Genomic DNA, 57671 nt, shown 5'->3' with positions numbered 1-57671 from the left:
ATAGGAGCCGACCACTTTCCACAGTGCGTTCGGTGTTCACATCACTCCTGAGTTCCCGGCCACAACGGCACCGCCCGCCTCGCTCAGGCAATATCCTAAGTGCATGACGAGGCGCCCATCACCTACCGACGAGTTTCGTCGGTGACGGAGGTCCCAGCGGGTCCGCCGCTCTCGCCCGTTGCGGGGGCGGCTGCCCGTGGGGGGCTGGCGACACTTGGCGCCCAGGGCGCCAGGGTCGCCGTGCAACTCGGGACGACTATCGTGCTGGCACGCATCCTCTCCCCAGCAGACTTCGGCTTGTTCGCGCTCGTGCTGGTGGTGGTCAATGCGGGTGAGCTGGTGCGCGACTTCGGGCTTACCCATGCAGCGATCCAGGCAGAGTACATTTCTGACGAGCAGAAGAGCCGGCTGTACTGGTACGGCATCGGAATCGGCGTCGCCTTCACGATGGTCATGCTGGCCCTGAGTCCCGTCGTCGCCCGGGTCGTCAGCCACCCCGAAGCATTGGCAATCTCCTGCGCGATGTCAGCGATCTTCATCCTCAACTCGAGCCAGGCGCAGCATCAGGCGCAGCTCGCGCGGAGCTCCCGATTCGGCACGCTCGCATTCACTGAAGTTCTCGCGCAGCTCAGCGGCATGATCGTTGCCGTGGCCCTGGCCGTAGCCGGGGCTGGCGTTTGGTCACTCGTCGGGCAGGCGCTTACAGCATCACTTGTCCAAACCCTCTTGCGTTCGGCACTCAGCGGGTGGCGCCCCTATCGGCCGCGGCGCGGCGGCGAATCAGTGCGAGAGTTCTTGCTCTTCGGGAGGGACGTGAGCGCATCCCAAGCGGTGAGCTTCGTCGCGACGAATGCGGATACGGTCGCTCTGGGTCTGTCGACTTCACCCACAGCCCTCGGTTACTACAACCGCGGCTACCAGTTCGCGTCTTTGCCGTTGAATCAAGCCCTTGTCCCCCTGACGAACGTCGCTCTCCCAACATTCGCGCGAGCCCGGTCCGACGAGCAAAACGCAATCAGGGTCATATCGCGAGTTCACCTCAGCCTCAACCTCGTGGTGTGCAGTGCCATGCTCAGCTTCGCGCTTCTTGCTGACCCCTTAGTTCGATTGCTACTCGGAGATACTTGGCTCCCGACGATCACCGTGTTCGCGCTTCTTGCCGCGGCGTCGTCGTTTCAAGCTCTGTCGTTTGTGAACTACTGGATCTTCTTGGGCTTTGCCCGCACGCGATCGTTACTGCGGTTCACGCTCACGCTGCGCCCTCTTGGGATATGCGCAATCGTCGCGGCCGCTCCGCTCGGCATTAACGCCGTCGCGGCTACGTCCTTGTGCGTCAGTGTCCTCCACTGGACTGCTGGAACCATCTGGGTTGCCCGGGCCGCGAACCTCTCCGCGCTTCGTCTATTCAAGCCCGCAGTGATCGTGCAACTCATCTCGGGCGGTGTCGCTGGCATTGCCTGGCTCGCTTCAGCACTGGGAACCAACCCGCTACTCGAGGTCGCATTCGGCGCCGCCGGCGCGGGGATGGGCCTAATCGTCGCGGCTGCCGTCCTGCCAAGCACGAGAGAGCACGTGCTCGCAACCTTTAGAGGAGAAAACCCGTGAAGAAGCTAGCTCATCGCCTCTACTTCGGGACCCGACACCTTTACGTCTCGTTCCACTCCACTGTCGCCATGCTCCGATTCGTCGGCTTCGTCGACTTGATGGTGCTTCGCATCGCGGAGCTCACCGTCAGGAACCGCAGATCCAGTCACCTGATCATCGCTACGGCTGGCCGCGGCAACATCGGCGACCAGGCCCTGCTCGAATCTGCGGTTCAGCACGCTCCGCACTCGAAGATCCACATTCTCGTCGATCAGCACGACGATTTGACTCTGCCACAGGTCACCTCGCCCCGGACGGCACGTTTCGTGGCGGCACCGCGACTTGTCGCTCGTCTCCCCTACCTGCGCCTGCTGGGCGTATGGAGGGCCGGCCGAGAGATCGGACGCGCCTGCCAGATCGACGTCATCGGCGCCGACATCATGGATGGCTCCTATTCCCGGAGAGACTCGGTCATCCGGCTGCAGCTGGTCAGATTCGCGACGCAGCGAGGCAGGCGCGTCCGGATTCTCGGGTTCAGCTGGAGCGAGTGCCCCGACCAGTACACGTTGAGTCTCATGCGCGCGCTGCAAGACAATGTCTCATTGCTCCCGCGCGATCCTCGATCAGCCGAACGACTTCGCCACCTAGGCGTGACGACGAGACCTCCGACGGCAGACATCGTTTTCACGCTGGCCACTGGAGGGAGCGACGCACGGAGTCGGCTCCGCCTTCCCGAGGACTACATCATCTTCAACGCCAGCGGTCTTGCCAGCCGGGAGCATCGTGTTGGCTGCGAGTACCACGAAAGTCTGCGCCGACTCCTCGACGCGGACCGCAACGTCGTACTCCTTCCTCACGTGCTTCGGCGCGGCGACGATGACGCCGAAGTGGCGAGGAACTTGTACGACCAGTTCTCCAGCCCCCGGCTCGTGCTCGTCACTGACCAACTAAGCCCTTCCGGCGTCGAGGATGTGGCGCGAGGCGCCGTCGGAGGCCTCGCATCGCGGATGCACCTCGCCATCTTTCTGCTGCGTAACGGTGTAGCCCCCCTGAGCCTTGCCTCCCACGGCAAGGTCGAGGGCCTTCTCGAGATGTTCGACATCTCGCATCGAGTGCTCTACCCCCAGGACTCTTTCGGCGCCGTCGCGGGGGCTCAACTCCTGGACTCGATGCAGCAAGCCGCAGATGACCGCGTCGTTCAAGCGCGACTTCCAGAGGTCCAACGACTCGCTCGCAACAACTTTGGGGCTTGACGCGCAATGGCAGAGACCGTATTGCGCATCGCAGTGCTATCCCCCTATGTCGTCTACCGGAACGTAGACCACGCCGGCGGTCAGTATCTTGCGCACCTACTCGCGGGGCTGACACGGGCTGCCGTGGACGTCCGTCTCTTCGCCCCTCACACCGCGGAGAACGAGAAACTCCAGGACAGGGCGGAGTTTCCAGTTTACCTTTCCACCCTCCCAAACACGTCTCGGCGGAATCGCGTTCGGCGGTTCCTTGGAACCGGCTCACCACAGCCCAGCTTCACCAGCTTCGTCAACGGCTTGGCGCCCGAAGGTCGCCATTTCCTTGGCTCGTGCGACGGAATCGACCTGCAGTGGTTCGCAGCGATCGCGTGGGCTCCGGAGATTCGGCAGTGGCGCTCTGACGCCGGAATCGTCGGCATGGCTCACGACGTTCAAGCAGAAAGTCTCGAACGCAGCGCGTCCTTCGGCCCGACTTGGCGGTCAAGGCTCCGAGCTCGGCTCAAGATTCCTGTGGTTCGGCGTCGTGAACTTCAGGCCATGGGCGCGCTTGATCGTGTTTACGTCTTCAAGAAGACGGATGCGGAGCGCGTAGCGCGCCGAGTGTCTGTGGCTCTCGCTTCGCCGTACATCGAGCCGATTTCCTGGATGCGGCCGACGGACAGCCGATCCCCCGTGGTGGTTTTCGTCGCTGCTTTCGCTCGTGAAGAGAATCAGGAGGCAGCCAGGTGGCTACTGAAAGAGATCATGCCGGCGGTGTGGGCCGTGTCCCCCGGCGTCGTCGTCCGATTCGCCGGGTCATCGCCGCCAGAGTGGTTACGCGCGGCGGCATCGGTGAAAGTCGAGGTCACAGGATTTCTTGATTCAATGACGGATGCGTATTTCGGTGCCGCCGCAGCTGTGGTGCCTCTGCTCCGCGGTGCTGGCCTAAAGTTCAAGACCATCCAGGCTCTCGCCATGGGCATGCCCGTCGTTTCGACTCCAATAGGCGCAGAGGGAATACCAACGGAGCGTTACCCCAACATCAGAATCGAGAGCACGGTTGGGGGCATCTCCGAAGCCATCGTTGATTCCTTCGATTTCCGCCAAGAATCCCCCTCGCAGCCCGTGCCGTCTTTCCAGGAAGAGATCGATCGGCAACTCAACTATTGGCGAGTGCTTGTCGCGCGAAGGCCCACTGACACTCTCCCGGACTGACTCGACGACCTCCGCTCCTACTGCGAATGGGTGGAGTAGGCGGCCTCAACCGCAGACTTCTCTCGTCCCCACCATCCAACGTGCTCTCGGTACCAATCGATCGTATCGCCCAACCCCGATTCGAAATCGCCGAACTGCGGGGCCCACCCGAGCTCGGAGCGTAGTCGTGTCGAGTCGATCGCGTACCGCATGTCGTGCCCAACACGATCGGCGACGTGGTCAAACGCGTCCTCGGGCTCTCCCATAAGCCGAAGAATCAACCGAATGACGTGGAGGTTGTTCTTCTCGCCGTCGGCACCGATGAGGTAGGTCTCGCCGAGCTCACCCTTTTCGAGGATCGTCAGCACCGCTGAGCTGTGGTCGTCCGAATGGATCCAGTCGCGGACGTTCAATCCGGCGCCGTAGAGCTTGGGCCGGCGCCCGTCGAGAATGTTCGTGATCTGACGTGGAATGAACTTCTCGATGTGCTGGCGGGGGCCGTAATTGTTCGAGCAGTTGCTGATAGTGGCACGCATCCCGAAGGACCGCACCCAGGCGCGCACGAGCAAGTCCGAGCCTGCCTTTGTCGCGGAGTACGGGCTCGAGGGGTTGTAGGGCGTGGTCTCGGTGAAGCGGTTCGGGTCGTCCAGCTCGAGGTCGCCATACACCTCGTCGGTGGAGATGTGGTGCAGACGGACGTCGTGCTTGCGGCAAGCTTCAAGGATCACGTACGTGCCGATGATGTTCGTGTCGAGGAACGGCCGTGGATCCCGCAACGAGTTGTCGTTGTGGCTCTCGGCCGCGTAGTGCACCACGGTGTCGTGCGTGCTCACCAGCTCGTCCATGAGCGCTGCGTCGGCGATGTCGCCTACCACCAGTTGCGCACGATCCTCGGGCAACCCGGCCAGGTTCTGGCGATTCCCCGCGTATGTGAGCTTGTCGATGACCGTGACGTTCATATCGGTGTTCTCGACGACGTAGTGGACGAAGTTCGAGCCAATGAACCCCGCGCCCCCCGTGACCAGGATCTTCTGCATGTGGGCGACGTTACCGTTGAGCACACCCGCCGGACACGAGAAATCCGTAGGGTGCGTCACATGAAGGGCATCATCCTCGCCGGTGGCACCGGTTCGCGCCTCCACCCGATCACGCAGTGCATAAGTAAGCAACTCATGCCGGTGTACGACAAACCCATGATCTACTACCCGTTGTCGACGTTGATGCTCGCCGGCATCCGTGACGTGCTGGTCATCACCACCCCGCACGAGGCAAGCGGTTTCGAGCGACTTCTAGGCGACGGCAGCCAGTTCGGTATCTCCCTCACCTACGCCCAGCAGCCCTCCCCCGACGGGCTCGCGCAGGCGTTCACAATTGGCGCCGGCCATGTGGGCAGCAGCAACGTGGGGCTCGTGCTGGGCGATAACATCTTCTACGGGGCTGGGCTCGGATCCACCCTCCGCCGCTTCCGGGAGCTAGACGGCGGCGCCGTCTTCGGCTACCACGTGGCCGACCCCACCGCCTACGGCGTGGTGGAGTTCGACGACACCGGTCGCGCCATCTCTCTGGAGGAGAAGCCAGTCCAGCCCAGGAGCAGCTACGCCGTGCCGGGGCTCTACTTCTACAGCAGCGACGTCGTCGGCTACGCCCACGAGCTGAAGCCCTCGGCCCGCGGCGAGCTGGAAATCACCGACCTCAACCGCATCTACCTCGAGCAGCGACGGCTGCAGGTCTCGCTGCTCGAGCGGGGCACAGCCTGGCTCGATACCGGCACAATCGACGACCTCAACGACGCCGGAAATTTTGTGCGCTCCGTCGAGAGCCGTCAGGGTCTGAAGATCGGTTGCCCTGAGGAGATCGGCTGGAGCCTCGGCTACCTCAGCGACGACGAACTCCGTCGCGCGGCGGAGCCGCTCGTAAAGAGCGGATACGGGCGCTATCTTCTAGGTCTGCTCGACCACACCTGACGGCCCTTAGTAACCGATGCGCGAAAAGACACCCCGGGCAGAATCAGGTAGTAACAGATTGCCCTGCTGTCACGAGTAAGGGTTTCCTATGCCTAAGCGAGTGCACTCTACTGTCGCTCCGGAAGCCTGAGTTAAAGAGAGGCCTCAGACAGGGCAGAGTGTGAAACTACTCCCTCGGTCAAGCAGGCTTCGTCACGATGGGGAGCCTAAGGCTGCTTCGGAAATGGTGACACCGACCTCGGGGCCGAAAGTTGCCTGCGCGGACGGCATTCGCGTCTCAAGCGCGAATAGGCTCCCGTGGTTCCTGAAACGCAACATCGCTGACTCGCGGCGCAGATAGCCTGTCGCACATGCTCAAAACCGCGCCGCGTCTGAGCGCGGCGTTCAACCCACGCGCCAACGGCCTCAACCTGTTCCGACTGATCCTCGCCGCGTCCGTGATTGTCACCCACTCTTACCCGATAACCGGGCGCGAGGAGGGGTGGGAGTTCATGCGCAGTGCCGGCGTCGACGGCTTCTTCGCGATCTCAGGCTTCCTCATCGCCTCAAGCTGGGTCCGTCGACCGAAGGTGCTGGACTATCTCCGGGCGCGGCTGCTGCGTATCTTGCCCGGCTTGTGGGCGTGTCTGCTTGTCACGGCGGTCGCGATCGCGCCGCTGGCCACAGCCCTGGCGGGCGACCCGATCCCCCACGGATACCCGAGCAGCGCGACAACCTACTTCCTCCAGAACTTCATGCTCACCGACCAGGGTCAGAGCATCGCCGGCACGCTCAACAACGTCCCGTACCCGAACGCCTGGAACAGCTCGCTGTGGACACTGCGATGGGAGTTCTTCTGCTACCTCGGCGTGATTGCGCTCGGACTGCTCGGACTCGTCACGGCCAGTAGGTTCATCGGGGCCGCATTCATCGGCCTCACGATCGCACAGGCAGTCGTGTTCATGCTCGGCACCGAGAACTACTGGATCACATCCCCGGTTCGCTTCGCGCTCATGTTCGTCGCCGGCATGCTGATCTACTCGCTGCGAGACTGTCTCCCCGTCACGCCAGCCCTAGTCGCCGGAGCCGTGGTCGTGGTGCTCGTCGCCTCGACCTTCATTCCTGGCTCCGGCTACCGGGCGACGTGCTCGGCGTTCTACGCCTACGCGCTCCTCGCGGGCAGCACCTTCTTGCGGTCACCGCGGCTTCAAATGCGCAACGACATCTCCTACGGCACGTACATCTACGGCTTCCCGGTGCAGCAGACACTCGCCAGCACGGCGCTAGTCTCGTGGCACCCTGTCGCGTTCGCGGCGGTCGCGATCGTCGTGGTCTTACCTCTCGCGACGACGTCGTGGTTCTTTGTCGAGAAGCCAGCGCAGAGGTTCCGGGCGAAGCCAATGCGGGCGCACGCCCCGCCCGTCGAGTCCTAGGGAGCGATGCGCCCCTCCAGAACCTCCGTACGCTGGCGACGCAGAACGCGCCGTCCGAGGACGACAAGAGTACGACTCGCCGTGATGTCGCGGGCGGCCCGTACGTCATGTTCATTTGCATCAGGGCGACGCCGTACGCCGACGGAAAGGCGCAGGGTTTTTCCTGCCGTCCTGGCGTGATACGTCCGGACAGCGAGGCGCGCGCGGCGAGCATGGTCGGCTGCGGCGAGCCCGATGATTTTCATGTTGTGCGCCACGGCGGTAGCGCCGCCCCCGGCACGCACCTCGTTGACCTCGATGTCTGGGGACGACCGGATCAAGGGATGCTTCACATGCTTGCTGTCGCGCTCAACGACGGAGAAACGCCTTGATCTTGCGGGCGATTCGCCGGGGCAGCGGGGTCCCGATCGCAGAGTACCGGTCGACCTCGCGCTGCATGCTGCGCGTGTAGATGCTGGGAGCGCCGGCAGCCTTGGCGCGCTCAAACAGTTCGAACGATAGCGCTGACATACGCCGCCGCTGCCGGACGATCCGAAGTCGCCGGGCGTCAACGTGCTCCCGCCCGGGCTCGACGCGCTTCGCGGGTACTGAGAGTCCTTGGTCGATGTCGTCAGCGAGTCGGACACGCAGGCCGTCGCGACGGTGTCGAAAATTGCCCGCCTGCGACTCGGCCGCCATATCCGCGCTCACAGGATCAAGCGTCAGGTCGCCAGCGTGAGCCCCCTCTTGGAGCAGCGCGTCGATGTCATTGCTCCTGGAGACGATGATGTTGGTGCCGCGCCAGTCAGCCTGATACGGCTCAATCCATGCGTCTCCGAAGACCACGTCAGCGGTCTCAGCGAAGATGTCGTCGCAGAAGTTGCACGCTTCGGGCTGGAAGGCACCGTGCCCCCAGTTGGAGCCGAGCAGATCTAGATTTCTGATCGTTCGCAGCTCCGACTCGCTCTCGCTTCTGTAGCCGAAGCTGTAGTCCCAGGCAGGCCGCCCGGGGGCTTTGACTCGGAAGTCGACGGAGTCCAGGTCGCTGGGGATGACGCCGCCCTGCCAAGCGGCAGCTTCGGCGAAGAACTGACTCTTGAGGTGCCCGCAGACAATACCGATGTAGTAAGCGAACTGGCTTCTCAGCCCCAAATCGCTGTCGGCCAGGTTGCGTGCGGTGCGAATAAAGCACGGGACGCCGACGATCGCGTACCGCCGGCCGTCGCCACGTATCGCTTCGATGGTCGAGGCGAGGGTTGTGGCGTAGTACTGCGACTTGCGGCGGTCCTCAATCTCCTCGAGTGAGCGCGAGACGACGTACTCGAAAAGACGGTCGCCATCGACGGCGCCGACATGAATCACCCCGTCGATCGCTCCTGTTTCGAGGAGGCGTCCCAGCGTCCAACTCGTGATCCCACCAGAGGATGACTCCGGGAGGGTTTCGTCGGCGGTCCTACGCCCGGCGCGAATCGAGGTGAACCGCCCAAGGCGAGGGTCGTAGTCACCGACCTCCCCAGCCGGAGGCCCGAGTTGATCCTCATTCTTCGACTCATCCGAGAACGGACAAACGCTCGAGCCGGCTCTCCGATCCTCTTCGGACACCCCGTCGAGGGATGCCTCGTAAATGCCGCGACGGCTAATTGTGATCGGGATGGCGCCCCGCGTCGCGACCGAACATCCACCGCATCCCACGCACATCCCACGCGAGAGGACTTCCTCGATCCGGTGAGTCATATGGCCACCCTAGAACGGTCAGGCGGCCAGGCGGCCTCCGGCAAAGCTCCGAGCCGACGCGAGGTAGGAGGCCGATACGACGGACGGCCCCCGGCCGGTCCTTCTCAGCGACTTGTCGGAGCGGCGTGCGCCGGGCACGTTGGGCGAAGTGCTCCCTGATCGCTCATCGACTTACCGCCCCTCGCCCCAGTCGCTCGACCGCAAGCTGTATCGCGAGCCCGTCTCAAAGCCGATGTTCACGTCTCCGATGACGAAGTCTCGAGGCAACCGTGAGCACCGGGCGGTCGGAAAGTTCGCGGTGCCCGACGCCACGCATTGAGCTGGAACATTCCGCAGGCCGGTCCGCCGACCTCGGTTCAACACCAACGACGCAGCGACTGTCGTCGATGTTCCGACTAATCGACAACTACAGGCTTTACGCACGGTCGACGATATAGGTGACAGAACGTGGAAAGCCTCCAGCGTGATCCCTCTACATCGACGGGGATCGCAATTGACTCCGTTGCGGAACTCCGTCACGCCTGCCAGCGTCACCGACCCTCGCTCACCTCAACAAGTCCCGCTGATCACACATAGGCGAGACTCAGATCCTGTTAGCCGGTCTACGAAAACAATGTTCTCCTGCCGAGAAGCCAGACGCCGACCGCCGCTAGTCGAGCGTGCTGAAGCGGGGACGGGGAGCCATCGCCTTGCCGCGGCCGTACTCCTCGGTGCTAGTGGACGAGACTCGTGCGGGATCGTGCCCGGCGTCGGCGAAGGCCTGTCGGGCGATCTCGAACCACGAGCGCGGCTCCCCACCGCTGGTCACGTTGACCGTGCCGTAGGGCGCACCGCTGCGCAGGAGGTCGACGATGGCCTCGGCCAGGTCGCTCGTGTAGGTGAGGCGGCCGATCTGGTCGTCCACCACCGCAGGATCCACGCCCTTCTCCGCCAGGCCCTGCATGGTGCGGATGAAGTTGTTGCCGTCGCCGATCACCCAGCTGGTGCGCACGATGTGGTGCTTGGGCACCACGCTCACGGCCAGGTCGCCCGCCGCCTTGGACTGGCCGTACACACCCAGCGGCGCGAACGACTCGTCCGTCGGGTGGGTCTCGCGCTCGCCGTCGAACACGTAGTCCGACGACACGTGGACCAGCGTGAGGTCGTGCGTCACGGCGGCCTGCGCCAGGTGCGCCGGTGCGTGCGCGTTGGCCAACCACGCCGCGCGGCGGCCCTCGGGGGTCTCCGCCGCGTCCACCGCCGTGTAGGCGGCCGCGTTGATGATCGTCCGGAACTGCGACCAATCGACCGCTCGCACCGCACCGGCCTTGGTGAAGTCGAGCTCGTCGAGGTCCCAGGGGGTGGCCTTCGGCAGCAGCTGCACCAGCGCCCGGCCCAGCTGACCGTGGCAGCCCATGATCAGCGTGCGTGGCGAGTCGACCTCGGACATGCGCCCGTCGCCCGCCACCACGAACGGCTCGACCTCCGCGAGGCGCGGGTGCGCGCGGTCCTTTTCCGACAGCTCGGCCTCGGCCAGCGGGATCGGCCAGTCGATGGCCAGCGTCTCGTCGGCGAGGTTCACGTAGGTGTAGCTGGCGTCGGCACTCCAGTGCTCGTTGACGAGGTAGCTGTAGATCGTGTCGTCCTCCAGCGCCTGGTAGGAGTTGCCCACGCCACTGGGCACGAACACCGCCTGGTCGACGTCAAGATCCAGCGTCACCACAGTGCCGAACGCGTCGCCGTCGCGAAGATCGACCCACGCGCAGAAGGCCCCCCCGTGGACGATCGAGATGAGCTTGTCCCACGGCTCCGCATGGATCCCGCGCGTGGCGCCTCGCGCGGCGTTGAACGACACGTTGTTCTGCACCGGCGTGAAGTCAGGCAGACCCAGGTCCACCATCTTCTCCCGCTGCCAGTTCTCCTTGAACCAGCCGCGACTGTCTCCGTGCACCGGCAGATCGATGACCAACAGTCCCGGTATCGGCGTCCTCCGCACTGCAATCTCCCTCATCGGGCCATCTTGACAGGGATATTCGGGCCCTCTTGCCAGGTTCGGTGTGGAACGGGCCACGCTCGCGACGCGCGCCACGTCACGACCAACACGCGCACTCACGAGTCCGCCCTCGCCTAGAGTGACTCCCAGCCCTGGGCGAACCGGGGCGTCACCACCGATTCTCGGGAGCACGCGCGTGGACCTGCGGGACTACCTGAACATCCTCCGGCACCGCTGGCTGCTCATCGCCTCCGTCACCTTGGGCGTCGTGGCCCTGGCGGCGCTGGCCACGTGGCGCACCACCCCGCAGTACGCGTCGTCGACGGACCTGTTCATCTCCACCTCCCAGGCGTCCGACGACAACCAGGCGTTCCAGGGCAGCCAGTTCTCCCTGCAGCGAGTCAAGAGCTACGCCGAGATGGTGAACCAGAACGAGATCACCCGTCGCGTCATCCAGCGGCTCGACCTCGACGAGACCCCGGCCGAGCTGAGCGAGCAGATCACCGCAACCAGCCAGCTCGACACCGTGATCCTCACGATCACCGTCACCGACCCGTCCCCCGAGCGGGCCCAGCGCATCGCCGAGACCACCGCCGACGTGTTCGTCGGCTACGTCGGCGAGCTGGAGACGCCCCCCGGCCAGGACCAGGCCACCATCAAGGCCACCGTCACCAACCAGGCCACCGAGCCCAAGAGTCCCGTGTCGCCCCAGCCGCTGCGCAACCTCGGCCTCGGGCTCGTGCTCGGGCTGCTGCTCGGCGCCGGCCTGGCCGTGCTGCGCGAGACGCTCGACACCTCGGTCAAGACCCACCGCCAGCTCGAGGAGCTCGCCGAGGCACCTGTCATCGGTGCCATCCCGTTCGACGGCGGCGCCGACGGTGCTCCCTTGATCTCCGAGATCGACACCTACTCCCCGCGGGCCGAGGCGTTCCGCGTGCTGCGCACCAACCTGCAGTTCATCGACCCCGACGCCAACAAGAAGGTGTTCGTCCTCTCCAGCGCCCTGCCCGGCGAGGGCAAGAGCACCACCGCCTGCAACCTGGCCCTCGCGCTCGCCGAAGGTGGCCAGAAGGTCGCCCTCGTCGAGGGCGATCTGCGTCGCCCCCGCGTGGCGCAGTACCTCGGCCTCGTCGACGCCGTCGGTCTCACCACCGTGCTCGTGGGCCGCATCGAGCTCTCCGACGCCATGCAGGAGACCCAGTTCCCCGGACTGGCGGTCCTGTCCAGCGGCAAGACGCCCCCCAATCCGGCCGAGCTCCTGCAGTCGCGTGCCATGAGCAGCCTCATCGGCCAGCTGCGCGAGGAGTACGACGTCGTGCTCATCGACGCCCCGCCGCTGCTGCCCGTCACCGACGCGGCCCTCATCGCCAGCGTGGTCGACGGAGCGGTGCTCGTGGTCCGCCACGGCAAGACCAGCGCCGACCAGGTCCGCGGCGCCGTGGAGCGGCTCGAGGGCGTGGGTGCCAAGCCCGTCGCCGCGGTCTTCAACATGACGCCCACCAAGACCGGTCGCTACGGCTACGGGTACGGCTACGGGTACGGGTACGCGCCGCAGGAGGGGTCGGCGCTCGAGGAGTTCAGCCGCCCGCAGCCCATGCAGGCGCGGAAGGCCTCCCGTGGTGGCGAGGAGCCACCGGCCGAGGGCCAGCCGGCACCGCGTCGGCGGGACCGGCCGTCCGAGGACCTCGACGCCCTGGAGGATGCCGTCGGTCGCGAGGAAGAGCTGCGCGCACGTCGTCTCGACGCCAGCCGAGGCCTCCGGCTCGACCTCGACGAGCCCACCGAGGGACGCGGCAAGCCCCGCCGCTGAAGCGATCGGTCGACCGATCTGTCCACATCCTGGACGTTCGCACCACGTGCACCGCTGTGGAGTGCGTCACTGAGATGTGCCTGAGAATGCGCAGACACGCTCACGACCCCTCGAACGCATGCCTGTCCTGTGTTGCGGGCAGGTGAATAAATTGGACGGATTGCGCCATCTGGGGCCTTTGGGCCCTAGAGTTGCCCCATACCGCAGTACGCGGTCGGACTTCTACATCCTTCGGAGCACTTTATGCGCATGACCCGCCTGGCTGTCGCCACCACCGTGGCAGGCCTCATCACTCTCTTCTCCGCGTCCACCGCGCACGCGGTCGACTACGCCGAGCCCGAGATCGGCACCTCCGGCGGCTCCGCCGCCGACGGTGTCGTCGCCCCCGGCGAGGAGTTCACCCTCACCGGCGACTTCGGTGGCGTCGAGTGCGACCCGTGGGTTGCCGAGTTCGTCGGCGACACGGAGTCCGGCTCGGGCACCACGTACTCCGTAAGCTTCACGGCTCCCACCGAGCCGGGCGACTACGACATCGTCTTCACCTGCACCTACGACGAGCCGGCCGAGCTGTCCGCCTCCGGCGTCGAGGCGTTCACGCCGTTCAACGTCACCGAGGAGATCGGGCGCGTCACGATCACCGTCGAGGGCGCTGACGCCGGCGACTCCGGAGCCGGCGCGGGCGACGACTCGAGCGCCCTGCCCGACACCGGCGGCTCGAACCTGCTGCTGATCGCCGGCGGCGCCGCTCTGGTGCTCGCAGGCTCGGGCCTCGTCGTGGCCCGTCGTCGCAACAGCTGACACGCCACCGGTTGTAGACATCCGACCCTGACGACCGCCACCTCCACCAGCCTTCGGGCCGGGGAGGTGGCGGTCGCATGTCACGGCGGCCCCGTCACCTTGGCCCCACGACCCTAGGATCAGCGCATGCCCTCGTCCTCGCGCACGTCGCGTTCGCGCCGCAGGAAGAGCACGCCCGGCCGCAGTCGCAAGCCCCTCTGGATCGGCCTCGGCGTCGTGGCCCTCGTGCTCGTCGGCACTCTCGGCTGGCTCGGCTACGAGGCGTCGCAGGCGCAGAAGGCCATCGCCTCGGCCACCGACGAGGCCAAGGAGCTGCAGTCACAGATCACCAGCGGCGACACCGATCTCGCCCGCAACACCCTGCGCGCCCTGCAGGAGAGCACCACCACCGCCCGCACCCGCACCGACGGCCCGCTCTGGGGCGCCGTTGCGAAGGTCCCCTTCGTGGGGTCCAGCGTCGGCGCGGTGCAGACCGCCGCCAGCAGCCTCGACGACATCGCCCAGCGTGGTCTGCCGCCGGTCGTCGAGACCTCCACCTCGCTGGACTCCAACCTCTTCCGCCCCGACGACGGCCAGTTCCCGCTCGAGGAGTTCGCCGGACTCGCCAAGCCCGTCAGCACCGCCGCCAACGTGCTCACCGAGAACCGTGAGCGGATCGACGCCATCGACGAGGACTCCCTCATCGGCCCCGTCAAGGGACCCGTGGACGAGCTCAAGGAGAAGGTCGGCACCGCACAGCGCGCCGCCTCCGCCGCCGCGAAGGGACTGCGCCTCGCCCCACCCATGCTCGGCATCGATGGCAAGCGCACCTACCTGCTGATGTTCCAGAACAACGCCGAGTCCCGGGCCCTGGGTGGCATCCCGGGCGCCCTTGCCCTCGTGACCGCCGACAAGGGTCGGCTCGAGTTCGAGGACTCGTTCACCGTCGGCGACATCGGCTTCCCCGACGAGCCCGCGCTCGAGCTCACCGACGACGAGAAGCAGACGTTCAGCAAGACCATCGCGGCCGACATCCGCAACGTCACCTCCACCCCCGACTTCACCCGCGCCGCAGCGTTCGCCCGCGCCATCGTGGACGACCGCACCGGCACAGAGGTCGACGGGGTGCTCTCCATCGACCCCGTCGCACTCTCCTACGCACTCGAGGGCACCGGCGCGATCGAGGTCGGCGACGGCACCACCCTCACCAGCAGCAACGCCGTGGAGATCCTGCTCAACACCGTCTACGCCCGCTACGAGGACCCTCGCGTGCAGGACGCGTTCTTCGCCGACGCCGCCGAGAAGATCTTCAAGGCTGCGCTCAGCGGACGCGGCGACTCCCGCAAGACCCTGGAAGGACTCGCCAAGGCCGTCGACGAACGCCGCATCATGCTCTGGAGCGCACAGAAGGACGAAGAGGCCGAGCTGGCCGGCACCCGGCTCGGCGGGACCCTTCCGGCCAGCACCGCGACCCCGCACATCGGCGTCTACCTCGACGACGCCACGCAGGCCAAGATGCAGTACTACCTGACCTGGAGCACCACCGTGGCCGCGGAGCGGTGCACCGACGGCGGCCGGCAGACGTTGGTGTCCACCACCACGCTCACGTCCACCGCCCCTGAGGACGCCAACCTGCTGCCCGACTACATCACGGGCGACGGCAGGCGCGCGAAGTCGGGCCAGCAGCAGGTCGGCGTGAACGTGTACGCGCCGTCCGGCGGCACGGTCCAGCGGTTGGACGTCGACGGGAAGCGGAAGGCCTACGGGCGCGCGAAGCTCGGCGAGCGCCCCGTCCTGAGCACCCCGGTCTTCCTGAAGCCTGGTCAGACGGTCGAGGTGAAGGTGACCATGACCAGCGGTGAGGGGCAGCGTCGCGGACCGGTGGTCACCACCACCCCCGGCGTCAACTCCCTCGACCAGGACCGGCGCTTCCCTTCCGCCTGCTCATAGCCCGGTCCGGACCTCTCGGCCGTCGTCAGGGAGCGCCGAAGTCCTGGCCGCCGTCGGTGCTCAGGAAGGGCTTCGGGTCGTCGCCCACGACGGCGACGAGTGCGGTGTCGCTCGCCGCGATCGCTCGCGCCGGGTCACCCACGATGCAGCTCGCGGACGCCCACGTGCGACCCGAGTCCTTCGTGCTGAAGACCTGCGCGGCGCATCCCTCGAACCGGGCGAGGGCATAGCCGGCGTTGAACGAGGTGAAGGTCGCCGTGCGCACGTTGTCCAGTCGGCCGAGGTCGACCCACTCCTCGCCACCGTTGCCGGTGCCCTTCACGATGCCGTCGATGCACGTGACCCGTGCGAAGTCCTCACCCACCTGGGAGAGCGACGACATCGTGCACCCGGGATCGGAGGTCTCGCCGCCAGGGGCGATCACCTGCTTCGGGTCCTCCGGCGAGATCGCAATGCGGGTGATCTCGAAGTCCTGCGTCCAGGTGGAGCCCCCGTCGGTCGACGACTTCTGCACCGGGACGCAGTCCTCGCCGGCCCCGACGACCACGAGATTCCCGTCCGAGCCCGCCTGGACGGCCGTCACCACCTTGAGGTCCGGGTCGCGCTTGGCAGGATCCGCGCCGTTGTCGGTCGACGTGAACACGGTCGTCGAGGCGTCGCCGTCGCACGAGCCTCGGGTGGCGAAGATCCACGTGCCGTCGTTCGCCACGTCCATCGACGCGGCCGTCGCGGGCTTGAAGTCGAACGCCCGCTGGTTGGTCTCGCGTGACGGCGTGGGCGAGGCCTCGGCCGACGTGGCCCCGACGTCGCTCGACGGCGGCTCCTGGTTGACGTGCTGGTACACGAGGGCGACCAGTGCGACGTCGACCGCCAGGAAGGCGCCCAGAGCGATCAGGGGCAGAGGCTTCGGCACGGGCACGAGTCTAGGGGCAGGAGCCGCCCGGCCGGCCCCGTCGGGCCAGACTGCACCCTGCCGTCAGGTGAGGTCCTCGTAGTGGCTCAGCAGACGGCTCATCGTCGAGAGCGCCTCCTGCATCTCCGCGATGTGCGCCGGGTCGAGCGCCCGCAGCATCTCCTTGATGCCCGTGCTCGACACACCGGCCGTGCGCGGCAGGTACTGCACCTCGCAGTAGTCCTTCAGGTGGTCGAACTTGCCGGTCCAGTCATCACCCATCACGAACAGGTCCACGTCGTGCTCCTGCACGTCGAGCACCTTCTGCTCCCACGACTGCTCGGGCACCACCAGGTCGACGCCCTTGATGCTGCCGACGATGCGCGCACGGTCCTCGTAGGAGACGACGGACGACTTGCCCTTGCCGGCGTTGAACTCGTCGGTCGAGACCCCGATGATCAGCCGGTCGCCGAGCGCAGCCAGCCGTTCGATCAGGTTGAGGTGACCGATGTGGAAGAGGTCGAACGTCCCGTACGTGAGCACCGTGGTCATGGGTGCCAGGGTAGCCGTCACCCGCCCCGATCCCGACGAGGCGAGGGGCGGGGCCACCCCAGGACGCCCCGCCCCACCTTCCATGAGACGACCGCGATCGGCCGGTGGCCACACGAGATCCGAAGATGCCTCCGATGGACCAGTCCGCATGGCTCGTCAGGGTGAGGGGGACCGTGCCGAGCGGCCGTTCGCCGGGAGCCGACCCCTACCCTGGAGCCATGCTGACAGCGCTCGCGTGGATCGTGGTGGCCGCCGGGCTGGCGACCGGTCTGGCAGCCGTTCGCGACGTGCGCCAGCGGGCCGCGCCCACCGCCCACGGGTTCCCCGGGCAGCCCGTCCACCCGGGGCCCCGTCCGTTCCGGCTGCGGCTCTGGGTCGTCGCAGCCGGCGTCCTCGTGGTCGGCACCGCCGTCGCCACGATCGTCGCGCTGGTCACCTCGCAGGACCTCGTCGCGCTGGTGGTGGCCGTGGCGCTCGCCATCGGTCCCGCTCTCGTGGCGTGGCGCCTGCACGCGTGGGCCTCCGCGTCGCGCGGGGTCCGCGAGGCCGTCGCCGCCCACGCACCCCGGGTCGCCGTTCCGTACGCCGGCAAGGTCGGCGTGCACGTGGGCATGTGGTCGCCGTGGATCGAGCAGGCCGGCGTGCCGTGGTGCATCGTGGCGGCCGACCGCACCATCTACGCCGAGCTGGTGCGCCTGCATCCGCACGACCCCGTGGTCCTCACGCACCTGCCCGCCTCCGTGCGCGGCGCGCTGTACCCGCACGGGGCCAAGAAGAACGCGGTCTTCCTGGCCCACGACGAGGTCACCCACGTCTTCCTGGGCCACGGCGACAGCGACAAGCCGCTCAGCGCGTCCGAGCGGGTGCTCTCCTACGACGTCATCGCCGTCGCCGGGCAGGCGGCCATCGACCGCTTCGCCCAGGCGGGTCTGCGGGTGCCGCCCGCGAAGCTGCGGGTCGTCGGCCGCCCGCAGACCGAAGGCATCGAGCGAGTGTCCGGTCCGTTCCCCGCCTCACCGACCGTGCTCTACGCCCCCACCTGGCGCCACGCCGACGACGCCCTGAACGTCTCGTCGCTGGCCGTCGCCGAGGACGTCGTGGCGGCACTCCTGGCCCGCGGCTGCACCGTGGTGTTCCGGCGCCACTTCGCGGGGCGCAACCACCTCGAGGCCGAGGCGATGATCGTCCACGTCGACCGGATGCTCGCCGACGACGCGAAGGCCACCGGCCGCGCCCACGTGCTCAGCGAGGACGCGATGTCGGTCCCCCTGGTCGACGCGTTCAACGGGTGCGACGCCATGGTCTCCGACATCTCCGGCATCGTCGTCGACTTCATGGTCAGCGAGAAGCCGTTCGCCATGTATGCCGCGCAGTTCGGCGGACCCGACGCCGCCGAGACGTTCCGCGCCGCGCACCCCACGGCCGTCTCGGCCTACGTGATCGACCGCGACCTCGTGCAGCTCGACGCCGCGCTCGACGCGATGCTCGGCCCCGACCCGCTCGCCGCGGTCCGCCCCGAGCGCGCCGACCACTACCTGGGTGGGCCCGAGCGCTCCGACCCCGCGGGCCGGTTCGTCGCCCTCGTCCGCGAGCTGGCCGCCGGACCTCAGGAGCGCGCCGGCTCCTCGTAGTCGCCGATCCACCAGTCGGCCAGCTCCCGCATGACCGTGCTGACCTGCGCGTGCTGCGGGTGGACCCGGAACGCCTCGAAGGCCTCGCGGCTCTCGAACAGGCCGTTCTCCACGAGGATGCGCCCCTTGCGTCGGTCGTCGGACAGCCGGACCGTCCACTCCAGCACCCCCGGCAGCCGCGCGAGCGACGCCAGCTGCTCCAGCGCGTCGTCCACGTCGGCGTCGGACACCGCGTCGTGCACGCGGAACAGCACCAGGTGGCGCAGCGCCATCAGCCCACCAGCTCGTCGGTGATGCGCGGGTCGTGCGCCGGGACGACCAGCACGTCGGGCAGCGAGGCCAGACGTCGAAGCTCGCGGTGGTTCGCGCGGATGCGGGAGCGGTCGCGGCCCACGACCATCTCGAAGCCGCGCGCGGCGCGCACCGGGGTGAGGCGTCGGCCGCGCGGCGATGCGTCGGCCACGTGGCTCGCGTCGAAGACCGCGTCGCCGGCGTGCAGCACCACGCCGTCGACAGTCTCCACGGCCACCGCGGCGTGCCCGCGCGAGTGCCCGGGCATGGGAACGAGCACGACGCCGGGCAGCACCTCGTGGCCGGTGAGCCCGTAGCGCCACTCGTCGCCGGGGCCGACGTGCAGGGCGAAGCGTGGACCGTGGGTGAACTGCGCCGGACGGTAGCGGCGCTTGTCGAGGGCGTCGGGGTCGGTGATCGCGGCCGCGTGCTCGTCGGCCGTGGTGTGCACGGTGGCGTGCGGGAAGTCAGACAGACCACCGGCGTGGTCGAGGTCGAGGTGGGTGAGCACCACGTGCGTCACGTCGGCCGCGTCGTGTCCGCGGTCCTGGAGCTGCCGCAGCACCGTGTGCCGATCGTCGAGGTCGGGGCGCAGCAGGCCGCGGACGGGTCCGAGGCGTCGGCCGGGGTCGGCCACGTCGGCCGTGCCGAAGCCGGTGTCCACGAGCACCAGGCCGTCGTCGGTGTGGCAGAGGAACACGTGCGCCGGCATGCCGGGCATCGTGAGGGGGTTCATGACGGCGGCCCGCAGGTGCTCGATGCGCATGGCGCACATCGTGGCACGCTCGGCTCGGCGCCGCGGTGGTGTTGGTCACGAACCTGCCCGCCACTGCGGCCACCTGCCTACGCTCGACGGATGCGCCGCTCCCCCACCCACCTCGTGCTGGCGGCGGCGTACCTCCTGGCGCTCGCGCTGATCGCGTTCTGGCCGTCCCCGGTCGACCAGGGCATCGACGTCATCAACTCCTGGCCCGTGCGTCTGCTGGAGTCCGCGTTCGGCCTCTCCCGCCCCGAGGGGTACGACGTCGTCCAGGTCGCGGCCAACGTCGTGCTGTTCGTGCCGCTGGGCTGGCTGGCGGTGGCGCTCACGCGGGCTCGTTGGTGGCAGGTGACGCTGGTCGGCTTCCTGCTGTCGTCGGGCATCGAGGTGGGGCAGGCGCTGCTGCGTCCGGACCGCTTCGCGACCGTCTCCGACGTCGTGGCGAACACGCTGGGCACCGCCCTGGGCGCCCTGACCGCGGCGCTGCTGCTGCACCGCCACGAGCGCACGCCCACCAAGTCCCGCCCCTGATCGGACGCCGATTGGTCGCGCGGCTACCCGCCTGGCTATCCTGTACCGGTTGCCGCTTCGGTGGCGACATGGAGGTGTCGCATAGTGGCCTAGTGCGCCCGCCTGCTAAGCGGGTTGAGGTTCAAACCTCTCGCGAGTTCAAATCTCGCCACCTCCGCAGACGACGAAAGCCCCCAGCGCTCTTTGCTGGGGGCTTTCGTCGTCTCCAGAAGGATGCCGAGATTTGGGAGGAGCGGCGAGGAACGAGCCGCGACGGCTCTCGCCACCTCCGCCACGAGCGCCACGAGCGCGAGTGAGTACGCCACGAGCTCACCCAGCGGTAGCCCTCCCGCGCCTCCGCGACCCCCAGAGGTGGCTGCACCGCGGATGGAGACCGCGATTCCGCGGGCCACCTACCTCTCACGGCCCAGGTGGCCCAAGGCGATCAGCCGCGCAGCTGGGCGGCGAGGGGGCAGTCGAAGGGGTCGCGGGCGCGCAGGCCGACGTTGTTCAGGTAGCCGATGACGAGGGCGTAGGAGTGCAGGAGGCCGACCTCCATGTAGTCGACGCCGACCTTCTCGCAGTGGGCGCGGACCAGGGGTCGGGCCTTCTTGAGGTTGCCGCGCGGCATGTGCGGGAAGAGGTGGTGCTCGATCTGGTAGTTCAGGCCGCCCATGAAGAAGTCCACGAACCAGTTGCCGCGGATGTTGCGCGACACCATCACCTGGCGTCGCAGGAAGTCGAGCTTCATCTCCGGCGGCACGATCGGCATGCCCTTGTGGGCGGGCGCGAACGCCGCACCCAGGCACACGCCGAACACGGCGGTCTGCACCGCGAGGAACGCCACGGCCATCGGCCACGGCAGGAACACGAACACCACGGCCACGAGGGCGATGAGGCGGACGGAGACCAGTCCCAGCTCCAGGCGCCGCCACGGCGTGTTCGACGAGCGGTCCAGCCCCACGAGCACGCTCTGCGCGTGGAGGTTGGCCCCCTCGAGCGTCAGCAGCGGGAAGAAGAACCAACCCTGGTGCCGGGCGAACCAGCCCTTGAACCCCGACCGGTCCGCCACGATGCCGGGCGTGAACGCGATCGCCCCCGGTCCGATGTCGGGGTCGATGCCCTCCTGGTTGGGCGCCAGGTGGTGCTTGTTGTGCTTGCCGCGCCACCACGTGTAGCTCAGGCCCGCGAAGGCGCCGGCCAGGATGCGTGACGTCCACGCGTTCCAGGTCCTCGAGGAGAACATCTGGCGGTGAGCGGCGTCGTGGCCGAGGAAGCCGAACTGCGCCACCACCACCCCGAGCGCCGCGGCCAGCAGCAGCTGCCACCACGAGTCACCGAGCAGGAAGAACCCCGCCCAGATCGCCACGAACGTCCCGACCGCGACCGTGATCTGCAGCCAGTAGTAGAGGTGTCGCCGTTCCAGCAGCCCCGACTCGCGCATCGCCGCCGCCAGCTCGGTGTACTGGCTCACGTAGCGCTGCTGCACCTCGTGGTCGACGATCCGCGGCTCGCTCGCCTCGGCCGAGCCCCCGCCGATGCTCACGGACGTCACGGACGTCGCACCTGGGGTGAAGTCATCTCGTGGCCACCTCGCCTTGCTGCCACCCACGGTTCCTCGGCGTCACGTTCCACCGTCCGGCCCCCGCGGACCTGCAGTCCTTCGTCCACGATAGCCATGTTCGGAGTCCGGGCCCCTCGACGCGGGCCGACGTCTCATGCCCGTCCGACCTCGTCCGACACCGTCGGAGGTAGGAGAGACACCGAACTCGGCCCCGATGAGGTGCCAGACCTACCTCCGACGGCCGCATTCGGTGCCAGACCTACCTCTGACGGCCGTGGTCGACGGGAGGGTCCGCGCTCGGGCGCCCGCGTCAGCCGAAGCGGCGGTAGCCGTGCGCCGTGTTCAGCCGGTCGTGGACCTCGCGCACCAGCTCGGGGGCCCGCGCGCCGAACGTCGCGAGCGACAGGCGCAGCACGCGCTGGTCGTCACCGGCCTCGTCGAGGGCGAGCAGCAGCAGGCCCTCGCGGACCGTCGCGTCCTCCACGTCGACCCAGCGCTCCCGCGACCGACGCGTCCGGATGCCGTGCTCGTCGAGGCGCGCCACCACCGGCGGGCGCAGCACCACGAGCGCCGCGACCAGCACCGCCAGCACGGTGATCACCCCCGCGATCCACGACGTCGCCACGAACGCGACGAAGCCCGTGAACGCGGCCACGACGAACGCGACCCCGGCGATGGCCAGGGCAGGGGCACGGTCCAGGCGGTACGTGGTCATGGGTCCTTCGGGGGTCGGGACGGGCGAGGCCAATCTACTGGGGTCGCCACAGAGGCGCTCCGCGCCCGACCGGCAGAGGGGGCGGGACTCCCGGCTCGACTGGCAGAGGGGGCGGGACTCCGTCGCCGCTCGTTCCGCCCCCGCAAGCGGGAGGTGCCCCCAGCGGCTCCTCCCGAATCCGGAGCCCTCTGCGAGGGGCCGCTTCGCGGCGCTGAGCAGAGGGGGCGGGACTCCGTCGCCGCTCGTTCCTCGCGGCGCCTCCCCGAATCCGCGAGCCCTCTGCAGATGAGCGCTTCGCGCGAATGGCAGAGGGGGCGGGATTCGAACCCGCGGTAGCTCTCGCTACGACCGCTTTCAAGGCGGTTCCGATCGGCCACTCCGGCACCCCTCCTCGGCGTCACCGCGGCCGGAGCCACGCCGACGCCACCGCCGATTCTCGCACTACTTGAGAGGGGCCAGCCGTCCAGGCTCCGAGCGCGACGTCGGCTCCAGCGACCGCGACGCCCGCGAACCGCGCTGCCGCATCGCCACGTAGCGCGCCACCAGACCCACCACGACGCCCAGCACCACCGAGTACACCGTCGACAGGGCGATGTAGGACGGGTAGGCGCCCGGCGACACCAACGACGTCGTGAGCACGCCCGTGCCCAGCACCGCGAACACCAGCACCCACCAGCCGTCACGACGCTTCGAGCGCAGCGACACCCCCACGATGAGCGCCGGGAACCCGATGAAGACCTCCACCGGGCGCGGCACCCCGCCGACCGTCTCGCGCATCCAGATGACGAAGTTGGTGATGCCCTCCACCACCGTCTCCGAGCCGTGCGTCCGCACGAAGCTCGAGTAGGCCAGCAGCACCAGCAGGACCGCCGCCACGGCCGCGATGATCGCGATGTTCTGCTTGCCCAGCCCGTGCAGACCGGCCCCGAGGTTCCACACGAACGCGATGGCCAGGGTGAGCGCCGCGGCCAGCACCACCAGGTTGAAGCGCTGGTACGCCACCGGTGCGTTCCAGGCCGCGACGGCGAGCGTGCCGCTGAGCGCTACCGCCAGGGCGAGCACGAACTCCTTCAACGCCCCGATGGCGCTGCGGGCCGGCCGGGTGATGACCACCGCCCACACGCTGGCGAGGATCGCCGAGACCGCCGCGGCCCCCGCCACCAGCAGGTTCAGCTCGGTCGCCACCGCCGACAGCGCCAGCACGCCGGACGCGACCGTCCAGATGCGCATGTGGCCGCCACCGCGGTGCGTCAGGCCGATGCTGAAGACCACGAGCAGCAGCGCCGCGCCCCACCGCTCGATCCAGGCCGGGTGCGGCACCGCCACCACGGCGGTCCCTGCGACCGCCACGCCCGCCACCCAGGCCAGGAACGTCGCGGCGAAGGCGTAGCGCGCCGTGGTCGGCGACTCGAGTCGAGGCTGTCGTGTCGGGACGTCGTAGTCCGCCGGGACCGACGTGTCGAGCCGACGTCGTCCCGGCTGTGCCGACCCGCGCTGGGCGGCCTGACGTGTGGGGGTCACGCGGGACCCATCCTGCGGTTGGCCAGCGAGGGGTTCACCTCACGTGCGCGGGCGACGTCGGCGAGGTCGAGGTCAGCCGTCACCAGATCGTCCTTTCCTGCATCCCCCTCGGCGAGGGTAGTGCCCCAGGCGTCGAGCACGAGGGAGTGCCCCGTGTAGCGCTCGCCACCCTGGGCGGCCGCCACCACGCCGACCACGTCCTCGACCGCGCGGGCCGCCAGGAGCGTGCGCCAGTGGTGCAGCTTGTGGTCACCGGCCACCCAGGCGGCGGGGACCACGAACGCCTCGGCGCCCGCATCGACGAGGGCGCGCCCCAGCTCGGGGAAGCGCAGGTCGTAGCAGGTCATGAGGCCGACCCGGGCCGACGATCCGTCGGCCGAGGGGACGTCGACCGTCACGGGCTCCACGGCCCCGCCGCGCAACCGGTCGGACTCGGCGTACCCGAACGAGTCGTAGAGGTGGATCTTGCGGTACGTGGCCGTCAGGTCGCCGTCAGGGCCCAGCACCACCAGCGTGTTGTAGGGCAGGTCGTCGGTGCGCTCGAACAGGCCCGCCACCACCGTGGCGCCCAGCCGTCGGGCGTGGCCCGCGATCAGCTCGACGAACGGACCGTCGAGCGGCTCGGCCACGGCGGCCAGCTCGTGGTCCGGCGAGCCGAAGTCGTGCATCGTCGCCTCGGGCAGCACCACGAGGTCGACCGCGGGGTCCAGAGCGGTCAGGCGTGCGTCGACGAGCCTCCGATTCTCGGCGGAGTCGATCGTCGACGCCAGCTGCACCGCGGCCACACGCATGCAACCCAGTGTGTCAGGACCGGTCTGAGAGGCCCATGAGACCGGCCGGGTCCCGCCGTTCCAGGCCCTGAGGGCTCAGTCCTGCAGCCAGGGCGCGGCCGCACGCGTGTGGCCGGCCTTCGTCGTCGGGTCCATCGACTCGTAGGAACGGGCCATCATGCGCGAGCGTGGATTCGTGGCGAAGACGTCGAGGTGGTCGCGCACGAACGTCCAGTACAGGCCGTCCCACGCCTCGCACCAGTCCCCCTTCGGCACGTCGGACATCCGCCGCAGGTAGGCCGAGCCCGACACGTACGGCTTGGTCGTGATCGTCGGCCCGGCCGCGAACTGGCTCATCGCGTAGACGTTGGGCACCATCACCCAGTCGTAGGCGTCGACGAACAGGGCCATGAACCACTCGTAGGCCTCGTCGGGGTCGATGCGCAGCAGCGACATGGCGTTGCCGACCACCATGAGCCGCTCGATGTGGTGGGCCCAGCCGTCGTCGAGCACCCGCTGCACCACCAGGTCGACGGGGTCGAGCCCGGTCGTCGCGTCCCACCAGCCGCCCGGCAGCGACCGCGTGTGGGCCAGGTGGTTGGCGGTGCGCATGCGTCGGCCGTGGGTCACGTACACGCCGCGCATGTACTCGCGCCAGCCGATCAGCTGGCGCACGAAGCCCTCCAGCGACGCGAGCGGCACGTCGTGCTCGTCGGCGTGGTCCAGCACCCGGCCCAGCACCTGCGCGGGCGACAGCAGGCCGATGTTCAGCGCCGGGGTCAGCACCGAGTGGAACACCGTGGCCGAGCGGGTCGTGATCGCGTCCTCGTAGGGGCCGAAGGTGTCGAGCCGCTCCGTGACGAACTCCTCGAGCATCGCCTCGGCCTCGGCGTGGTCGGTGGGCCAGGCGAAGCTCTCGAGCCGACCCGGCGCGTCGGGGAAGGCGCTCCGTACCCACGCGACGGCGTCGTCGACCTCAGCCACGCGCTCGGGCCGGGTCACGTCGGGCACGTCGACCGACTTCGGCAGCTTCTTGCGGTTCTCCTCGTCGAACGACCACTGCCCGCCGACCGGCTGGTCGCCGTCGACCAGGACGTCGAGGCGCATGCGCTGCCAGGCGTAGAAGTGCTGCATGCGCGGCCGCTTCCCGCCCAGCTGCTCGCGCACCTGCTCGCGCGTGGTCAGGAAGTTCGGCGACTCCAGCCACTCCAGCTCCAGGCCGACGTCGGCGGCGGTCGCGTCGAGGTCCTGCTCGAGCCAGTCGTCGACCACGTCGAACGCGCTGACCGCGTCGGCGCCCTCGAGCACGCGCCCCAGGGCGGCGCGACTGGTGGTGCGACCGTCGGTGCGGACCCAGGCGACGTCGCGCCCGGCGTCGGCCAGACGGGCCGCGAACCGCTCCATCGACGCCCGGTGCAGCACCAGCTTCTGCGCATGGAACGCGTACTGGCGGAACAGCAGGTCGTGCTCCACCAGCACGAACGACGTGCCCGCGGGAGCGTCGAGGTGCTCGACGAACAGCTGGTGCGGCAGCACCAGGCGGACCGTCCGCCCCTCACCGCTCACCGGGAAAGCCCCTCGACAGGCTCGGCACGCGGCCCCTCGACAGGCTCGGCACGCGGCCCTTCGACAAGCTCGGCGAACGAGTCCCGGGTCCGGCTCGAACGACTCCGCTCCCCGAGCCTGTCGAGGGGTCGAGGGGCGGACGCACGACCATCACTCACGACGACCACGCTAGAGCGACGCCTGCGCCCGCGCTCGTCCAACGCCGGGCCGATAGCCTCAGGCCCATGCGTGCTGTCGTCGTGCCCGAACCCGGTGGAGTCGAGGCCTTGCAGGTCGTCGACGTCGAGGCCCCCGAGCCGGGTCCCGGAGAGGTGCTCGTGCGGGTCACCGCCGCGGGCGTCAACCGTGCCGACCTCATGCAGCGCCAGGGGTTCTACGACCCGCCCGAGGGTGCGACCCCGGTCCTGGGCCTCGAGTGCTCCGGCGACGTCGTGGCCCTCGGCGAGGGTGTCACCGAGTTCACCAAGGGTGAGCACGTGGTGGCACTGCTGTCCGGCGGCGGCTACGCGGAGTACGTGGCCGTCCCCGCCGGCCAGGTGGCCGTCGCGCCCGGCGGAGTCGACCTGGTCGACGCCGCCGGCCTGATGGAGGTAGCGGCCACCGTGTGGTCGAACGTGTTCATGATGGCCAAGCTCCAGCACGGCGAGACGCTCCTCGTGCACGGTGGCGCCAGCGGCATCGGCACCATGGCCCTCCAGCTGGGCAAGGCGTTCGGGGCCCGGGTGGTCGTCACCGTCGGCAGCGACGAGAAGGCCGCGTTCTGCCGCGAGCTGGGCGCCGACCTCGCCATCAACTACCGCGAGACCGACTTCGTCGACGCGCTCGACGAGGCCGGGCTCAAGGCCGACGTCGTCCTCGACATCGTCGGCGCCAAGTACCTCGACCAGAACGTGCGCGCCCTCAACACCGCCGGTCGGCTGGTCGTCATCGGTCTGCAGGGCGGCGTGAAGGGCGAGCTGAACCTCAACCGGCTGCTCATGAAGCGGGCCGCGGTCATGGCCACGTCGTTGCGCGCCCGTCCCACCCAGGAGAAGGCGGCGATCGTGTCGGCGATGGTGGCCCAGGTGTGGCCGCTGGTGGCCGACGGCACGGTGCGGCCGATCATCCACGCCCGCATGCCCCTCGACCAGGTGCGCGACGCCCACCAGGTGCTCGAGGACTCCAGTCACACCGGCAAGGTGCTGCTGACCCTCTGACTCCTCAGAGGATCAGCTGCTGCGGCCCCGACGGCTGGCGGTGCGGGTGGTGGCGCAGGTCGGCGTCGTCGGCCGGGCCCTGAAGCGCCGTGGTGCGGGGCGCCCCGGCCGTCGTCTGCACCGTCGACACGATGACGTCGGCCATGCGCTCGCCCACCCGACGCAGCCCGGTGTCGAACGCCGGATGCGCCAGCAGCGCGAGCGACGCGACCGTCATGAGCACCGCGATCGCCGACGCCGGCCACGCGTCGATGCCACGGCCCTCGAACCACCACTGCGCCGCGAACACGAACGGCACGTGGAGCGCGTAGATCGCGAGGCTGCGGCGCCCGAGCAGCTCGGCCACACGCTGACGCCGCGGCACGAGCGCGAGCAGGGCGAGGGAGCACACGACCGCAGCAGCGAAGCAGACGATCCGCACGGCGAGCGCCACGACCGGCGAGTCGTGCATCGAGCCCGCCGTGTCGGCCCCGCGGTACCAGCGAGGGTCGACGCCCCAGACCAGGACGGCGCTCGTGACGCCGGCCAGCACCAGCACGGCGGGGCCGACGAGCGCGCTGCCCACGTCGGCGGTCCGACGCAGCAGCGCCGCACCGTAGAGGTGGCCCGCGACGAAGAACGGCAGGTAGCAGGCCGCGCGCGCCCACGCCACGACGTCGGTGTCGGCCACGGGTGCCGTGACCGCCACCAGCGAGACGAGCGTGGCGACCGGCAGCGCCGCGCGGCCGAGACGCTTCACCAGTGGCAGAGCGGCCAGCCACCACGCCATGGCCAGCAGGAACCACATGCCGTAGACCGGGTGCACCAGGGTCTCGGGGGTGGCCTCCCCGCCGCGCAGGGTCAGGAACGCGACCTGGAGGACGAGGTACAGCCCCACCATCTGCGCGATGCGGTGGGCGCGACGTCGGGTGCTGGCGGTGATGCCCGCGAGCAGCACGAACAACGGCATGTGGACGACGTAGAGGGCGGTGAGGACGGCGCGCTGCGGCTCGCTCGACCAGCCCGAGTACAGGCCGTCGGGCGCCTGTCCGCCGGACGTCTCCAGGAAGTGACCCAGGACGACCCCGCAGATCAGCACGCCCTTGAGCACGTCGAGCCGCGGGTCGCGGCGTCGCGCAGGGGCCGACGTCGGCCCGGTCCTGACCTCGCTCGTGGTGCTCATCCGCACGACTGAACCAGCCTCGCCGGCCGGTTTCAAACCGTGGCGGGCCGGTGTGGGCGGTCTCTCATAGGCTGGCCGCATGAGTGAACGTGAGTCCGAGCCCCACCGCTCGACGCAGCTGTCGACGCCGTCACCGCAGGTCATCGGCCCCGACGGCACGCCCGTCGACGCCCCCGGAGACGCGACCCCGGAGACGGCGCAGCGCGGGACCCCGCTGGGTGACCTCGTGGAGCAGCCGGCCAAGGTCATGCGCATCGGCGGCATGATCCGCCAGCTCCTCGACGAGGTGAAGGCCGCCCCGCTCGACGACGCCAGCCGCACCCGCCTGCGCGAGATCCACCGCCAGTCGGTCAAGGAGCTCGAGGACGGCCTCGCCCCCGAGCTGGTCGCCGAGCTGCAGCGCCTCAGCCTGCCGTTCGAGGACGAGTCGCCGTCCGACGCCGAGCTGCGCATCGCCCAGGCCCAGCTCGTGGGCTGGCTCGAAGGTCTGTTCCACGGCATCCAGGCCGCGCTGTACGCCCAGCAGGTTCAGGCACAGGCGCAGTTCCAGAACATGAGGCTCGCCCTACCGGCCTCAAACGGCCCAGAAAGTGACCAAAGTACCGAGTCGTCGCAAAGCGGCTCCACGGGAGGGATGTACCTCTAGGGTGTCGTGAAATGGTGCGACCGGGAGAGGGACCCATGACCATCGTGAACGACATCGCCGCGCCCCCGTGCACACGGGAGCCGGTCTTCCGTGACGAACGCCTGTACGCGGGAGCGAACGAGCTCGACGCCGCGTCGCGGGCCGGCCTGGGGGAGATCCTGGCGCAGGCCCACCGTCGGTGCGCGGGATGCCCCATGCTCGTCGACTGCCTGTACCGGGCGGTCGTCGAGGTCGACGTGTCGGGCTTCGTGGCCTGCACGACCGAGGCCGACCGGGCCAGCATCCGCGACAGCCTCGGCATCGTCGTCGACGCCAACCAGTCCGGCTCGTACGGTCCGGCCCGTCTCGGCGCCGGCCCCGTGAGCCACGAGGCCGTCCTGGCGGCGCGCACCGCGCACCCGAAGGACACCTGCCAGCAGCTCGCCGAGCGGCTCGGCTGCTCCACGTCGACCATCAAGCGCCACCTGCGGCGCGCCCGGGCCGAGGCCGAGCAGCAGGCGTCGGCGCTGGCCGCCGTGGCCGACCTGCCCCGCCGCATCCCGTCGGTCGACGAGGTCCTCGACGCCTTCGACTCCCTGGAGTCCAGCCAGCTCGCGTGAACCGCCCCTCCTCGTCAGAGGTAGGTGAGGCACCGAATCGGCCGTCCGAGGTAGGTCCGGAACCGAATCCGGCCGTCGGAGGTAGGTGAGCCACCGAATCCGACGTCGGTGAGGTGCCCTACCTACCTCCCGCCGGATCGCGGGTCAGAGCCAGCGACGCAGCTCGTCGGCGAGACCGTCGTCGACCACCGAGCCGGTGACGTCGTCGGCCACCGCCTTGAGCTCGTCCGAGCCCTGGCCCATGGCCACGCCGCGCCCGGCCCAGCGGAGCATGTCGTAGTCGTTCATGCCGTCGCCGACAGCCAGCACGTCGGCCTGCTCGACCCCGAGCCGCGCGCACACGACCTCCAGGCCCGAGGCCTTCGAGACGCCCTCGGGTGCGATGTCGAGCCAGGCCGTGTAGCCGATGTTGTAGTTGACCTCGTTGAGGCCCAGCCCGTGCACGAGCGCGCCGAACTCCTCGACGTCGTGCTCCGGTGCGCGGATGATCACGCGCGTGACCGGCTCGGCCACCAGCTCGTCGACGTCCTGGATCTTCACGTCACCGCTGATCTCCCACTCCGGGAACGGCGCGCTGATCCGGTACCCGGTGCCGACCTCCTCGACCGCCACGAGGGCGTCGGGCACGTGCTCGAGCACCCGGCGGACGGCCTCGCTGGCATCGAACGTGACCGTGTGGATCACGTCGACCGGGCTGTAGGTGTGCACCACGGCGCCGTTGCTGGCCACCGCGATGCCGTCGTCGAGTCGCAGGTTCTCGGCGGCGTCCATGACCCCGGGGATGGCACGGCCGGTGGAGATGACCACGTGCACGCCGGTGTCCTTGAGCGCGTGCACGGCGTCGCGGACCACGTCGGTCATCCGGTTCTCCCAGTCGACCAGGGTGCCGTCGACGTCGAGCGCGACGAGCTTCGGCCGCCAGGTCATGCGCCGGCCTTCGCGACCGGCTCCAGGACCTCGCCGAGGAACGGGTGCAGGGCAGCGGGGAGGCGGACCGACCCGTCGGCCTGCTGGCCGTTCTCGAGCAGCGCGACGATGATGCGCGGCATGGCGCACAGCGTGCCGTTCAGCGTGGCGGTGGGCTCGGTGCCGCCGTCGTCGAGCCGGTTGCGGATGTCGAGGCGGCGGGCCTGGAACTGCGTGCAGTTCGACGCGGAGCTGACCTCGCGGTACTTGCCCTGGGTGGGGATCCACGCCTCGCAGTCGAACTTGCGCACCGCGGAGAGGCCGAGGTCGCCCGCGGCGACGTCGATGACCCGGTACGGAAGCTCGAGCAGGTCGAGCCACTCCTTCTCGAAGCCGAGGATCTGCTCGTGCTGGGCGTAGGACTCCTCCAGCGACGTGCAGACGAACATCTCGACCTTGTCGAACCAGTGCACGCGCACGATGCCGCGGGTGTCCTTGCCGTGCGAGCCGGCCTCGCGGCGGAAGCACGGGCTGAACGCGACGTACTTCTTCGGGCCGTCGAGGATCTCGTCGGAGTGGTAGGCCGCGAGCGGCACCTCCGACGTGCCCACGAGGTACAGGTCGTCCTTCTCGAGGTGGTAGACGTCGGCCGCGGCCTGGCCGAGGAAGCCCGTGCCCTCCATGGCGCGCGGCTTGACGAGCGCCGGCGGGATCATCGGCGTGAAGCCCCACGCGGCGGCCTTCTGCATCGCCAGCTGGGTGAGCGCCAGCTCCAGCTGCGCGCCGACGCCGGTGAGGAAGTAGAAGCGTGAGCCGCTGACCTTCGCGCCGCGCTCGACGTCGATGGCGCCGAGCAGCTGGCCGAGCTCGAGGTGGTCCTTCGGCTCGAAGCCCTCGGCCGCGAAGTCGCGGGGGGTGCCGACCTCCTCGAGGAGCACGAAGTCGTCCTCGCCGCCGGGCGGGGCGTCGGGCGCGGGGTTGGGCAGGGTCTTGAGCAGCGCGGTGAAGGCCTCGCCGGCCTCGTTCTGCTCGGCGTCGGCGGCCTTGACCTGGGCGCTCAGCTCCTTGGTGCGCGTGAGCAGCTGCTGCTTCTCGTCGCCCTGGGCCTGCGCGACCTGCTTGCCCATCGACTTCTGCTCGCTGCGCAACGCCTCGAACGCGGCGATCGTGGAGCGTCGGCGCTCGTCGGCCTCGACCAGCGCGTCGACGATCGACGGGTCCTCCCCGCGGCGTCGCTGCGCCTCTCGGATGGCCTCGGGGTCGTCTCGCAACAGCCTGGCGTCGATCACCCCGCCAGCCTATCCGGGCCCCTCCCGCCCCCTCCCCCTGACTCGTACCGCCCCCACCCCCCTTCCCGCCGCCTTCACTCGTCAGAGGTAGGTGGCCCGCGGAATCGCCCCGAGCGGTAGCCCTTCCGCGGATACCGGGTGGATATCCGCGGGGCACCTACCCCCGCCCACCGAGGAGGCGCGGTGCACCTACCGCTGGAACACGCGAACCCAGACCCGACGCGACCCGGAGCTGTGGATGAACCGGTCAGGACAGGTCGTTCTTCCACAAGCCCGCGGCCGACACTCCCACTCCGAGCCGTCCGCCACTGCACTGGGGACGTGCCTCGTACTCCCGTCGTCCCCGCCGAGCTTCGTCGCGGTCCCTTCCACATCGATGACGCAGAGCGGGCCGGGGTGAGTCACCACCGTCTACGCGGCGCCAGCTACACGAGGCTCTACCCCCGCGTCTGGGTCCACACCGATCACGTCATGACGGAGGCCTGCTGGTGGCGCGCGGCACTGCTGCATGCTCCCGACGACGCGATGTTCACCGGCGCCACCGTGCTCCAGCGGCTCGGCCTCGACCTCGGTCCGCACCTGCCGATACAGATGGTCGTGCCGCGCGATCTTCACCGCGACGTCGACGGCATCGTGTTCCACCGCACCGAGCGCCTGCCCGACCACGAGGACAGGACCGTCTGCCCCGAAGCGGCGTTCGTGGAGATCTGTCGGTGGTTCTCCCTGCCGGAGGCTGTGGCGGCCGGCGACTGGCTCCTCGCCCAGGGGCACATGACCATCCGTTCGCTGCATCGATTCTGCGAGAGGGACGACTGGAGAGCGGGCGCGTGGGAAGCACGGCAGGTCTCGCGCCTGCTCGACGCGAAGTCGCGTTCCATCCCCGAGTCCAAGACCCGCATCTACTTCTGGGCCGCGGGTCTTCCGGCCCCCGAGGTGAACGCTCCCGTCCTGGTCGACGGTCGCGCGGTCGCTCTCGCGGACTGGCTGTGGCGCCTCTTCCGGCTCGCGGCCGAGTACGAGGGCGGCCACCACCAGAGCGATCGGTCGCAGTACCTCAAGGATCTCGACCGGTACCGGATCTTCAGGCGGATCGATCTCGACTACGTCCAGGTGACCGCGGAGCACAGCCCCACGTCGGCGGTGCTCGCGGTCTACCGACGCCTCGTCGCGAACGGCTACACCGGGCCGCCACCGAACTTCGGGCCTGGCTTCCAGGGCTTGACCGAACCGGTTCCCCTCACGCTTCCGCGCTTCGGCTTGGGCGCGCCAGACCCGACGGGCCGTTATGCGCCACTCTTCACATCTCCTCGGGCCACCGCCAGTCCGTCGAGAGGTGCCGCGTCACCTTCCGACCGAGCGGTAGGTGGCCCGCGCTACCTCGGCACCCCGAGGTAAGCCTTCCGCGGATACGGCAGCGGTATTCGCGGGCCCTCTACCTCTGACGAGTCGATTCCGCGGGCCACCTACCTCTCACGGCCGAGCACCGACATTCCGCGGGCCACCTACCTCTGACGAGTCGAGGCGGGCGGGGAGGGGTCAGGGGGAGGAGAGGAGGGCGCGGACGGTGTGGAGCATGGCGGCGTGGGCGGCGGCGACGGAGCGGTGCAGGTCGTCGCGCAGGAGGGACCAGGCGTTCCACGACGTCGCCGCGACGAGGGCGTCGAGCAGGGCCGCGGGGTCGGAGCAGGCGTCGAGCTCACCGGCGAAGGCCTGCTCGATGTCGTGCACCACCCGCTCCACGTGACCGAGTCGGCTCGAGCGCAGCGTCGGCGAGAACGGCTCCTTCAGCTGGGCCGCGCGCGCCGCGGGCGAGATGTTCTCGAGCCGACGTGCCCGCTCGGCGCAGAAGCGCTCGATGCGTTCGGGCAGCGGGGCCGTCGGGTCGACCTCGCCGCGCAGGGCCGAGTCCTGCTCGAACCAGTAGCCGGTCGTGGCCTGGAGCAGGCCCTCCATGTCGCCGAACGAACCCCACAGCGTGCGCACCGAGACACCGGCGCGCTCCGCCACCTGGGCCGCGGTGGGCAGCAGGTCGCCTCCGCGGATCAGCTCCGCGTGCGCCTCGACGATGGCCCGACGGGTCCGGTTGCCGCGCGCCACCCGCCCGTCCCGCTGCTCGCGCTCCGGGAGCGGCGACGCCTCTGGTCGAATCACGCAACCATGATGCACCCGAAGTGAACATTCACACCAGGTGCATATTGCTTGTGACCCACGTCATGGCCTAGGTTCGCCGCAACCCCGCAGCCGACGAGAGGGATCCTGTGCTGGCGGTCAAGAACCTGGAAGTCGTCTACAACGACGTCGTCCTCGTGCTGCGTGGCGTGAGCCTGCAGGTCCCCCGCGGCAGCATCGTCGCCCTGCTCGGAGCCAACGGCGCCGGCAAGACGACGCTCCTGCGCGCACTGTCCGGGCTGCTCGACGTCCACGACGGGGCCATCACCAAGGGCCAGGTCACGCTCGACGACGTCCCGCTGCACACGCTCACCGCGCCGAAGATCGTGGCGGCGGGCCTCGGGCAGGTCCTCGAAGGACGCCGGGTCTTCTCGGAGTTCAGCGTCGAGGAGAACCTCCGGGTCGGCGGGCACACCCGCAAGGGCAGCCTCAACGACGCCGTCGAGGAGGTCTACGAGCTGTTCCCGGTGCTGCGCGAACGCCGACGCAACATCGCCGGCTACCTGTCCGGCGGCGAGCAGCAGATGCTGGCCATGGGCCGTGCGCTCGTGGCCAAGCCCGACTACCTGCTCCTCGACGAGCCGAGCCTGGGCCTCGCGCCGCGCATCGTGCAGCAGATCAAGGACATCGTGGTCGAGATCAACCGACGTGGCACGACCGTGCTGCTCGTGGAGCAGAACGCCACCATGGCGCTGTCCATCGCGAGCCACGGGTACGTGCTCGAGCACGGCAAGGTCGTCATGGACAAGCCGGCCGCCGAGCTGCTCGCCGACGACGACATCCGTGACTTCTACCTGGGGCGCGGCGAGCTCGCGACCTCCTACCGCGACGTCAAGCACTACAAGCGACGCAAGAGGTGGCTCTCGTGACCCACTCGCTCACCGAACCCACGCCCCGCCCCGACGCCGGCGCCTCGACCGAGCCGGTCGTCAGCCTGCGCGGCGTCGAGCTCGCGTTCGCCGGGGTCAAGGCGCTGCAGGGCGTCGACCTCGACGTGCACCAGGGCGAGCTGTTCGCCGTCATCGGTCCCAACGGCGCCGGGAAGACGTCGATCTTCAACGTGCTGTCCGGCGTGTACCGGCCGCAGAAGGGGTCGGTCACGTTCCTCGGGCAGGAGATCCTCGGCTCCAAGCCGCACGCGATCGCCGCGATGGGCATGGCCCGCACGTTCCAGAACATCGAGCTGTTCGCCAACCTCGACGTCGTCGACAACCTCATGCTCGGGCGCCACCACGCGCTCGGCTACGGCTGGCCGTCGGCGCTCGCCTGGCTCGGCCGAGCCCGCAAGGCCGAGGTGCGCAACCGCCGCGAGGTCGAGGAGATCATCGACTTCCTCGAGATCGAGGCCTACCGCCAGCTGCCCGTGGGCATGCTGCCGTACGGCGTGCAGAAGCGCATCGAGCTGGGCCGAGCCCTGGCCATGGACCCCAAGCTCCTGCTGCTGGACGAGCCGGTCGCCGGCATGAACGGCGAGGAGACCGAGGACATGGCCCGGTTCATCCTCGACGTCGCCGGCGAGCTGGGCATCGCCATGATCCTCGTCGAGCACGACATGGGTCTGGTCATGGACCTCGCCGACCGCGTCATGGCGCTGGACTTCGGCACACCGATCACCACGGGCACCCCCGCCGAGGTGCAGGACCACCCGGGCGTCATCGCTGCGTACCTGGGTGTCGACGACCTGGGCCCCTCGGCGAGCGAGCCCGGCGACGACACGGAGGACCTTCGATGAGCCGCCCGACCTTGGCGCAGGCCGTGCGCGAGCGCGCCCGCACCGGCCCCGACGCCGTCGCGATGCGCGAGAAGAACCTCGGCCTCTGGGAGGAGATCACCTGGGCCGACTACTGGGAGCAGTCGGTGCTCGTGGGCCACGCCCTCCTCGCCGCAGGCGTGCAGGTCGGCGACCGCGTGGCCGTGCACAGCGAGAACCGGCCCGAGTGGCTGTTCTGCGACGTGGGCATCACCGCGGTCCGCGCGGCCACGGTCGGCCTGTACACGACGAACCCGGCGCCCGAGGTGCTCCACGTGCTGCGCGACTCCGGCTCCTCCTTGCTCGTCGCCGAGGACCAGGAACAGCTCGACAAGGCGCTCGAGGTCATCGAGGACCTGCCCCAGCTGACGACGATCGTCTACCTCGACCCCCGCGGCATCCACGGTCGCTACGACGACCCGCGCCTCGTCTCGTGGGACGACTTCCTCGCCGCGGGCCGGGCCCACGCGCAGGAGCACCCGGGCGCGGTCGAGGCGCTCGTCGACGCCGCCCAGCCCGACGACCTCGCCACCCTCGTCTACACGTCGGGCACCACCGGCCCCCCGAAGGGCGCCATGCTCTCGACGGGCAACATCGCCTGGGTCGTGGAGCGGCTGCGTACCGATGCGCTGATCGACCCGGCGGCCAACGAGAAGGACCTCGCGGTCTCCTACCTCCCGCTGTGCCACGTGGCGGAGCGCCTGTTCACGGTGTGGACGAGTGCCGCGTCGGGCGTGCAGATGAACTTCGCCGAGTCCATCGACACGGTGCAGCTGGCGCTGCGCGAGATCCAGCCGACGCTGCTGTTCGGCGTGCCCCGCATCTGGGAGAAGCTCGTGGCCGGCGTGCAGATCCGCATGTCGGGCGCCTCGCGCCTCAAGCGCGCCAACTTCGCGCTCTGGATGCGGGTGTCGCGCTGGATCGGGCGCACCCTGGTCGCGAACCAGGGGCGGCACACCCTGGCCACCCGCGTGGCCTACGCCGTCGGCTGGCTGTTCCTGTACCGGGCCCTGCGCGAGCGGCTGGGACTGTCGAAGGTGCGCTACGCCGCGTCAGGCGCCGCGCCGATCGCCCCCGAGGTCCTGGAGTTCTTCATGGGCCTCGGCCTGCCGATGCACGAGGTGTACGGCATGACCGAGAACAGCGCGGTCGCCACGGCCAACCGCCGGGGCCGGGTGCTGCTCGGCACCGTCGGCGAGCCGCAGGACGGCATCGAGCTGCGCATCGACGACGAGACGGGCGAGATCCTCACCCGCCACGAGGGCACCTTCGCCGGGTACTGGAACAACCCCGAGGCGACGGCGTCCACGATCGACGCCGACGGCTGGCTGCACACGGGCGACGTCGGCGAGTGGGTCGACGGCACGCACGTGCGCATCACCGACCGGCTGAAGGACATCATCATCACCGCGGGCGGCAAGAACATCGCGCCGAGCGAGATCGAGAACAGCCTCAAGGCGTCGCCGTACGTCAAGGAGGCCATCGTCATCGGCGACCGGCGCAAGTTCCTGACCGCGCTCATCGGCATCGAGCTCGACACCGTCGGCGACTGGGCGCAGCGCCAGAGGATGCCGTTCACCACCTACCGCGACCTCACCGAGAAGCCCGAGGTGCGTGCCCTCGTGCAGAAGGTCGTCGACGAGACCAACACCAAGTTCGCCAGCGTCGAGACGATCAAGGCGTTCACCCTCCTGCCGAAGGAGCTCGACCACGACGACGGCGAGCTCACCGCCACGCAGAAGGTGCGGCGCTCGGCCGTGACCGCCCAGTTCGAGGACCTCATCGACCAGATGTACGCAGGCGACAGGAGCCGCACGTGAACCAGTTCCTGCAAGCCGTGCTGAACGGCGTGGGCCAGGGCGCGATCTACGCCCTGCTGGCGCTGGGCTACGTCATGATCTACAAGGCCACGAAGGTGATCAGCTTCGCCCAGCCGGCGCTCATGATCATCGGCGGTCTGTTCACGTACCACTTCACGGTCGAGTTCGGCCTGCCGTTCTGGATCGGCATGGTCCTCGGCATCGTCTGCGGCGCGCTCGTCGGCATGCTGGTCGAACGTGTGGCCCTGCGCCCCATGGTGGGCAAGCCGGTGTTCACGCTCGCGATCATCACCATCGGCATCGACATCGTGCTGCGCATCGTGGCCAACCGGTACATCGGCGCGCAGCCCAAGATCGTCACCTACCCCAGCGGCAGCGAGCGGCTGGAGCTGTTCGGGCTGTCGATCTCCTACCAGCGGATCGGGCTCATCGCGGTCACGGCCCTGTGCGTCGTCGGCCTGGTCGTCTTCTTCCGCGCCACCCGCACCGGCCTGGCCATGCGGGCCACGGCCATCGACCAGGAGACCGCGCTCGCGCAGGGGATCCGGGTCGGCACGATCTTCGCGATCGCCTGGGGCATCGCCGGTGGTCTCGCGGCCATCGCCGGCACGTTCGTGGCCGCCGGTGCGGCCGGCATCGAGCAGACCAGCTGGACGATCGCGCTCAAGGCGCTGCCGGCCATCATCATCGGCGGCCTCGACAGCGTGCAGGGTGCCGTGATCGGCGGGCTCGCGGTCGGCGTCGTCGAGGCGATCACCGCCACCTACCAGCCGGAGTACGCACCGTGGCTGGGCACCAACTTCGCCCTCGTCGTCCCCTACGCCCTCATGTTCGTGGTGCTGCTGGTCAGACCGTACGGGCTCTACGGCACCAAGGAGGTGGAGCGGGTATGAGCATCACCTCCCCGTTCCGACGCGGCGGCCTGCGCGGTCGTCCGCTCGCCCGCACCGACTACGCGCAGGACATCGCGCTCGTCAACACGCCCGGCAAGCGCCGTTCGCTCGCGGTCATCCTGGTGCTGTCGTTCCTGCTGCCGTTCCTGGTGGCCGACGACCTGCTGCAGGTGCTGGCGCTCGGCATGATCTCCGCGGTCGGCGCCATCGGGCTGAACCTCGTGACCGGGTACGCCGGCCAGGTCTCGCTGGGGCACGCGTTCTTCATCGGCCTCGGCGCGTACACGGGCGCCGTCCTGGGTGGCAACCCCGACGGACCGGTGCTCGGCTACGGGCTGCCGATGTGGATCTGGCTGCCGGCGGCCGGTGTCGTCGCCGCCGTCGCCGGCCTGGTCGTCGGGCCCATCGCGGTGCGGCTGCGCGGCCTCTACCTGGCCATCGTGACGCTCGGCATCGTGTTCATCGGCGACCACGTGTTCCGCAACGCCCGCGACATCACCGGCGGCTCCGGCGTCGGCCGACGTGGCGCCGACCTGGAGCTGTTCGGCATCGACTTCGCCCAGGCCGGTCCGCTGCTCGGCATCGAGATGTCGCGCGAGCAGAAGCAGTTCTTCCTCGGGCTCGTGTTCCTCATCGTGTTCGCGATCATCGGCCGCAACATCGCCCGCTCGGGCGTGGGTCGCGCGTTCGGCGCCATCCGCGACCGCGACGTCGCCGCGGCCGTCATCGGGGTGGCGCTCACGAAGTACAAGGTCATGGCGTTCGCGATGAGCTCGTTCTTCGCCGGCGTCACCGGCGCCCTCTACTTCGCCGTGGTGGGCGTCTTCGAGCCGGGGGCCTTCAGCCTCCTGCTGAGCATCCAGTACCTCGCGATGATCCTCATCGGCGGCGTGGCGACGATCAGCGGCTCGATCATGGGCGCGATGTTCATCGCGCTGCTCCCCCGGATCTCGACCGAGATCGCCCACTACGTGCCGCTGATCAGCACGAGCGCCGTCGGCGGCGGGCTGCTGACCGTCTTCCAGCTCGAGGCGATCATCTACGGCGCCCTCATCGTCTTCTTCCTCGTCTTCGAGCCCCGCGGCCTCTTCGGCATCTGGATGCGGGTGCGGAACTACTGGAAGGGGTGGCCCTTCTCCTACTGACGTCGGTCCCCCCGCACCTGCGGGAACCCCCCGAACGAGGTCGCACGACGCGCCTCGCCACCCTCGAAAGGAACGTCATGAGAATCTCTCGACACCTGCTGCGCGCCGGCGTCGGTGCCGCGGTGGCGGCACTCGTGCTCACCGGCTGCCGCAGCTCCGGCGGCAGCGACTCGGCTGCCGACGGCATCACCGACGAGGCCTGCCCGCAGGCCGTGAACGACGACAACGGCTGCATCTACCTGGGCGTGATCTCCGACCTCACCAAGGGCCCGTTCGCCCCGCTCGCCGTGCCCATCACGGACGCGCAGAAGGCGTTCTGGCAGAAGGTCAACGAGGACGGCGGCGTCGGCGGCTACGACGTCGACGTGACGAAGTACGTCCAGGACGCCGAGTACAACCCCGAGATCCACAACCGCAAGTACCAGGAGATCCGCAAGGACATCCTGGCGCTCGGCCAGACGCTGGGCTCCTCGCAGACCCTCGCGATCCTCGAGGACATGAAGGCTGACGACGTGATCGGCGTGCCGGCCTCGTGGAACTCGGCCTGGGAGTTCGAGGACCAGATCCTGGAGAGCGGTGCCAACTACTGTTTCGAGGCCATGAACGGCGTCGACTGGGCCGTCGCGAACCGCGACGTGGGGGACAAGGTCGCGGCGGTCGGCTACGACAACGACTACGGCGGAGACGCCGCGGCCGGCGTCGAGGCAGCGGCCGAGGCCAACGACCTCGAGTACGTCGAGATCAAGGCACCGCCCGGCCAGGACCAGCAGGCCGAGACGGTGGCGTCGGTGCTGCGCGAGGACCCCGACCTCCTGGTGATCTCGACCGGTCCGGCCGAGATGGCCGCGATCGTCGGCGGCGCCGCGGCCGAGGGCTTCGACGGGACCGTGGTCGGCTCCAGCCCCACGTGGAACCCGGCGCTGCTGCAGTCCGCGGCCGCCCCGGCCATCGAGGCGCTGTACTTCCAGGCGGGCCCGTGGGGTCCGTTCGGCACCGACACCCCGGGCCACGAGGCCATGCGCGAGGCCCTGGGCGACGTGACGCCGAGCGACGGCTACACGGCCGGCTGGGTCTGGAGCTACCCGCTGCTCGCGGCCCTCGAGCAGGCCGACGCGGACGGTGGCATCACCCGCGAGAGCCTCGTCGAGGCCGCGAAGTCGCTCGAGGAGGTCGACTACGAGGGCATGCTGCCCAACGAGGCCGGCAAGAACACGGGCGAGCCCGCGGACTCGGCGTACCGCGCGAGCGTCATCAGCAAGGTCGACAAGGACGCCCCCACGGGCGTGTCGATCGAGCAGGACCTCACCGCAGGTCCGACGGCGGAGGCGTACGACTTCTCCCAGCCGTGCTTCAGCCTGCAGTGACCTGACGCGAAGGGGCCCGGACCATCACGGTCCGGGCCCCTTCGTCGTTCCCAGCGGCCTCGCGATTCCCATCACCTGATGGGAACCGCGAGCTCACCACGGTTCTCTGCCACTCACCTTCGAAGCCCTCCGAGGTGAGTGGGGGATTCCCATGGTGGGTGGAGGGATCAGGAGATGGTGCCCTTGCCCTCACCCTCGACCCGGTCGTCGTGCAGCAGCTCGCCCTCGGCGTCGACCGGGGTGTAGCGCACCTCGATCTCGAGCTCGGTGCCCTTCTCGTAGCGGAAGTTCTCGCCGTACGCGAAGGTCTCGCCCTTGCCGAGCGTGTACACGGCGGGGTCGGCGATCTCGGACACGCCGAGCGTCTGCACGTCCTGCTCCTCGTAGAGCGCGCTGTCGGTGATGCCGTCCATGCCCTGCAGGTACGGCCAGTCGACGTAGCGCGACTCGACGTCGACCAGCGAGGAGCCGAGGTCGATCGGGTCGCCGTTGTTGGTGACCACGTAGTTGACGAACACGATCTCGTCGCCCTCGTCGATGATCGGCTCGTTCTTCTCCGGGTCGACGAAGTTGCCGGTCTTCGTGGCCTTGGCGGTGCCCACCTGGTAGACGTCGACGGTCACGTCGCCCGCCTCGACAGTGGCGATCTTCTCGCCCGGGGTCGTGAACGGCTTGGCCCAGGCCGGTGAGCCCTCGGTGGCCGCCGGGGCGTCCTCCGTGGCCTCCTCGCTCGGCTCGGAGGCGGCCGACGTCGGCTCGCTCTCGGGCTCGTCGGAGCCGCAGGCGCCCAGGCCGAGGAGCGCGATGGTGGTGGCGGCGGCGATGCCCGCACGACGGATGGTCATGGTGTCTCCCGATTGTTGAGTGTTCTTCCCACTCAGGACCCTAGTGGTCGGGAGCGCCGCGCCTGACCACCGCCGTCGGGCCGAGACGCGACCCCTGCCTCAGTGGGCGGCCGCGCCGCGCCGACGCGGGACGAGGTGCAGCACCGCCACCACGACGGCACCGACGACGAGACCGATGATCGCGGAGAAGAAGGTGTTGGTGAGCCACGCCAGCACGGAGCCGAGGCCGCCGGAGACGGCGTCGTGCACGGCCTCCTCGGCGTGGTGCACGAGGTCGTAGAGGGCGTGCCACCCGAGGTCGTCGGTGCCGACCAGCAGGATGTGCCCGCCCACCCAGAGCATGGCGACGATGCCCACCGTGGCGAGCGTGGCCAGCACCTTGGGCATGGCCTTGACGAGACCTCGGCCGACCTTCTGCGCCACGCTCGAGGTGCGCTCGGTGAGGGCGAGTCCGACGTCGTCCATCTTCACGATGAGCGCGACCACGCCGTAGACGAGCGCCGTGATGCCGATGGCGACGACGACCAGGATGACCGCGCGGGAGACGAACGCCTCCTCGGCGACCTCGTTGAGCGCGATCACCATGATCTCGGCCGACAGGATGAAGTCGGTGCGCACGGCGTTGGACACCACCGTGGCCTCCTGGTCCTCGCCCTTCGACGACGACGGCTCCTCGGGCGGGTGGTGGCCCGAGACCTTCTCCCACAGCTTCTCGGCGCCCTCGAAGCACAGGTAGGTGCCGCCGAGCATGAGGATCGGGGTGAGCAGCCACGGCGCGAACTGGCTGAGCAGCAGGGCCGCGGGGAGGATGACGAGCAGCTTGTTGCGCAGGGAGCCCTTGGCGATGCGGCCGATGACCGCCAGCTCGCGCTTCGGGTCGAGACCGTGCACGTAGCGCGGGGTGACGGCGGTGTCGTCGACGACCACGCCGGCCGCCTTCGCGCTCGCCCGTCCGGCCGCGGCGCCCACGTCGTCGACCGATGCGGCGGCCAGGCGCGCGAGCGCGGCCACGTCGTCGAGGAGGGCGACGAGTCCGCCGGCCATCAGAGAGCTCTCACTGCAGTCATGGGAGAAGGGTAGGCGGAAGCGGGTGGAGGTGGGGGGTGCGCTGCCGTGGTTCTGCGTCTGGGTGGGGTGCGCCGCTGTGCTTCGCGGTGGGTGGGGCTCCGCTGCCTCGGCTCCTCGGCGGGGTGGGGCTGCGCTGCTGTGCTTCGCGGTCGGTGGGGCTCCGCTGCCGCCGCTCCGCGGTGGGTGGGGCTGCGCTGCCGCGGCTCCTGGTCGGGTCGGCCTCCGAAAGGCCTCGACCGGGCGAGACCCAGCGTCGCGACCGGGCTTGCGGGGCGCGGGATGCGGGATGCGGGGAGGGCATCCTCCACCCCGAGCGGTGAGCTCTCCACCGGATCGGAGTGTCGGCCCACCCAAGCGGTGCGTTCTCCACATTCTCAGCGCCGAGAAGGTGGAGAAGTCACCGCTCGGTGGGGCGAAGGGTGGAGGAGTCACCGCTCGAGGGGCATCGGTGGCTCAGCAACCGCAGGACCCCGCCAGATGTTGACGATCCACCGAGGGGGGCGGCCCCACGAGTGCATCGGTGGCTCAGCAACCGCAGAACCACTCCAGATGTTGACGATCCACCGATGGGGCAGCCGGAGGGCTCGGCCGCCCCGGACGCCACCGCCCCGTCGAGGCCTTTCGGAGAACGCCCCCACGACGCGCCGCGTCGACGCAGCCGCAGGTCCGTGCGACGTCAGCCGCCGGCGAGACGGGAGGAGCGGACGAGCAGGCCCGTCAGCCGCGCGCGGACCACCAGGCGCGCAGCGCCTCCGCAGCCAGGTCCTCGCCGAGGGGTCCGCGGTCCATGCGCAGGTCCAGCAGGAACCGGTACGCCTCGCCGATCTCGCGACCGGGTCCGATGCCGAGGATCTCCATGATCTGGTTGCCGTCGAGGTCAGGACGGATCGCGTCGAGCTCCTCCTGGGCGGCCAGAACCTCGATCCGGCGCTCCAGGTCGTCGTAGGTGCGCTGCAGACGCTGTGCCTTGCGCCGGTTGCGCGTGGTGCAGTCGGCACGGGTGAGGATGTGCAGCCGCTCCAGCTGGTCGCCCGCGTCGCGCACGTAGCGACGGACGGCCGCGTCGGTCCACTCCCCCGAGCCGTAGCCGTGGAACCGCAGGTGCAGCTCGACGAGCAGGCTCACCTGGTCGATCTGGTCGTTGCTGAAGCGCAGCGCCTTCATCCGCTTGCGCGTCATCTTGGCGCCCACCACGTCGTGGTGGTGGAACGTGACCGTGCCGTCGTCGACGAAGCGTCGGGTGCGCGGCTTGCCGATGTCGTGCACGAGGGCGGCGAACCGGACCACGAAGTCGGGTCGCTGGTCGAGGCGGTGCTCCAGCTCGATCGCCTGCTCCAGGACGGTGAGCGAGTGCTCGTAGACGTCCTTGTGACGGTGGTGCTCGTCGGCGGTCAGCCGCAGCGCCGGCAGCTCGGGCAGCACGTGCTCGGCCAGGCCGGTGTCGACGAGGAGGCGGAGCCCGGCCACCGGGTCGCCACCGCACACCAGCTTCACGAGCTCGTCACGGACCCGCTCGGACGACACGATCTCGATCCGGTCGGCCATGGCGGTCATGGCCGACACCGTGGCCTCGTCGGCGGCGAAGCCCAGCTGCGAGGCGAACCGGGCGGCACGCATCATCCGCAGCGGGTCGTCGCTGAAGGACTGCTCCGGGGTCACGGGCGTGCGCAGCAGCCCGGCCGCGAGGTCGGCGAGGCCACCGAACTCGTCGACGAACTCTGCCGACGGGAGCCGCACCGCGAGTGCGTTGACCGTGAAGTCGCGGCGGGACAGGTCACCCTCGAGCCGGTCCCCGAAGGCCACCTGCGGCTTGCGCGACGACACGTCGTAGGAATCGGCCCGGTACGTCGTGATCTCGATCTGGTCGCCACCCTTGCGCAAGCCGAGCGTCCCGAACTCGCGACCGACGTCCCACACGGCGTCGGCCCAGCCGGCCACGATGCGCTCCACGTCGTCGGGACGCGCCGAGGTCGTCAGGTCCAGGTCGTTGACCGCACGGCCGAGCAGGGCGTCGCGCACGGGGCCGCCGACGAGGGCGAGCTCGTGCCCGGCGGCCTCGAACAGGGCACCCAGGTCGGCGAGCACGGGGTGCTCGTCGAGCACCGCGGCCACGGCCGCGCGCACGGCGGGGGCGTCGGTCGTCGGCTGAGGGTCGGGCACGGGGGGAGAGTCTAGTGTCCGAGCACCGGTGCCGACCTGCGTGGTGGGCGCGGCGCTGCCGACGTGCCGCGTCCCGGGGGCGCACAGGTGCGGCCACTACGATGGGCCGGGTGACGAACCCGGGCCGACGTCTGCGTCCGGGCCCGCGCTCCGTCCGCTGGTCCGTCCACCGCTGGGTCACCGCGGTCCTCGCCGCCCTCGTCGGGTGGGGCGCCGTCCTCGTCGGCGCGCCGGCCGCCGAGGCCGCCACCGACCCCGACGTCTCGATCCGCATCACCGGGGTGAGCCCCACCGAGCTGAGCGACGGCGCCACGGTGACCCTGAGCGGACTCATCACGAACGCCGGTGACGAGCGCTGGACGAAGGCGCAGGCCTACCTGGTCATCGCGCCCGCCCCGTTCACGACCCGGCAGCAGGTCACCGACGCCGTGGAGAGCGAGACCACCTACACCGGCCAGCGCGTCGTGGAGCTCGACGCCATCGACGAGGTCGGCACCCTCGAGCCGGGCTCGACCCGTCCGTTCCGCGTCCAGGTGCCCTACGAGGACCTGAGGGTCAACGGCGCCGAGGGCGTCTACCCGGTCGGCGTGCAGGTGCTCGCGACCGCCGAGGACGGCACCCGCGACACCAACGCCATCGCCCGGGCCACCACGTTCCTGCCCCGCATCGACGACACCTCGCCCCGCGTGCCGGGCGGTCTCGTGTGGCCGTTCGTCATGCCGGACCGGATCGGCCCCGACGGCACCTACCTCGACGCACCCGACCTGGCCGAGCGCGTCTCGCCCGGTGGTCAGCTGCGCAACCTGCTCGACCGGGCCCGACAGGCCCCCGGCCCGGGCACCACCATCGTGCTCGACCCCGCCCTGCTCGTCGGCCTCGACGACCTCGCCGAGGCACGCCGACTGCCCGAGGGCGTGCAGGTCACCGCCGTCCAGCGCGCGGCAGCACGCACCTTCCTGACCGACCTCACCGACCTCTCCCGCCGGGTCACCACCTGGTCCCTGGACTACGCCCGGCCCGACGTGCTGGCCATCAGCACCTCCGACGACGCCGCCCAGCTCGCCGCCACCGTCAACCGCGCCACGACCGACACCCTGGCCCGGTTCCAGCTCACCGGACGACGCGTCACGTGGCCCACGCGCACCGGCGTCACGTCGCGCCTGCTCGCCGAGGTGCGCGACGGCGGCGAGCGACCGGTGATCGTCACGCGCGACGCCGTGCCCGACTGGGAGCCGCGCCTGGGCTCCATCGTCACCCGCCGGACGGACCAGGGCCCGGTCCCGCTGTTCGTCAACGCCGGGCTCGACGTCGGCGTGCCCGGTTCGAAGACCGTGGCGACCCTGCGCCAGCGGCTGGTGAGCGAGGCCGCGTTCGCCTCGCTCGAACGCCGCGGCGACCGGCAGTCCAAGGCCGACGCCTTCGTCCTCATCGACCCCACCTGGAACCCCGGTGGCGCGGAGTCCGGCTCGTTCTCCGGTGCCTTCACGTCCGACTTCGTCACGCCGAGCGACCTGGAGGACCTGCTCTCGACCGGCCGCGCGTCGTACACGGGGTCCGTCCCGCGCACCCCCGACGCCACGCCCCTGCGTGGACGACAGCTGCGCGACGTCGAGGCCCTCGTGCGCGCTTCGGCCCTCGTCTCCGACCTCGTCGTCGACGCCGACGACGTGACGGCGCGCACCGACCGCACCGTCGCCGACCTGCTCTCGGTCGCGTGGCGCCGCGACCGCGACGTGGGCGCGGCGGCCGCCGCCGCCCAGCTCCGACGTACCCGCGGCGCGCTCGACGGGCTCCAGGTCGAGGGGCCGCCCGCGATCACCCTCTCGAGCTCGCAGGGCACCTTCCCCCTCACGGTGAGCAACGACACCGACGACCCCATCCGCGTCGGGGTGCGGATCAGCACGAGCAACCCGGCGCTCACGGTGCCCGACGTCGAGCCCGTCGAGGTCGAGGCCGGCGAGCGGCGCACGATCACCGTCACCGTCGACGTCGGCGAGCAGACCTCGTCGACCTTCACCGCGCAGCTCATCACCAGCAGCGGCACGCCGGTCGGCCAGGCCGACTCCTTCAACGTGCGCTCCAGCCGGGTCGGCATGGCGCTGTGGGCCCTGATGGGGGCGGCGGGCCTGTTCGTGCTGTTCGCGCTCGGGCGCCGGTTCCTGCGTGGTCGCGGCCGTGGCGACGCGCTCGACCGGGGCGAGCCCGATGAGTGAACCTCCCCGCCACCGCGACTCCGGCGAGCCCGGCGAGACCGAGCCGACCGAGGCCCTGGCGCAGGAGGCCACGGCCCCCGAGGCGCCTCTGCCTCCGGAGCACCCGTCCGTCGAGGACACACCCGCCCAGTCGGACGTCGCGCGGGCGAGCGCGTGGATGGCGCTCGGCACGATCGTCTCGCGCTTCACGGGCCTCGGTCGCAGCTTCCTGCTGGCCTTCACGATCGGTGCGGCACTGAACGGCGACCTCTTCGAGATCGCCAACACCGTCCCGAACGCCCTCTACATCCTGCTGGCGGGCGGCGTCTTCAACGTGGTGCTCGTCCCCCAGCTCGTGCGCGCCATGCGCTCGGACGCCGACGGTGGCGACGCCTACGCCAACCGCATCCTCACCCTCGGGATGCTCGTGCTCGGGGTCGCGACCCTCGCACTCGTCGCACTCGCCCCGCTCATCATGCGGGTCGTGTTCGACGGCGAGCTGTTCGAGCCCGAGCTGGCCGCGCAGCGGGAGTCGGCGCAGCTGCTCATGTACCTGTGCATGCCGCAGGTCTTCTTCTACGGCGCGTTCGTGCTGGTGGGCCAGGTCCTGAACGCTCGCCGCCGGTTCGGCCCGATGATGTGGGCGCCCATCGTCAACAACGTCGTGGCCATGCTGTCGCTCGGCGTGTTCCTGGTGGTCCACGGCCACGCCGCGGGCAGCGGCGGCTTCACCACGAACGAGGCCGTCCTGCTGGGCCTGGGCGCCACGGCCGGCATCGTCGCGCAGTTCCTCGCCCTGCTGCCCTCGCTGCGTGCCGCCGGGTTCCGGTTCTCCCCGCGGTTCGACTTCCGCGGCGTCGGGCTGAGTCACACCCTGCGGCTCGGAGCGTGGACACTCGGCTTCATCGCCGCCAACCAGGTGGCCTACATCGTCGTCCAGCGGCTCGGCTCGAAGGGCACGCTGACCGGAGCCAGCGAGGGTGCGGACGGTGCGGGGGCCAACGTGTACGCCCTCGGCTACCTCGTGAGCCAGATGCCGCACGGCGTCATCACCGTCTCCTTGGTGACCGCGATCATCCCCACGATCTCCGCCCTCGCCCAGGACCACCGGTACGACCGGATGATGCTCGAGCTGCAGCGCACGGCCCGCATCACGCTGGCCGTGATCGCCCCGCTGGCCGTCGCCCTGGCGTGCCTGGGCGTGCCCGCCGCGGCCGTGCTCGGCTTCGCGCCCACGCTGCGGGTCAGCGCGCCGGCCATCGGGTCCACCATGGCCGCGTTCGCCCTCGCACTGCTGTTCTTCACGATCCACTACATGGTGCTGCGCGGCTTCTACGCCGACGAGGACACGCGCACCCCGTTCCTCGTCCAGGTCGTCATCGCCGCCGTCAACGTCGCCGCCGCGATCGGCTTCACCCGTGGAGCCGAGCCCGACGAGTTCGCTCCCCGGCTCGCCCTCGCGTTCGGCGTCGCCTACGCCGTGGGCGCCGTGCTCTCGACGACGCTGCTGTCGCGTCGGCTCGGCGGCGGCCTGGTCGATGCCGAGACCCGCCGGTTCCTGGTCAAGCTCGTCGTCGCGTGCGGTGCCGCCGCCGCGATCATGCTCGGGACCACCGCCGCGCTCGCCTCCGTCGACGTGTCGCGAGACACCCCCGAGGGCGGTCTCGTCGTGCTCGCGGTGGCCGGTGTGCTCGGTGGCCTCGGCTACCTCGCCGCGGCCCGCGTGGTGAGGATGCGCGAGCTGTCGCACCTCGTCGGGTCGCTGCTGCGTCGCTAGGTGCGACGCCCCGGCCCGCGACGGCGGTGGTCCGGGCGGGGACCGTTCACCAGGAGACCTGGTGGGCCGTGGAGCCCGTCAGAGCCCGGCCTTCTCGTAGATCTCCTCGATGGCGTCGAGGTAGGCGCCCTGGTCGGTGTCGGCCAGCTCGAGGTACGCCTGCCGGGCCTGGGCGTCCACCTCCTCGGCCACCTGCTCGTAGCGGGCGTTCCACTGCTCGGCCTCGATCTGCCAGTACCCGCAGGTGTAGAAGTCCGCCTGCGGCCAGCCGAGGTCGCGCCGGAGCCGACGTCGCGCGCCGCGGCTGGCCCGGGCCTCGCCGGCGAGCCAGACGTACCGGCTGGCCGGGACCTCGGCGCTCACCTCGCCCGCACGGGGCAGGTTGCGCTCGGTGACGGCCGCCTCGAGGGCGCCGCAGATGTCGGTCTCCCGGTCCACGACCACCCAGCGGACGTCGACGTCGGCCGGGCTGGGCAGGGCGATCCGGTCGCGCTCGTCGGTGAGCACCACGACGGCCTCGACCTGCTGCCCCGGCCGCAGCCCACGCAGGATGCGGGCGAGGGCCGGCAGACCGGTGATGTCGGCGACGAGCAGCTGCCAGAGCGTGTCGTCGGGGGCGGCGTAGAGGCCGTGCGGCTCCATGAGGCCCACCCGGTCGCCGGTGACGCAGCTGCGCGCCCAGTCCGAGCCGACGCCGCGCTCGTGCACGGCGATGTCGATGTCGATCTCCGGTGCGCCGTCGACCACCCGGTGGTCGGAGATCGTGTAGACCCGCGCCGCCGGCTCGACGCCGCCCTCGGGCAGCGTCATGACCCAGTTCTCGTCGTACTCCGGGATCGCGAGCTCGGCGCCGTCGGGGGCGATCAGCAGCCGCACGTACTCGTCCGGGACGCCCGTCGAGACGAAGGTGTCCGGTCGCAGCGTCACGGTGACCAGGTGCGCGGACAGCCGCACCTTCCGGACGACGGTGGCGGTGCAGATCGCCGGTGCGGCGGTGGGCATGGTTCCTCCGAGAGCTGGGGAGCGGTGCGTGGCCGCGAGCGCCGCACGCGGGGCGCCCGACGGGCCTGCTTAGGCAAGCCTAACTGATTCTGCGGCCGTGCTCGACGCTGGTAGTTTCGGCCGGGTGAGCCCCGCATCCGTGACCGTCCGCACGATCACCCGCGAGGAGCACCTCGACTTCGTCGCGAGCCGTCCCTCCGTCTCCTTCCTGCAGACCCCAGCGTGGGCACAGGTCAAGGCCGAGTGGGGTGCGGAGTCCGTCGGCTGGGTCGACGCGTCCGGCCGTGTGGTCGGCGCCGCGCTCGTGCTCTACCGCCAGGTCCCGAAGGTCAAGCGCTTCCTCGCCTACCTGCCCGAGGGGCCGGTGCTGCCGTGGCTCGAGGCGGGCGACGACCTGGGCGCCTGGCTCGAGCCGCTCGCCGCGCACCTCAAGGCCAAGAAGGCGTTCGGCATCCGGATGGGACCGCCCGTCGTCACCCGCCGCTGGCACGCCGCCACCGTCAAGGCCGCGGTGGCCGACTCCGCCCTCGGGACGCTCGGCGAGGTCCCGGCCGACGTCAACGACGCCGACGCGCTGGCCGTCGCCGACCGACTGGGCGACCTCGGCTGGCGTCGGCTCGCCACGGAGGGTGGGTTCAGCGCGGGCCAGCCGCAGTACAACTTCTGGCTCCCGCTCGCCGACGCCGACGGCACCGCACTCACCGAGGACCAGGTGCTCGCGGGCATGAACCAGCTGTGGCGCCGCAACATCCGCAAGGCGGCGAAGGCCGGCGTGGAGGTCACGCTCGGCTCGCGCGACGACGTGGAGGCCTTCCACCGGATCTACACCGAGACGGCCGAGCGTGACCACTTCACGCCCCGTCCCCTCGGCTACTTCCTGACGATGTGGGACGCGCTGAACGCCGAGGACCCGGACCGGATGCGGCTGTACCTGGCGCACCACGAGGGCGACCTGGTGGCGGCCACCACGCTCGTGCAGGTCGGCACGCACGCCTGGTACTCCTACGGCGCGTCCACGTCGGCCAAGCGTGAGGTGCGCGGCTCCAACGCCGTCCAGTGGCAGATGATGCGCGACTCCCTGGCGGCCGGCGCGACCGTCTACGACCTGCGCGGCATCACCGACACCCTCGACCCCGACGACTCGCACGTCGGCCTGATCCAGTTCAAGGTCGGCACCGGCGGCCAGGCGGTGGAGTACCTCGGCGAGTGGGACCTCCCCCTCAACCGTCCCCTCTACGCCGCCTTCACCGCCTACATGAGGAGACGAGGATGACGTGGGAGCGTCGCCCGTCGGGGCTACGCAGGACGTGCACCCGGACAGCGACGTTCGCACGTCAGCCGAGCGACGAATGCGCGACGCAGTCGCGATATGAGGAGACGAGGATGACGCCCGCCGAGGCGAGCCGCGTCTCGAAGGGTTACCGACGTTCCTCGTCGCCCGAATCGTCGAGAACCCTTCGAAACACCACGGGGGGGAGAGGTCGATGACGTTCGAGCTGCACGTGGACACCGAGCGGTGGCGTCGGCACCTGACGGCCACCGCCGCGCGGCTGCCCGGGCTGGTCCCGGTGATCAAGGGCAACGGGTACGGGTTCGGACGCGAACGACTGGCTGCGGAGAGCACCGCGCTGGGCGCCGACACCGTGGCGGTCGGCGTGTACGCCGAGGTGCCCGAGGCGCTGGCGACCTTCGGCGGCGACGTGATGGTGCTCGGGCCGTGGCGTCCGTTCCTCGACGGCTCGGCCGTCGAGCAGGCGCTCGCCGACCCGCGGGTCGTGCACACGGTCGGTCGCGTCGAGGACGTGGCCGCCCTAGCACGGCTGCGCCCCGGGGCCCGGGTCGTCGTGGAGGGCGAGACCTCCATGGCCCGCCACGGGCTCGACCGGCACGAGCTGGCCGCGGCGGTCGCCGCTCTCGGCGAGCTGCAGGTCGAGGGCTTCGCCGCCCACCTGCCGATGACCGGCAGCAACCTGGCCGAGGCCGAGTCGTGGGCCGCCGCCCTGGAGGCCTCCCAGCTCGAGACCTCCACGTTCTTCGTGTCGCACCTCGGTCCGAGCGAGCTCGACCAGCTGCGCGAACGGCGCCCCGGCCTCACGGTGCGGCCCCGCGTGGGCACCTCGCTGTGGCTCGGCGACCTGGGCGCGCTCGACGTGCGCGCGCGGGTGCTCGACGTGCACCGCGTCTCGCGCGGCGAGCGCGTCGGGTACCGCCAGCGCCCCGTGCCGCGCGACGGCTACCTGCTGGTGATCTCCGGCGGCACGAGCCACGGCGTCGGCCTCGAGGCACCCCGCTCGGGCGTGGGCGTGGTCCAGCGCGGCAAGACGTTCGCCAAGGGCAGCCTCGAGGCGGCCGGGCTCGCGTTGAGCCCGTTCACCGTCGACGGTCGCCAGCGCTGGTTCGCCGAGCCGCCGCACATGCACGCCTCGCAGGTGCTGCTCCCGGCCTCGGCCGCGGCACCCGCCGTCGGCGACGCCGTGCCGTGCGCCGTCCGGTACACGACGGCCACGTTCGACCGCGTCGTGGTGGACTGACGGTTCGTCCCCGACCGTCCGGCTGGCTGCGTCGGCCTGGTCGGTGGTGCGCCGCGGCTGCGGCTGGCCGTGCCTTGCGGCTGCGTCGGCCAGGTCGGGTCCTGCCCTGCGACTGCGTCGGCCAGGTCGGGTCCTGCCCTGCGGCTGCGCCGCTGCGGCTCCGAGTGGTCCTGCTCGCCGAAGGCCTCGACCGACCAGCCGGGCCCGAGGCTCGGCCGAGCACTTGAGCACCCGAGCACCCGGGCCGCGGGGCGCGGCGGGGCCTCAGGGCGCTCGCACCCTCTTTCCGCGCCGTCGGGAGCCGTGAGACGTGGGGCCGTCCAAGGTAGGTCTGGTACCGAATTCTCCGGGTTCTAGGTGCCAGACCTACCTACGACGATCCGATTCGGTGCCAGACCTACCTACGACGATCCGATTCGGTGCCGGACCTACCTCCGACGATCCGATTCGGTGCCAGACCTACCTCTGACGACGGTGAGCGCGGACGGGCTCAGTTCCCGCCGCCGCCACCACCGCCACCGCCACCGCCGGGGAGCGTGGGCGTGGGCTCGGGCTCGGTGGGCTCGGGCTCGGTGGGGGCCGGCGTGGTCGGCTGCGGGGTCGTCGGCTCGGGCTTGGGCTTCGGCTTCTCGGTCTTCTTGAGCTTGGGGGCCGGCGGCGTGTAGGTGTTGCCCTTGTCGGCCTTGATGTTGGCCGGGGCCGGGAAGGTCCCGCACTCGGTGCCCTCGAGCGCCGGGTCCATGAACGCCTTGAAGGTCTGCGCCGGGTAGGTGCCACCGAAGAACGGCACGAGGTAACCCTCGAGGTCCTCGTTGCCCACGCCGCGGCTGAGCGTCACGGCCGTGGCCAGCTTGGGCGTGGCCCCGACGAACCACGACGACGAGACGCGCTGGTCGTCGTCGGCGCCGGCCGTCGCGGTGCCCGTCTTGCCGACCGTCGGGCAGATGGTGCGCCCGCTCGTGCCGGTACCCGCCTGCGTCACCTTCTGGAGCGCCGCGAGGGTGTCTGCGGCGACGTCCTCGGGGATCGTGCGCTTGGTCTCCCGTGCGGGCAGCTCCAGCTCGTCGCCCTGGGCGCTGGTCACCTTCGACAGCACGTGCCACTCCGCGCGCTCGCCGTCGGCGGCGAGGGTCGCGTAGGCGTTCGCCATGTCGACCGCGGGCACGCCGGCGTAGCCGAGCGACGTGACGGCGACCGGGTCGATCTGGTCGGTCACCGAGGTGGGGATGCCGGCGTCGTTGGCGGCCTCCAGCACCTTGCGGGCGCCGACCGAGATGTCGGCGTCGGCACCGCCGCTCATCTGCTGGGTGATGTCGACGAACGCGGTGTTGATGGACTTCTGCGTGGCGTACTCGAGCGTGACCCGACCGAAGGACTGGCCGCCGCTGTCGCCCTGGTTGCCGACCTCGGCCCCGCCGATGCGCACCGGCGAGTTGCCGTTGAGGGTCGTCCGGAGGCTGTAGCCGTCCTCGAGTGCCGCCACGAGCGCGAACACCTTGAACGTCGAGCCCGGCTGCACGCTGGACGTGGCCCAGTTCAGCTGGCTCTCCAGGTAGTCCTTGCCGCCGTACATCGCCTTGACGTCACCGGTGCCGGGCTCGACCGAGACCAGGCCGACGTTGAGCTCGTCGAGGTCCTGCGGCACGGTGTTCTTCACGGCCTCGACGGCGTCGGCCTGCAGCCGCTTGTCGAAGGTCGTGACGACGCGCAGGCCGCCGCCCAGGATCTGGTTGTCGCTGAAGCCGGCGTCCTGCAGCTGCTTCTGGACGAGGGCGAGCAGGTAGCCCTTGGTGCCCTTGAAGCGGTTGGCGTTCTTCTTCTCGGCGAACTTCGGCAGCCGGTCCTTGAACTCGGCGGCCTCCTCGGCCGTGATCGCACCGGACTTGGCCATCCCGTCGAGCACGTAGCGGTAGCGCGGCAGGATCCGCTCCTCCGCACCCTCGGTGTAGGGGTCGAAGTACGTGGGGTTGTTGATGACCGTCGCGAGCATCGCGGCCTGCGGGTAGTTGAGCTCGGAGGCCGGCTTGTCGAAGTACGTCTGAGCCGCCACCTCGACGCCGTACGCGCCGTTGCCGAAGTAGATGGTGTTGAGGTAGCCCTCGAGGATCTCGGACTTGCTCAGCTGGTTGTGGATCTTGATCGACAGGATCGCCTCGCGCACCTTGCGCTTGTAGGAGCGGTCCTGGTTCAGGTAGAGCACCTTCACGTACTGCTGCGTGATGGTGGAGCCACCGCCGGTGATCTGGCCGCTCGTGGCGTTGTCGCGCGCGGCGCGGACGATGCCCTTGAAGTCGAGACCGCGGTTCTCGTAGAAGGTGCGGTCCTCGGCCGCGATCACGGCGGCCTGCATCACGGCCGGGATCTCGTCGAGCGGGACGCTCTCACGGTCCTGCATGGCGAAGTCGCCCAGCTCGGACTTGCCGTCGGAGTAGTAGACCTTGGTGGTCTGGGTCTGGAAGTCCGCGTTCGCATCGGGGATCTCGATGACCCGGTAGAGCACGAAGAACAAGAGCGCGCCGCCCAAGAGCCCGAGCACGACGAGCACCGCGAACCACCGCAGCGCCTGCTTCCAGCGCGGACCGTCGCCACTGATGCGGCGGAACAGGCCCGGCTTGCTCGGGGTGCTCTTCGCCTTGGTTCGATGCGTGCTGGTGGCCACGGACCACTTCCTCCGTCTCGGCCCTGCTCCAGGCAGGGCGTGGTGCTGTGCGTGCGCCCGGGACACGGCGCGGCATCAGGCCAGTGTGCCTGACCAACCTGAGAAGGCCATGATGCCTGGTCCTCCGGTTCTGTGGCACGCGTCTCGTCCCGACGGTCTCGCCCGACCCGCCCGACCTGACATACGGTCTTTCATGTCATGCCGCGCTGATGTATCGTCCCGATATACCGAGTCGTCATGGTGACGTCTCCCGAGCCGTCCAGGAGGATCGCGATGCCCCGTCGCGGAGCGACCCTCGAGCTCGCGACCATCGGGCTGCTGCACGACACGCCCATGCACGGGTACGAGCTGCGCAAGGAGCTCATCAGCCTGCTCGGCTGGGGCCGCGTGCTCTCCTACGGCACGCTCTACCCCTGCCTCAAGTCGCTCGTGCGCACCGGCCTCATCGAGGCCGACGACGACCCGGCCGTCGAGGTGCGCGGACGTCGCAACCGGATCGTGTACCACCTCACCGCCGCGGGCAAGGAGTACTTCGCCCGCGCCATGGAGGACTCCGGTCCGGCCACCTGGGACGACGAGACCTTCAGCGTCCGGTTCGCCTTCTTCGCGCGCACCGAGCGCGCCACGCGCGTGAGGATCCTCGAGGGCCGCCGCAGCCGACTGCAGGAACGGCTCGAGAACGTGCGCGAGGCCACCCAGCGTGGCCGCGACCGCGCCGACGCCTACACCCGCGAGCTGCAGCGCCACGGCCTGGAGTCCGTCGAGCGCGAGGTCCGCTGGCTCACCGAGCTCATCGAGCGCGAGCGCAACCCGCACGACGAGCCGCCACCTCCCCCCACCTGATCCCCCTCATCCGCACGACCATCCATCCACCCTCATCACCCGTCACGAAGGAGAACCCATGGGTTCGGCCACCAACCAGATCCGCGTCGCGATCGTCGGCGTCGGCAACTGCGCCACGTCGCTCATCCAGGGCGTCGAGTACTACAAGGACGCCGATCCGGCGGGCACCGTCCCCGGCCTCATGCACGTCCAGTTCGGCGACTACCACGTCAACGACATCGAGTTCGTCGCCGCGTTCGACGTCGACGCCAAGAAGGTCGGCTTCGACCTGGCCGACGCCACGACGGCCAGCGAGAACAACACCATCAAGATCACCGACGTGCCGCCCACCGGCGTCACGGTCCAGCGCGGCCACACGCTCGACGGACTCGGCAAGTACTACCTGCAGACCATCGAGGAGTCCGACGCTCCCGCCGTCGACGTGGTCCAGGTCCTGAAGGACACGCAGGCCGACGTGCTCGTCTCCTACCTGCCCGTGGGCTCGGAGGAGGCCGACAAGTTCTACGCGCAGTGCGCCATCGACGCCAAGGTCGCCTTCGTCAACGCCCTGCCCGTCTTCATCGCCTCCGACCCCGAGTGGGCCAAGAAGTTCGAGGACGCCGGCGTCCCGATCATCGGCGACGACATCAAGAGCCAGGTCGGCGCCACCATCACGCACCGCGTCATGGCCAAGCTGTTCGAGGACCGCGGCGTGTCGCTCGACCGCACCTACCAGCTGAACGTCGGCGGCAACATGGACTTCAAGAACATGCTCGAGCGTGAGCGCCTGGAGTCCAAGAAGGTCTCGAAGACCCAGGCCGTCACGTCGAACCTCACCGGCTCGCTCGCCGGCGTGGGTGCCAACGACCGCAACGTGCACATCGGCCCGTCGGACTACGTGGCGTGGCTCGACGACCGCAAGTGGGCGTACGTACGCCTCGAGGGTCGCGCGTTCGGCGACGTGCCCCTGAACCTGGAGTACAAGCTCGAGGTGTGGGACTCGCCCAACTCGGCCGGCATCATCATCGACGCCATCCGTGCGGCGAAGATCGCCAAGGACCGTGGCATCGGCGGCGCCCTGCTGAGCGCCTCGTCGTACCTGATGAAGAGCCCGCCGGAGCAGCGTCCCGACGACGTCGGCCGCGAGCGCCTCGAGGCCTTCATCAGCGGTGCCGAGGAGCGCTGAGCGCAGCTCGCTCCCTCCTGGAGGCGGGGGGGGGGGGGGGGGGGGGGGGGGGGGGGGCGGCCGCGGGCGCCCCCCCCCCACCCCCCCCCCCCCCCCCCCCCCCCCCCCCCCCC

General features: G+C 69.8%; 48 protein-coding genes and 2 tRNA genes (1 of these 50 running past the window's edge). 27 read left to right on the top strand and 23 right to left on the bottom strand.

Going from position 1 to position 57671, the window contains the following annotated elements; genetic code table 11:
- On the bottom strand, nt 1-40 hold the 5' portion of the coding sequence (locus NUV38_RS06790) for a hypothetical protein (RefSeq protein ID WP_257728395.1). 1130 nt of this gene lie to the left of the window's left edge; only the first 40 of its 1170 coding nucleotides appear in the window; its start codon is at nt 38-40; the stop codon falls past the left edge of the window.
- A gap of 59 nt (nt 41-99) precedes the next feature.
- On the opposite strand from NUV38_RS06790, the gene NUV38_RS06785 reads away from it, so the two are divergent.
- The 3 genes from NUV38_RS06785 to NUV38_RS06775 all read left to right on the top strand — a co-directional run bounded on the left by NUV38_RS06785 (nt 100) and on the right by NUV38_RS06775 (nt 4028).
- A complete protein-coding gene (locus tag NUV38_RS06785) occupies nt 100-1605 on the top strand; it encodes a lipopolysaccharide biosynthesis protein (RefSeq protein WP_308219663.1) in 1506 nt (501 codons plus the stop codon).
- The gene (locus NUV38_RS06780) at nt 1602-2837 is read left to right on the top strand and encodes a polysaccharide pyruvyl transferase family protein (RefSeq protein WP_257728394.1); all 1236 of its coding nucleotides are present in this window, start codon (nt 1602-1604) and stop codon (nt 2835-2837) included. Before NUV38_RS06785 ends, NUV38_RS06780 begins: the two co-directional genes overlap by 4 nt.
- Before the next feature lie 123 nt (nt 2838-2960).
- Nucleotides 2961-4028, top strand: a complete 1068-nt coding sequence (locus NUV38_RS06775) for a glycosyltransferase family 4 protein (protein WP_257728393.1) — start codon at nt 2961-2963, stop codon at nt 4026-4028.
- A 17-nt stretch (nt 4029-4045) separates the two neighbouring features.
- Here NUV38_RS06775 and rfbB read toward each other — a convergent pair whose 3' ends face one another.
- Nucleotides 4046-5044 carry a dTDP-glucose 4,6-dehydratase gene (gene rfbB, locus NUV38_RS06770; RefSeq protein ID WP_257728392.1) on the bottom strand — a complete coding sequence of 333 codons (999 nt, stop codon included), beginning with the start codon at nt 5042-5044 and terminating at the stop codon, nt 4046-4048.
- A 60-nt stretch (nt 5045-5104) separates the two neighbouring features.
- On the opposite strand from rfbB, the gene rfbA reads away from it, so the two are divergent.
- Complete coding sequence (gene rfbA / locus NUV38_RS06765) at nt 5105-5971, top strand: glucose-1-phosphate thymidylyltransferase RfbA (RefSeq protein WP_257728391.1); 867 nt, start codon at nt 5105-5107, stop codon at nt 5969-5971.
- A 350-nt stretch (nt 5972-6321) separates the two neighbouring features.
- The gene (locus NUV38_RS06760; protein WP_257728390.1) at nt 6322-7383 is read left to right on the top strand and encodes an acyltransferase; all 1062 of its coding nucleotides are present in this window, start codon (nt 6322-6324) and stop codon (nt 7381-7383) included.
- A 348-nt stretch (nt 7384-7731) separates the two neighbouring features.
- On the opposite strand, the gene NUV38_RS06755 is transcribed toward NUV38_RS06760, so the two are convergent.
- Together NUV38_RS06755 and NUV38_RS06750 are read right to left on the bottom strand one after the other, a co-directional pair.
- The gene (locus NUV38_RS06755) at nt 7732-9096 is read right to left on the bottom strand and encodes a Coenzyme F420 hydrogenase/dehydrogenase, beta subunit C-terminal domain (protein ID WP_257728389.1); all 1365 of its coding nucleotides are present in this window, start codon (nt 9094-9096) and stop codon (nt 7732-7734) included.
- 649 nt (nt 9097-9745) lie between these two features.
- Nucleotides 9746-11086 carry a bifunctional dTDP-4-dehydrorhamnose 3,5-epimerase family protein/NAD(P)-dependent oxidoreductase gene (locus NUV38_RS06750; protein ID WP_257728388.1) on the bottom strand — a complete coding sequence of 447 codons (1341 nt, stop codon included), beginning with the start codon at nt 11084-11086 and terminating at the stop codon, nt 9746-9748.
- Nucleotides 11087-11264: 178 nt separating this feature from the next.
- On the opposite strand from NUV38_RS06750, the gene NUV38_RS06745 reads away from it, so the two are divergent.
- The 3 genes from NUV38_RS06745 to NUV38_RS06735 all read left to right on the top strand — a co-directional run bounded on the left by NUV38_RS06745 (nt 11265) and on the right by NUV38_RS06735 (nt 15605).
- Complete coding sequence (locus NUV38_RS06745) at nt 11265-12878, top strand: polysaccharide biosynthesis tyrosine autokinase (RefSeq protein WP_257728387.1); 1614 nt, start codon at nt 11265-11267, stop codon at nt 12876-12878.
- Between the two features lie 249 nt (nt 12879-13127).
- Nucleotides 13128-13676, top strand: a complete 549-nt coding sequence (locus NUV38_RS06740) for an LPXTG cell wall anchor domain-containing protein (RefSeq protein WP_257728386.1) — start codon at nt 13128-13130, stop codon at nt 13674-13676.
- Nucleotides 13677-13802: 126 nt separating this feature from the next.
- Nucleotides 13803-15605, top strand: a complete 1803-nt coding sequence (locus NUV38_RS06735; protein WP_257728385.1) for a DUF4012 domain-containing protein — start codon at nt 13803-13805, stop codon at nt 15603-15605.
- 25 nt (nt 15606-15630) lie between these two features.
- Here NUV38_RS06735 and NUV38_RS06730 read toward each other — a convergent pair whose 3' ends face one another.
- Together NUV38_RS06730 and tagD are read right to left on the bottom strand one after the other, a co-directional pair.
- Nucleotides 15631-16518, bottom strand: coding sequence for a hypothetical protein (locus NUV38_RS06730; protein ID WP_257728384.1), 888 nt, complete (start codon nt 16516-16518; stop codon nt 15631-15633).
- A 63-nt stretch (nt 16519-16581) separates the two neighbouring features.
- A complete protein-coding gene (gene tagD, locus NUV38_RS06725) occupies nt 16582-17049 on the bottom strand; it encodes a glycerol-3-phosphate cytidylyltransferase (RefSeq protein WP_374626340.1) in 468 nt (155 codons plus the stop codon).
- Between the two features lie 218 nt (nt 17050-17267).
- On the opposite strand from tagD, the gene NUV38_RS06720 reads away from it, so the two are divergent.
- Nucleotides 17268-18680: a CDP-glycerol glycerophosphotransferase family protein gene (locus NUV38_RS06720; RefSeq protein ID WP_257728383.1), complete on the top strand. Its 1413-nt coding sequence runs from the start codon at nt 17268-17270 to the stop codon at nt 18678-18680.
- On the opposite strand, the gene NUV38_RS06715 is transcribed toward NUV38_RS06720, so the two are convergent.
- Together NUV38_RS06715 and NUV38_RS06710 are read right to left on the bottom strand one after the other, a co-directional pair.
- Nucleotides 18656-18952, bottom strand: a complete 297-nt coding sequence (locus NUV38_RS06715; protein ID WP_257728382.1) for a Dabb family protein — start codon at nt 18950-18952, stop codon at nt 18656-18658. The genes NUV38_RS06720 and NUV38_RS06715 overlap by 25 nt on opposite strands.
- Nucleotides 18952-19737, bottom strand: coding sequence for an MBL fold metallo-hydrolase (locus tag NUV38_RS06710; protein ID WP_257728381.1), 786 nt, complete (start codon nt 19735-19737; stop codon nt 18952-18954). Before NUV38_RS06710 ends, NUV38_RS06715 begins: the two co-directional genes overlap by 1 nt.
- Nucleotides 19738-19827: 90 nt before the next feature.
- Here NUV38_RS06710 and NUV38_RS06705 point away from each other — a divergent pair, with 90 nt between their 5' ends.
- Nucleotides 19828-20262, top strand: a complete 435-nt coding sequence (locus tag NUV38_RS06705; protein WP_257728380.1) for a VanZ family protein — start codon at nt 19828-19830, stop codon at nt 20260-20262.
- 70 nt (nt 20263-20332) lie between these two features.
- Nucleotides 20333-20419 (top strand) — tRNA-Ser (locus NUV38_RS06700).
- A 267-nt stretch (nt 20420-20686) separates the two neighbouring features.
- Here the strand turns inward: NUV38_RS06700 and NUV38_RS06695 are convergent.
- The 6 genes from NUV38_RS06695 to NUV38_RS06670 form a co-directional block, all read right to left on the bottom strand.
- Nucleotides 20687-21796 (bottom strand): acyl-CoA desaturase, encoded by a 1110-nt coding sequence (locus tag NUV38_RS06695; RefSeq protein ID WP_257728379.1) that lies wholly within the window; start codon nt 21794-21796, stop codon nt 20687-20689.
- 319 nt (nt 21797-22115) lie between these two features.
- Nucleotides 22116-22520, bottom strand: a complete 405-nt coding sequence (locus NUV38_RS06690; protein ID WP_257728378.1) for a hypothetical protein — start codon at nt 22518-22520, stop codon at nt 22116-22118.
- Nucleotides 22521-22823: 303 nt separating this feature from the next.
- Nucleotides 22824-22911: transfer RNA gene (locus tag NUV38_RS06685), tRNA-Ser, on the bottom strand.
- 50 nt (nt 22912-22961) lie between these two features.
- On the bottom strand, nt 22962-24041 hold the full coding sequence (locus NUV38_RS06680) for a hypothetical protein (RefSeq protein WP_257728377.1): 1080 nt from the start codon (nt 24039-24041) through the stop codon (nt 22962-22964).
- A complete protein-coding gene (locus tag NUV38_RS06675; RefSeq protein WP_257728376.1) occupies nt 24038-24832 on the bottom strand; it encodes a carbon-nitrogen hydrolase family protein in 795 nt (264 codons plus the stop codon). The genes NUV38_RS06680 and NUV38_RS06675 overlap by 4 nt, the downstream gene beginning before the upstream one ends.
- 75 nt (nt 24833-24907) lie before the next feature.
- Nucleotides 24908-26377 (bottom strand): cryptochrome/photolyase family protein, encoded by a 1470-nt coding sequence (locus NUV38_RS06670; RefSeq protein ID WP_257728375.1) that lies wholly within the window; start codon nt 26375-26377, stop codon nt 24908-24910.
- Between the two features lie 224 nt (nt 26378-26601).
- On the opposite strand from NUV38_RS06670, the gene NUV38_RS06665 reads away from it, so the two are divergent.
- Entirely contained in the window at nt 26602-27573 is a 972-nt protein-coding gene (locus tag NUV38_RS06665) for an NAD(P)H-quinone oxidoreductase (RefSeq protein ID WP_257728374.1), read from the top strand.
- Nucleotides 27574-27577: 4 nt separating this feature from the next.
- On the opposite strand, the gene NUV38_RS06660 is transcribed toward NUV38_RS06665, so the two are convergent.
- The gene (locus tag NUV38_RS06660) at nt 27578-28735 is read right to left on the bottom strand and encodes an acyltransferase family protein (protein ID WP_257728373.1); all 1158 of its coding nucleotides are present in this window, start codon (nt 28733-28735) and stop codon (nt 27578-27580) included.
- Nucleotides 28736-28814: 79 nt separating this feature from the next.
- On the opposite strand from NUV38_RS06660, the gene NUV38_RS06655 reads away from it, so the two are divergent.
- Together NUV38_RS06655 and NUV38_RS06650 are read left to right on the top strand one after the other, a co-directional pair.
- A complete protein-coding gene (locus NUV38_RS06655; RefSeq protein ID WP_257728372.1) occupies nt 28815-29381 on the top strand; it encodes a bacterial proteasome activator family protein in 567 nt (188 codons plus the stop codon).
- A gap of 35 nt (nt 29382-29416) precedes the next feature.
- The gene (locus NUV38_RS06650; protein ID WP_257728371.1) at nt 29417-29980 is read left to right on the top strand and encodes an HTH domain-containing protein; all 564 of its coding nucleotides are present in this window, start codon (nt 29417-29419) and stop codon (nt 29978-29980) included.
- A 144-nt stretch (nt 29981-30124) separates the two neighbouring features.
- Here the strand turns inward: NUV38_RS06650 and NUV38_RS06645 are convergent, their stop codons facing one another.
- A complete protein-coding gene (locus NUV38_RS06645; protein ID WP_257728370.1) occupies nt 30125-30907 on the bottom strand; it encodes an HAD family hydrolase in 783 nt (260 codons plus the stop codon).
- Nucleotides 30904-32175, bottom strand: a complete 1272-nt coding sequence (serS, locus tag NUV38_RS06640; protein ID WP_257728369.1) for a serine--tRNA ligase — start codon at nt 32173-32175, stop codon at nt 30904-30906. Before serS ends, NUV38_RS06645 begins: the two co-directional genes overlap by 4 nt.
- A gap of 471 nt (nt 32176-32646) precedes the next feature.
- Between serS and NUV38_RS06635 the strand changes: the two genes are divergently transcribed.
- A complete protein-coding gene (locus NUV38_RS06635; RefSeq protein ID WP_257728368.1) occupies nt 32647-33570 on the top strand; it encodes a hypothetical protein in 924 nt (307 codons plus the stop codon).
- Nucleotides 33571-33711: 141 nt separating this feature from the next.
- On the opposite strand, the gene NUV38_RS06630 is transcribed toward NUV38_RS06635, so the two are convergent.
- The gene (locus tag NUV38_RS06630) at nt 33712-34326 is read right to left on the bottom strand and encodes a TetR/AcrR family transcriptional regulator (RefSeq protein WP_257728367.1); all 615 of its coding nucleotides are present in this window, start codon (nt 34324-34326) and stop codon (nt 33712-33714) included.
- Between the two features lie 107 nt (nt 34327-34433).
- On the opposite strand from NUV38_RS06630, the gene NUV38_RS06625 reads away from it, so the two are divergent.
- From NUV38_RS06625 to NUV38_RS06600, 6 genes are all read left to right on the top strand, one after another.
- A complete protein-coding gene (locus tag NUV38_RS06625) occupies nt 34434-35213 on the top strand; it encodes an ABC transporter ATP-binding protein (protein ID WP_257728366.1) in 780 nt (259 codons plus the stop codon).
- Complete coding sequence (locus NUV38_RS06620) at nt 35210-36076, top strand: ABC transporter ATP-binding protein (RefSeq protein WP_257728365.1); 867 nt, start codon at nt 35210-35212, stop codon at nt 36074-36076. The genes NUV38_RS06625 and NUV38_RS06620 overlap by 4 nt, the downstream gene beginning before the upstream one ends.
- Nucleotides 36073-37914, top strand: a complete 1842-nt coding sequence (locus NUV38_RS06615; RefSeq protein WP_257728364.1) for a long-chain fatty acid--CoA ligase — start codon at nt 36073-36075, stop codon at nt 37912-37914. Before NUV38_RS06620 ends, NUV38_RS06615 begins: the two co-directional genes overlap by 4 nt.
- Nucleotides 37911-38807 carry a branched-chain amino acid ABC transporter permease gene (locus NUV38_RS06610; protein WP_257728363.1) on the top strand — a complete coding sequence of 299 codons (897 nt, stop codon included), beginning with the start codon at nt 37911-37913 and terminating at the stop codon, nt 38805-38807. Before NUV38_RS06615 ends, NUV38_RS06610 begins: the two co-directional genes overlap by 4 nt.
- The gene (locus NUV38_RS06605) at nt 38804-39952 is read left to right on the top strand and encodes a branched-chain amino acid ABC transporter permease (RefSeq protein ID WP_257728362.1); all 1149 of its coding nucleotides are present in this window, start codon (nt 38804-38806) and stop codon (nt 39950-39952) included. The genes NUV38_RS06610 and NUV38_RS06605 overlap by 4 nt, the downstream gene beginning before the upstream one ends.
- A 77-nt stretch (nt 39953-40029) precedes the next feature.
- Entirely contained in the window at nt 40030-41316 is a 1287-nt protein-coding gene (locus NUV38_RS06600) for an ABC transporter substrate-binding protein (RefSeq protein ID WP_257728361.1), read from the top strand.
- Nucleotides 41317-41483: 167 nt separating this feature from the next.
- Here NUV38_RS06600 and NUV38_RS06595 read toward each other — a convergent pair whose 3' ends face one another.
- The 3 genes from NUV38_RS06595 to NUV38_RS06585 form a co-directional block, all read right to left on the bottom strand.
- Nucleotides 41484-42161, bottom strand: a complete 678-nt coding sequence (locus tag NUV38_RS06595) for a hypothetical protein (protein ID WP_257728360.1) — start codon at nt 42159-42161, stop codon at nt 41484-41486.
- Nucleotides 42162-42260: 99 nt separating this feature from the next.
- A complete protein-coding gene (locus NUV38_RS06590) occupies nt 42261-43205 on the bottom strand; it encodes a DUF808 domain-containing protein (RefSeq protein ID WP_257728359.1) in 945 nt (314 codons plus the stop codon).
- A gap of 741 nt (nt 43206-43946) precedes the next feature.
- The gene (locus NUV38_RS06585; RefSeq protein ID WP_374626364.1) at nt 43947-45353 is read right to left on the bottom strand and encodes a CCA tRNA nucleotidyltransferase; all 1407 of its coding nucleotides are present in this window, start codon (nt 45351-45353) and stop codon (nt 43947-43949) included.
- Between the two features lie 146 nt (nt 45354-45499).
- Between NUV38_RS06585 and NUV38_RS06580 the strand changes: the two genes are divergently transcribed.
- Both NUV38_RS06580 and murJ read left to right on the top strand, forming a co-directional pair.
- Nucleotides 45500-47602: a DUF6049 family protein gene (locus NUV38_RS06580; protein WP_257728357.1), complete on the top strand. Its 2103-nt coding sequence runs from the start codon at nt 45500-45502 to the stop codon at nt 47600-47602.
- Nucleotides 47595-49358, top strand: coding sequence for a murein biosynthesis integral membrane protein MurJ (gene murJ, locus NUV38_RS06575; RefSeq protein ID WP_257728356.1), 1764 nt, complete (start codon nt 47595-47597; stop codon nt 49356-49358). The genes NUV38_RS06580 and murJ overlap by 8 nt, the downstream gene beginning before the upstream one ends.
- Before the next feature lie 78 nt (nt 49359-49436).
- On the opposite strand, the gene NUV38_RS06570 is transcribed toward murJ, so the two are convergent.
- Nucleotides 49437-50360: a siderophore-interacting protein gene (locus tag NUV38_RS06570; protein WP_257728355.1), complete on the bottom strand. Its 924-nt coding sequence runs from the start codon at nt 50358-50360 to the stop codon at nt 49437-49439.
- Between the two features lie 124 nt (nt 50361-50484).
- Between NUV38_RS06570 and NUV38_RS06565 the strand changes: the two genes are divergently transcribed.
- Nucleotides 50485-51633: an aminoacyltransferase gene (locus tag NUV38_RS06565; RefSeq protein ID WP_257728354.1), complete on the top strand. Its 1149-nt coding sequence runs from the start codon at nt 50485-50487 to the stop codon at nt 51631-51633.
- Nucleotides 51634-51844: 211 nt separating this feature from the next.
- Nucleotides 51845-52891 carry an alanine racemase gene (locus NUV38_RS06560; protein ID WP_257728353.1) on the top strand — a complete coding sequence of 349 codons (1047 nt, stop codon included), beginning with the start codon at nt 51845-51847 and terminating at the stop codon, nt 52889-52891.
- Nucleotides 52892-53381: 490 nt separating this feature from the next.
- Here NUV38_RS06560 and NUV38_RS06555 read toward each other — a convergent pair whose 3' ends face one another.
- On the bottom strand, nt 53382-55550 hold the full coding sequence (locus NUV38_RS06555; protein ID WP_257728352.1) for a transglycosylase domain-containing protein: 2169 nt from the start codon (nt 55548-55550) through the stop codon (nt 53382-53384).
- A 273-nt stretch (nt 55551-55823) separates the two neighbouring features.
- On the opposite strand from NUV38_RS06555, the gene NUV38_RS06550 reads away from it, so the two are divergent.
- Nucleotides 55824-56393 carry a PadR family transcriptional regulator gene (locus NUV38_RS06550; RefSeq protein ID WP_257728351.1) on the top strand — a complete coding sequence of 190 codons (570 nt, stop codon included), beginning with the start codon at nt 55824-55826 and terminating at the stop codon, nt 56391-56393.
- Nucleotides 56394-56451: 58 nt separating this feature from the next.
- Nucleotides 56452-57558 (top strand): inositol-3-phosphate synthase, encoded by a 1107-nt coding sequence (locus tag NUV38_RS06545; protein WP_257728350.1) that lies wholly within the window; start codon nt 56452-56454, stop codon nt 57556-57558.
- Nucleotides 57559-57671: the final 113 nt, after the last annotated feature.

It is taken from the genome of Aeromicrobium sp. 50.2.37 (genome assembly GCF_024655735.1).
Classification (GTDB): Bacteria; Actinomycetota; Actinomycetes; order Propionibacteriales; family Nocardioidaceae; genus Aeromicrobium.
Note: the sequence above shows the minus strand (reverse complement) of the source record. Positions and strands in the feature narration are given on the sequence as shown.

Bases quoted from the DNA above. Each gene is read 5' to 3' on its own strand.
- rfbB (WP_257728392.1), bottom strand. From the start codon at position 5,044: ATGCAGAAGATCCTGGTCACGGGGGGCGCGGGGTTCATTGGCTCGAAC.
- rfbA (WP_257728391.1), top strand. From the start codon at position 5,105: ATGAAGGGCATCATCCTCGCCGGTGGCACCGGTTCGCGCCTCCACCCG.
- NUV38_RS06760 (WP_257728390.1), top strand. From the start codon at position 6,322: ATGCTCAAAACCGCGCCGCGTCTGAGCGCGGCGTTCAACCCACGCGCC.
- NUV38_RS06755 (WP_257728389.1), bottom strand. From the start codon at position 9,096: ATGACTCACCGGATCGAGGAAGTCCTCTCGCGTGGGATGTGCGTGGGA.
- NUV38_RS06750 (WP_257728388.1), bottom strand. From the start codon at position 11,086: ATGAGGGAGATTGCAGTGCGGAGGACGCCGATACCGGGACTGTTGGTC.
- NUV38_RS06740 (WP_257728386.1), top strand. From the start codon at position 13,128: ATGACCCGCCTGGCTGTCGCCACCACCGTGGCAGGCCTCATCACTCTC.
- NUV38_RS06735 (WP_257728385.1), top strand. From the start codon at position 13,803: ATGCCCTCGTCCTCGCGCACGTCGCGTTCGCGCCGCAGGAAGAGCACG.
- tagD (WP_374626340.1), bottom strand. From the start codon at position 17,049: ATGACCACGGTGCTCACGTACGGGACGTTCGACCTCTTCCACATCGGT.
- NUV38_RS06720 (WP_257728383.1), top strand. From the start codon at position 17,268: ATGCTGACAGCGCTCGCGTGGATCGTGGTGGCCGCCGGGCTGGCGACC.
- NUV38_RS06715 (WP_257728382.1), bottom strand. From the start codon at position 18,952: ATGGCGCTGCGCCACCTGGTGCTGTTCCGCGTGCACGACGCGGTGTCC.
- NUV38_RS06710 (WP_257728381.1), bottom strand. From the start codon at position 19,737: ATGCGCATCGAGCACCTGCGGGCCGCCGTCATGAACCCCCTCACGATG.
- NUV38_RS06705 (WP_257728380.1), top strand. From the start codon at position 19,828: ATGCGCCGCTCCCCCACCCACCTCGTGCTGGCGGCGGCGTACCTCCTG.
- NUV38_RS06690 (WP_257728378.1), bottom strand. From the start codon at position 22,520: ATGACCACGTACCGCCTGGACCGTGCCCCTGCCCTGGCCATCGCCGGG.
- NUV38_RS06675 (WP_257728376.1), bottom strand. From the start codon at position 24,832: ATGCGTGTGGCCGCGGTGCAGCTGGCGTCGACGATCGACTCCGCCGAG.
- NUV38_RS06665 (WP_257728374.1), top strand. From the start codon at position 26,602: ATGCGTGCTGTCGTCGTGCCCGAACCCGGTGGAGTCGAGGCCTTGCAG.
- NUV38_RS06660 (WP_257728373.1), bottom strand. From the start codon at position 28,735: ATGAGCACCACGAGCGAGGTCAGGACCGGGCCGACGTCGGCCCCTGCG.
- NUV38_RS06655 (WP_257728372.1), top strand. From the start codon at position 28,815: ATGAGTGAACGTGAGTCCGAGCCCCACCGCTCGACGCAGCTGTCGACG.
- NUV38_RS06650 (WP_257728371.1), top strand. From the start codon at position 29,417: ATGACCATCGTGAACGACATCGCCGCGCCCCCGTGCACACGGGAGCCG.
- NUV38_RS06645 (WP_257728370.1), bottom strand. From the start codon at position 30,907: ATGACCTGGCGGCCGAAGCTCGTCGCGCTCGACGTCGACGGCACCCTG.
- NUV38_RS06635 (WP_257728368.1), top strand. From the start codon at position 32,647: ATGACGGAGGCCTGCTGGTGGCGCGCGGCACTGCTGCATGCTCCCGAC.
- NUV38_RS06615 (WP_257728364.1), top strand. From the start codon at position 36,073: ATGAGCCGCCCGACCTTGGCGCAGGCCGTGCGCGAGCGCGCCCGCACC.
- NUV38_RS06605 (WP_257728362.1), top strand. From the start codon at position 38,804: ATGAGCATCACCTCCCCGTTCCGACGCGGCGGCCTGCGCGGTCGTCCG.
- NUV38_RS06600 (WP_257728361.1), top strand. From the start codon at position 40,030: ATGAGAATCTCTCGACACCTGCTGCGCGCCGGCGTCGGTGCCGCGGTG.
- NUV38_RS06595 (WP_257728360.1), bottom strand. From the start codon at position 42,161: ATGACCATCCGTCGTGCGGGCATCGCCGCCGCCACCACCATCGCGCTC.
- NUV38_RS06590 (WP_257728359.1), bottom strand. From the start codon at position 43,205: ATGGCCGGCGGACTCGTCGCCCTCCTCGACGACGTGGCCGCGCTCGCG.
- murJ (WP_257728356.1), top strand. From the start codon at position 47,595: ATGAGTGAACCTCCCCGCCACCGCGACTCCGGCGAGCCCGGCGAGACC.
- NUV38_RS06570 (WP_257728355.1), bottom strand. From the start codon at position 50,360: ATGCCCACCGCCGCACCGGCGATCTGCACCGCCACCGTCGTCCGGAAG.
- NUV38_RS06560 (WP_257728353.1), top strand. From the start codon at position 51,845: ATGACGTTCGAGCTGCACGTGGACACCGAGCGGTGGCGTCGGCACCTG.
- NUV38_RS06550 (WP_257728351.1), top strand. From the start codon at position 55,824: ATGCCCCGTCGCGGAGCGACCCTCGAGCTCGCGACCATCGGGCTGCTG.
- NUV38_RS06545 (WP_257728350.1), top strand. From the start codon at position 56,452: ATGGGTTCGGCCACCAACCAGATCCGCGTCGCGATCGTCGGCGTCGGC.